The sequence below is a fragment of the Leucobacter luti genome (genome assembly GCF_004217175.1).
Classification (GTDB): domain Bacteria; phylum Actinomycetota; class Actinomycetes; order Actinomycetales; family Microbacteriaceae; genus Leucobacter; species Leucobacter luti.
The window spans coordinates 230,687-287,998 of sequence record NZ_SHKI01000006.1 but is presented as its reverse complement, the minus strand read 5'-3'; the positions used below and the strand labels follow the sequence as shown (position 1 = coordinate 287,998).

At 69.2% G+C, this 57,312-nt stretch carries 51 protein-coding genes and 1 pseudogene (1 of these 52 running past the window's edge); 20 read left to right on the top strand and 32 right to left on the bottom strand.

The annotated features are described in order from the left end of the window. Positions 1 to 229: 229 nt before the first annotated feature. Together EV139_RS12715 and EV139_RS12710 are read left to right on the top strand one after the other, a co-directional pair. The gene (locus tag EV139_RS12715; RefSeq protein ID WP_130454712.1) at positions 230 to 2,035 is read left to right on the top strand and encodes a phospho-sugar mutase; all 1,806 of its coding nucleotides are present in this window, start codon (positions 230 to 232) and stop codon (positions 2,033 to 2,035) included. After that, positions 2,032 to 3,045 (top strand): ADP-dependent NAD(P)H-hydrate dehydratase, encoded by a 1,014-nt coding sequence (locus EV139_RS12710; RefSeq protein WP_130454711.1) that lies wholly within the window; start codon positions 2,032 to 2,034, stop codon positions 3,043 to 3,045. The genes EV139_RS12715 and EV139_RS12710 overlap by 4 nt, the downstream gene beginning before the upstream one ends. A gap of 193 nt (positions 3,046 to 3,238) precedes the next feature. On the opposite strand, the gene EV139_RS12705 is transcribed toward EV139_RS12710, so the two are convergent. The 8 genes from EV139_RS12705 to kdgD form a co-directional block, all read right to left on the bottom strand. Then, positions 3,239 to 3,550 carry a hypothetical protein gene (locus EV139_RS12705; protein WP_130454710.1) on the bottom strand — a complete coding sequence of 104 codons (312 nt, stop codon included), beginning with the start codon at positions 3,548 to 3,550 and terminating at the stop codon, positions 3,239 to 3,241. Between the two features lie 97 nt (positions 3,551 to 3,647). After that, the gene (locus EV139_RS12700) at positions 3,648 to 4,952 is read right to left on the bottom strand and encodes a thymidine phosphorylase (RefSeq protein ID WP_130454709.1); all 1,305 of its coding nucleotides are present in this window, start codon (positions 4,950 to 4,952) and stop codon (positions 3,648 to 3,650) included. Positions 4,953 to 5,074: 122 nt separating this feature from the next. After that, on the bottom strand, positions 5,075 to 6,067 hold the full coding sequence (locus EV139_RS12695; protein WP_130454708.1) for a YihY/virulence factor BrkB family protein: 993 nt from the start codon (positions 6,065 to 6,067) through the stop codon (positions 5,075 to 5,077). 43 nt (positions 6,068 to 6,110) lie between these two features. Then, complete coding sequence (locus EV139_RS12690; RefSeq protein WP_130454707.1) at positions 6,111 to 6,875, bottom strand: succinate dehydrogenase iron-sulfur subunit; 765 nt, start codon at positions 6,873 to 6,875, stop codon at positions 6,111 to 6,113. Positions 6,876 to 6,878: 3 nt separating this feature from the next. Beyond that, positions 6,879 to 8,711, bottom strand: coding sequence for a succinate dehydrogenase flavoprotein subunit (sdhA, locus tag EV139_RS12685; RefSeq protein WP_130454706.1), 1,833 nt, complete (start codon positions 8,709 to 8,711; stop codon positions 6,879 to 6,881). Between the two features lie 45 nt (positions 8,712 to 8,756). After that, complete coding sequence (locus EV139_RS12680; protein ID WP_130454705.1) at positions 8,757 to 9,200, bottom strand: succinate dehydrogenase hydrophobic membrane anchor subunit; 444 nt, start codon at positions 9,198 to 9,200, stop codon at positions 8,757 to 8,759. Between the two features lie 14 nt (positions 9,201 to 9,214). Beyond that, on the bottom strand, positions 9,215 to 9,631 hold the full coding sequence (sdhC, locus tag EV139_RS12675; protein ID WP_130454704.1) for a succinate dehydrogenase, cytochrome b556 subunit: 417 nt from the start codon (positions 9,629 to 9,631) through the stop codon (positions 9,215 to 9,217). A 268-nt stretch (positions 9,632 to 9,899) separates the two neighbouring features. Further along, the gene (kdgD, locus tag EV139_RS12670) at positions 9,900 to 10,829 is read right to left on the bottom strand and encodes a 5-dehydro-4-deoxyglucarate dehydratase (RefSeq protein WP_130454703.1); all 930 of its coding nucleotides are present in this window, start codon (positions 10,827 to 10,829) and stop codon (positions 9,900 to 9,902) included. A gap of 181 nt (positions 10,830 to 11,010) precedes the next feature. Between kdgD and EV139_RS12665 the strand changes: the two genes are divergently transcribed. Further along, positions 11,011 to 11,940 carry a LysR family transcriptional regulator gene (locus tag EV139_RS12665; RefSeq protein WP_130454702.1) on the top strand — a complete coding sequence of 310 codons (930 nt, stop codon included), beginning with the start codon at positions 11,011 to 11,013 and terminating at the stop codon, positions 11,938 to 11,940. Here the strand turns inward: EV139_RS12665 and EV139_RS12660 are convergent. The 4 genes from EV139_RS12660 to EV139_RS12645 form a co-directional block, all read right to left on the bottom strand. Beyond that, positions 11,930 to 13,582, bottom strand: a complete 1,653-nt coding sequence (locus EV139_RS12660) for a M24 family metallopeptidase (RefSeq protein WP_130454701.1) — start codon at positions 13,580 to 13,582, stop codon at positions 11,930 to 11,932. The genes EV139_RS12665 and EV139_RS12660 overlap by 11 nt on opposite strands. A 76-nt stretch (positions 13,583 to 13,658) precedes the next feature. Beyond that, the gene (locus EV139_RS12655) at positions 13,659 to 14,441 is read right to left on the bottom strand and encodes an ABC transporter ATP-binding protein (RefSeq protein ID WP_198677566.1); all 783 of its coding nucleotides are present in this window, start codon (positions 14,439 to 14,441) and stop codon (positions 13,659 to 13,661) included. A 44-nt stretch (positions 14,442 to 14,485) separates the two neighbouring features. Continuing rightward, positions 14,486 to 15,523 (bottom strand): ABC transporter substrate-binding protein, encoded by a 1,038-nt coding sequence (locus EV139_RS12650; protein WP_130454700.1) that lies wholly within the window; start codon positions 15,521 to 15,523, stop codon positions 14,486 to 14,488. Positions 15,524 to 15,574: 51 nt separating this feature from the next. Further along, complete coding sequence (locus tag EV139_RS12645) at positions 15,575 to 16,441, bottom strand: ABC transporter permease (RefSeq protein WP_130454699.1); 867 nt, start codon at positions 16,439 to 16,441, stop codon at positions 15,575 to 15,577. A 345-nt stretch (positions 16,442 to 16,786) separates the two neighbouring features. Between EV139_RS12645 and EV139_RS12640 the strand changes: the two genes are divergently transcribed. The 3 genes from EV139_RS12640 (at position 16,787) to EV139_RS12630 (ending at position 19,996) form a co-directional block, all read left to right on the top strand. Further along, on the top strand, positions 16,787 to 17,293 hold the full coding sequence (locus EV139_RS12640; RefSeq protein WP_130454698.1) for a RidA family protein: 507 nt from the start codon (positions 16,787 to 16,789) through the stop codon (positions 17,291 to 17,293). Further along, a complete protein-coding gene (locus EV139_RS12635) occupies positions 17,290 to 18,795 on the top strand; it encodes an aldehyde dehydrogenase family protein (protein ID WP_130454697.1) in 1,506 nt (501 codons plus the stop codon). The genes EV139_RS12640 and EV139_RS12635 overlap by 4 nt, the downstream gene beginning before the upstream one ends. A 70-nt stretch (positions 18,796 to 18,865) precedes the next feature. After that, the gene (locus EV139_RS12630) at positions 18,866 to 19,996 is read left to right on the top strand and encodes a mannose-1-phosphate guanylyltransferase (protein ID WP_130454696.1); all 1,131 of its coding nucleotides are present in this window, start codon (positions 18,866 to 18,868) and stop codon (positions 19,994 to 19,996) included. 23 nt (positions 19,997 to 20,019) lie between these two features. Here the strand turns inward: EV139_RS12630 and EV139_RS12625 are convergent, their stop codons facing one another. After that, positions 20,020 to 20,700, bottom strand: coding sequence for a hypothetical protein (locus tag EV139_RS12625; protein WP_130454695.1), 681 nt, complete (start codon positions 20,698 to 20,700; stop codon positions 20,020 to 20,022). Between the two features lie 33 nt (positions 20,701 to 20,733). Further along, positions 20,734 to 21,540, bottom strand: coding sequence for a FadR/GntR family transcriptional regulator (locus EV139_RS12620; protein WP_241989054.1), 807 nt, complete (start codon positions 21,538 to 21,540; stop codon positions 20,734 to 20,736). Positions 21,541 to 21,743: 203 nt separating this feature from the next. On the opposite strand from EV139_RS12620, the gene EV139_RS12615 reads away from it, so the two are divergent. The 4 genes from EV139_RS12615 to EV139_RS12600 all read left to right on the top strand — a co-directional run bounded on the left by EV139_RS12615 (position 21,744) and on the right by EV139_RS12600 (position 25,984). Next, positions 21,744 to 22,826: an ABC transporter ATP-binding protein gene (locus EV139_RS12615; RefSeq protein ID WP_130454693.1), complete on the top strand. Its 1,083-nt coding sequence runs from the start codon at positions 21,744 to 21,746 to the stop codon at positions 22,824 to 22,826. Between the two features lie 58 nt (positions 22,827 to 22,884). Continuing rightward, positions 22,885 to 24,066, top strand: a complete 1,182-nt coding sequence (locus tag EV139_RS12610) for an extracellular solute-binding protein (RefSeq protein WP_130454692.1) — start codon at positions 22,885 to 22,887, stop codon at positions 24,064 to 24,066. A 197-nt stretch (positions 24,067 to 24,263) separates the two neighbouring features. Next, a complete protein-coding gene (locus EV139_RS12605) occupies positions 24,264 to 25,148 on the top strand; it encodes an ABC transporter permease (protein WP_130454691.1) in 885 nt (294 codons plus the stop codon). Positions 25,149 to 25,174: 26 nt separating this feature from the next. After that, positions 25,175 to 25,984 carry an ABC transporter permease gene (locus EV139_RS12600; RefSeq protein WP_130454690.1) on the top strand — a complete coding sequence of 270 codons (810 nt, stop codon included), beginning with the start codon at positions 25,175 to 25,177 and terminating at the stop codon, positions 25,982 to 25,984. A 324-nt stretch (positions 25,985 to 26,308) separates the two neighbouring features. On the opposite strand, the gene EV139_RS12595 is transcribed toward EV139_RS12600, so the two are convergent. Continuing rightward, entirely contained in the window at positions 26,309 to 27,196 is an 888-nt protein-coding gene (locus EV139_RS12595; protein WP_130454689.1) for a TetR/AcrR family transcriptional regulator, read from the bottom strand. 150 nt (positions 27,197 to 27,346) lie between these two features. Here EV139_RS12595 and EV139_RS12590 point away from each other — a divergent pair, with 150 nt between their 5' ends. The 3 genes from EV139_RS12590 to EV139_RS12580 are packed head-to-tail and all read left to right on the top strand — an operon-like array spanning position 27,347 to position 31,907. Then, the gene (locus EV139_RS12590; RefSeq protein WP_130454688.1) at positions 27,347 to 28,759 is read left to right on the top strand and encodes an APC family permease; all 1,413 of its coding nucleotides are present in this window, start codon (positions 27,347 to 27,349) and stop codon (positions 28,757 to 28,759) included. Between the two features lie 55 nt (positions 28,760 to 28,814). Continuing rightward, a complete protein-coding gene (locus EV139_RS12585) occupies positions 28,815 to 30,446 on the top strand; it encodes an amidohydrolase (protein WP_130454687.1) in 1,632 nt (543 codons plus the stop codon). A 39-nt stretch (positions 30,447 to 30,485) separates the two neighbouring features. Next, positions 30,486 to 31,907 carry an APC family permease gene (locus EV139_RS12580; RefSeq protein WP_130454686.1) on the top strand — a complete coding sequence of 474 codons (1,422 nt, stop codon included), beginning with the start codon at positions 30,486 to 30,488 and terminating at the stop codon, positions 31,905 to 31,907. Between the two features lie 397 nt (positions 31,908 to 32,304). On the opposite strand, the gene EV139_RS12575 is transcribed toward EV139_RS12580, so the two are convergent. Both EV139_RS12575 and EV139_RS12570 read right to left on the bottom strand, forming a co-directional pair. Continuing rightward, positions 32,305 to 33,705 carry an RNA polymerase sigma factor gene (locus EV139_RS12575; protein WP_130454685.1) on the bottom strand — a complete coding sequence of 467 codons (1,401 nt, stop codon included), beginning with the start codon at positions 33,703 to 33,705 and terminating at the stop codon, positions 32,305 to 32,307. A 100-nt stretch (positions 33,706 to 33,805) separates the two neighbouring features. Next, positions 33,806 to 35,623: a putative Ig domain-containing protein gene (locus tag EV139_RS12570; RefSeq protein WP_130454684.1), complete on the bottom strand. Its 1,818-nt coding sequence runs from the start codon at positions 35,621 to 35,623 to the stop codon at positions 33,806 to 33,808. A gap of 385 nt (positions 35,624 to 36,008) precedes the next feature. Here EV139_RS12570 and EV139_RS12565 point away from each other — a divergent pair, with 385 nt between their 5' ends. Continuing rightward, positions 36,009 to 36,797 (top strand): alpha/beta fold hydrolase, encoded by a 789-nt coding sequence (locus EV139_RS12565; RefSeq protein ID WP_237465224.1) that lies wholly within the window; start codon positions 36,009 to 36,011, stop codon positions 36,795 to 36,797. A gap of 217 nt (positions 36,798 to 37,014) precedes the next feature. Then, complete coding sequence (locus EV139_RS12560; protein WP_130454682.1) at positions 37,015 to 37,260, top strand: LapA family protein; 246 nt, start codon at positions 37,015 to 37,017, stop codon at positions 37,258 to 37,260. Between the two features lie 12 nt (positions 37,261 to 37,272). On the opposite strand, the gene EV139_RS12555 is transcribed toward EV139_RS12560, so the two are convergent. The 13 genes and pseudogenes from EV139_RS12555 to EV139_RS12500 form a co-directional block, all read right to left on the bottom strand. Further along, complete coding sequence (locus EV139_RS12555; protein WP_130454681.1) at positions 37,273 to 39,393, bottom strand: iron ABC transporter permease; 2,121 nt, start codon at positions 39,391 to 39,393, stop codon at positions 37,273 to 37,275. Beyond that, positions 39,390 to 40,448, bottom strand: coding sequence for an ABC transporter substrate-binding protein (locus EV139_RS12550; RefSeq protein WP_130454680.1), 1,059 nt, complete (start codon positions 40,446 to 40,448; stop codon positions 39,390 to 39,392). Before EV139_RS12550 ends, EV139_RS12555 begins: the two co-directional genes overlap by 4 nt. Beyond that, positions 40,445 to 41,338 carry an ABC transporter ATP-binding protein gene (locus EV139_RS12545; protein ID WP_130454679.1) on the bottom strand — a complete coding sequence of 298 codons (894 nt, stop codon included), beginning with the start codon at positions 41,336 to 41,338 and terminating at the stop codon, positions 40,445 to 40,447. The genes EV139_RS12550 and EV139_RS12545 overlap by 4 nt, the downstream gene beginning before the upstream one ends. A 150-nt stretch (positions 41,339 to 41,488) precedes the next feature. After that, positions 41,489 to 42,370 (bottom strand): AraC family transcriptional regulator, encoded by an 882-nt coding sequence (locus tag EV139_RS12540; RefSeq protein ID WP_130454678.1) that lies wholly within the window; start codon positions 42,368 to 42,370, stop codon positions 41,489 to 41,491. Between the two features lie 93 nt (positions 42,371 to 42,463). After that, positions 42,464 to 43,288 carry a biotin--[acetyl-CoA-carboxylase] ligase gene (locus EV139_RS12535; RefSeq protein WP_130454677.1) on the bottom strand — a complete coding sequence of 275 codons (825 nt, stop codon included), beginning with the start codon at positions 43,286 to 43,288 and terminating at the stop codon, positions 42,464 to 42,466. 92 nt (positions 43,289 to 43,380) lie between these two features. After that, the gene (locus EV139_RS12530; protein WP_241989062.1) at positions 43,381 to 43,884 is read right to left on the bottom strand and encodes a GntR family transcriptional regulator; all 504 of its coding nucleotides are present in this window, start codon (positions 43,882 to 43,884) and stop codon (positions 43,381 to 43,383) included. 21 nt (positions 43,885 to 43,905) lie between these two features. Next, positions 43,906 to 44,118 (bottom strand): annotated as a pseudogene (locus tag EV139_RS16160) (GntR family transcriptional regulator); the annotation flags it as partial. An 85-nt stretch (positions 44,119 to 44,203) separates the two neighbouring features. Next, positions 44,204 to 44,905, bottom strand: coding sequence for a deoxyribose-phosphate aldolase (deoC, locus tag EV139_RS12525; protein ID WP_130454676.1), 702 nt, complete (start codon positions 44,903 to 44,905; stop codon positions 44,204 to 44,206). Positions 44,906 to 44,959: 54 nt separating this feature from the next. Next, positions 44,960 to 45,415 carry a D-ribose pyranase gene (gene rbsD / locus EV139_RS12520; RefSeq protein WP_130454675.1) on the bottom strand — a complete coding sequence of 152 codons (456 nt, stop codon included), beginning with the start codon at positions 45,413 to 45,415 and terminating at the stop codon, positions 44,960 to 44,962. A 13-nt stretch (positions 45,416 to 45,428) separates the two neighbouring features. Continuing rightward, entirely contained in the window at positions 45,429 to 46,982 is a 1,554-nt protein-coding gene (locus EV139_RS12515; RefSeq protein ID WP_130454674.1) for a sugar ABC transporter ATP-binding protein, read from the bottom strand. 37 nt (positions 46,983 to 47,019) lie between these two features. Beyond that, entirely contained in the window at positions 47,020 to 48,045 is a 1,026-nt protein-coding gene (locus EV139_RS12510) for a sugar ABC transporter substrate-binding protein (protein WP_198677565.1), read from the bottom strand. A 72-nt stretch (positions 48,046 to 48,117) separates the two neighbouring features. Continuing rightward, positions 48,118 to 49,113: an ABC transporter permease gene (locus EV139_RS12505; protein WP_130454672.1), complete on the bottom strand. Its 996-nt coding sequence runs from the start codon at positions 49,111 to 49,113 to the stop codon at positions 48,118 to 48,120. Beyond that, positions 49,110 to 50,039, bottom strand: a complete 930-nt coding sequence (locus EV139_RS12500) for a ribokinase (protein ID WP_130454671.1) — start codon at positions 50,037 to 50,039, stop codon at positions 49,110 to 49,112. Before EV139_RS12500 ends, EV139_RS12505 begins: the two co-directional genes overlap by 4 nt. Before the next feature lie 275 nt (positions 50,040 to 50,314). On the opposite strand from EV139_RS12500, the gene EV139_RS12495 reads away from it, so the two are divergent. Genes EV139_RS12495 through EV139_RS12485 form a run of 3 tightly spaced genes read left to right on the top strand, consistent with a single transcriptional unit; the run spans position 50,315 to position 52,980 of the window. Beyond that, positions 50,315 to 51,922, top strand: coding sequence for an acyl-CoA carboxylase subunit beta (locus tag EV139_RS12495; protein WP_130454670.1), 1,608 nt, complete (start codon positions 50,315 to 50,317; stop codon positions 51,920 to 51,922). 5 nt (positions 51,923 to 51,927) lie between these two features. Continuing rightward, positions 51,928 to 52,236, top strand: coding sequence for a hypothetical protein (locus tag EV139_RS12490; RefSeq protein ID WP_130454842.1), 309 nt, complete (start codon positions 51,928 to 51,930; stop codon positions 52,234 to 52,236). A gap of 57 nt (positions 52,237 to 52,293) precedes the next feature. After that, positions 52,294 to 52,980: an NUDIX hydrolase gene (locus EV139_RS12485; protein ID WP_130454669.1), complete on the top strand. Its 687-nt coding sequence runs from the start codon at positions 52,294 to 52,296 to the stop codon at positions 52,978 to 52,980. 30 nt (positions 52,981 to 53,010) lie between these two features. Here EV139_RS12485 and EV139_RS12480 read toward each other — a convergent pair whose 3' ends face one another. Then, on the bottom strand, positions 53,011 to 54,624 hold the full coding sequence (locus tag EV139_RS12480) for a deoxyguanosinetriphosphate triphosphohydrolase family protein (protein ID WP_130454668.1): 1,614 nt from the start codon (positions 54,622 to 54,624) through the stop codon (positions 53,011 to 53,013). A gap of 135 nt (positions 54,625 to 54,759) precedes the next feature. Here EV139_RS12480 and EV139_RS12475 point away from each other — a divergent pair, with 135 nt between their 5' ends. Together EV139_RS12475 and EV139_RS12470 are read left to right on the top strand one after the other, a co-directional pair. After that, a complete protein-coding gene (locus tag EV139_RS12475; protein WP_130454667.1) occupies positions 54,760 to 55,329 on the top strand; it encodes a hypothetical protein in 570 nt (189 codons plus the stop codon). Positions 55,330 to 55,476: 147 nt separating this feature from the next. After that, positions 55,477 to 56,193, top strand: coding sequence for a YceI family protein (locus EV139_RS12470; protein ID WP_130454666.1), 717 nt, complete (start codon positions 55,477 to 55,479; stop codon positions 56,191 to 56,193). A gap of 148 nt (positions 56,194 to 56,341) precedes the next feature. On the opposite strand, the gene EV139_RS12465 is transcribed toward EV139_RS12470, so the two are convergent. Then, on the bottom strand, positions 56,342 to 57,312 hold the 3' portion of the coding sequence (locus EV139_RS12465; protein ID WP_130454665.1) for a RimK family alpha-L-glutamate ligase. Its footprint extends 226 nt past the window's final position; the window shows 971 of its 1,197 coding nt (coding positions 227-1,197); the start codon falls outside the window, past its right edge; its stop codon occupies positions 56,342 to 56,344.

Genomic DNA, 57,312 nt, shown 5'->3' with positions numbered 1-57,312 from the left:
GGTGGGGACGCCCGCGAGGGCCTCCTCGATATGCTCGCCGCAGCCAGCCCAGGTCGTCTTGCTGCACGTCTCGCAGCGCACGGAAGCGCACATGGGCGGTCCTCTCGTCGTGTTCGCGGATGCCAGATCCGACACCCCGATTCAAGCTTAGCTACCCTCCCGGCGCGTCGCTCTCAGGGGTGGTAGCTTGAAATCACTCCGGCGCTCGCCGAGGGAGGGAGAACACGCGATGGGACTTTTCTCGGGGGACTCGTCTGTGCACGATCCGGAACAGCTGATTGCTGTGGCAACGGCGTGGGCGCAGGACGACATTGATCCGGCCACCCAGCGTGAGACGCTGCACCTGGTGGAGCGCGCCTCGGCCGCCGACGCGGGGGCCCTCGCGGAGCTCGCCGCGGCGTTCTCGGGCCGGCTTGCGTTCGGCACCGCGGGGCTGCGCGGACCGCTCGGCCCCGGGCCGCAGCGGATGAACCGCGTCGTCGTCTCGCAGACCAGCGCGGGGTTCGCCGCCTACCTGCGCGAGCGCGCGGCCGGGGGCGAGGCCGAGACCCCGCCGTCGATCGTGATCGGCTACGACGGCCGGGTGAACTCCGACGTGTTCGCCCGCGACACCGCCGAGGTGATGGCCGGCGCGGGCGTGCGCGTGTTCCTGTTCCCGGAGGCGGGGCCCACCCCGCTCACCGCGTTCGCCGTGCGCCACCTCGGGGTGTCGGCCGGGGTAATGGTGACCGCGAGCCACAACCCGCCGCGAGACAACGGCTACAAGGTGTACCTGGGTGACGGCGACGGCGGCTCGCAGATCGTGCCGCCGGTCGACGCGATCATCGCCGAGCGGATCGCCGCGATCGCCGCCCGCCCGCTCGCGGAGCTGCCGCGCAGCACCGACTACACGGTCCTCGGGCCGGGCGTTGCCGACGCGTACGTGGCCGAGACTGCCGCCGCCCTGCTGGCCGGTCTCCCCACGGAGCCCGGCTCCCCCGGCACCCCGATCGCCGCGTCCGGCGCGTTGCGTGTCGTCTACACGGCGATGCACGGCGTTGGCGCCGACCTCGCCCGGCGCGTGTTCACCTCGTCCGGGCTGCCCGCGGTCACCCCGGTGGCCGAGCAGGATCGCCCGGACGGCGCGTTCCCGACCGTCGATTTCCCGAACCCCGAGGAGCCGGGTGCGCTCGATATCGCGTTCCGGGTGGCGGAAACCGTTGACGCGGAACTGATCGTCGCGCACGATCCGGACGCGGATCGGCTCGCGATCGCGGTGCCCGACGCGGACGCCGCGGGCGGCTACCGCCGACTCACCGGAAATCAGCTCGGGCTGCTGCTCGGCTGGCGCGCCGCCGAGCGCGAGTGGGCGCGCGCCGAGCGGCAGGGCACCGACCCGCGCGGCACCCTCGCGTGCACGATCGTCTCGTCACCAGCGCTCCGCGCCGTCGCGGCCGAGTACGGGCTCGACTACGCGGAAACCCTGTCCGGCTTCAAGTGGGTGTCGCGCGTGCCCGGCCTCCTGTTCGGCTTCGAGGAGGCGCTCGGCTACCTCACCCACCCGGATATCGTCCGCGACAAGGACGGGATCTCGGCGAGTGCAGACGCGATCGCGATGGTGCGCGAGCTCACCTCAGCGGGCCGCACCGTGTGGGATCTGCTTGACGACGCGAGCGAGCGCTTCGGCCACTTCGCGAGCTCCCAGATCACGCTCCGCCTCGACTCGATGCCCGCGGCCTCTGCGGTCGCCGCACGGATCCGCGAGAACCCTCCGCGCGAGTTTGCCGAGATCGCGGTCACCCAGATTCAGGACCTGCTCACGCCAGGCATCGCCGAGGTGCCGGCCGACGTGCTCCGCTTCGATCTCGACGGCGGCAGCCGGATCATGATCCGCCCGAGCGGCACCGAGCCGAAGCTGAAGGTCTACCTCGACACGTTGAGCGACGTCGGTACGGCCGCGGAGCGCCGGACGGCCGCCGAGGCGACGCTCGCCCAGCTCGAGTCGGCGGTGCGAGACACGCTCGCTCGCCTCCAGGAGGGGAACCCGGGCGCATGAGCGCGCGCTGGCCCGAGCGTGCCGCGGCCGGGTGGCTGCGGCCGCCCGGGCCGGCCGACACGAAGTATCGCCGCGGGGTGCTCGGGGCGCGCACCGGCTCGGCACAGTACCCGGGCGCCGCGGTACTCACCGTGAGCGCGGCCTGGCGCGTCGGCACGGGGCTGGTGCGCTACGTCCCGCCGGTGCACGACCAGGCTCCCGATTATGGGCTCCCCGCCCCGGCCGCCGCCGTGCTTGCCGCTCGGCCCGAGACCGTGTTTGGCGAGCACCCCGGCCGTCCGTGCGACGCCTGGCTGCTCGGCTCGGGCACCGATCCCGCCGTGCGCAGCACCGAGGAGACTGCGCGGCTGCGCGAGCTGTTGCGCGGCCCGGCTCCAGTGGTGATCGACGCCGGCGCGCTTGAGCTGCTGCTTGACGGTCCGGCCGCGGCGCGCCTCCCGCGCATCATTACCCCGCACGCCGGCGAATTCGCGCGGTTGTGGTCCGGCGCGGGGCTGGGCCCGCTTCCGGAGGCCCTGCACGAGCCGTTCGAGACGGTGCAGCGGGGTGCCGCGGCCCTGCGGCTCGCGGCTGCTCTCGGGGTCACCGTGCTCCTCAAGGGGGCGATCTCAATTTCCGCGAGTCCCGGCGGACGCGCCCTGCACACCGGGCCCGCGACCTCGCGCCTCGCGTCTGCCGGAACGGGTGATGTGCTTGCGGGGATCCTCGGCGGGCTCGTCGCCCAGCACGCGGCACGCATGCGCTCCGCGCCCGAGCTGCTCTGTGAGCTCGGGGCGACCGCGGCACTGCTGCATGACCGCGCCGCCCGTGCCGCGGCGACCGCGGGTGGCACTCCCCCGGCGCGTGGCGACGCGGCGCTCGGCGACGCGGCGCGCGAGCACGAGCACGAGCACGAGCACGAGCACGAGCAGCCGATCCTCGCACTCGACGTGGCCCGCGCGATTCCGCAAGCCGTCGTGGCGGTAGCGGCGGAGGCCCAAGGACCGCGCGACGCCGCAGCGGCCCCCTGACGTAAAGGGGGAAGGCCGGCCCGGCGGGGGAGCTCGGGCCGGCCTTCCGTATCGCAGCGAACACTTGGGGGAAGTTACCCGTGGGGGATGGGGGGTGTCACGGGTTTCGCTGCGAGCTTGTGGGAGTCGGGACTGTCCGACTCAGCTGGCGCGTGGTGGGGGACCGCCGCGCCAGCGCGTGTGTGGTGCGCCGCTACGCACAGAGCCTGCTCGTGGCGCGGCACACCTCGTCGATCTCGAGCATCAGCAGGAGGAGCTGCGCCTGCGGGAGCGGCTCGGAACTTGTCGCCGCCGCACGGATGCGGCGGGTGAGCCCCTCGCACGCGTGCGCGAGGCTGTCGATCCGCGCGCGTACCGTGCTTCCGATCGGGTCGAGCTTGGCTTCGATGAGCAGCTCGCGCGTCTCCTCGAGCGAGCTCGCGAGCAGAACGAAGTCGCCCTCGAGCGATCCGCCGAGCTGCGCGGGCGCTGCCGTGTGACGGGGCCCCGCGATCGCTGCACTCATGATGTCTCTCCTCAGTGTTTCCGACCCCGATCGGGGCCGTCACACTAAGAAGTGTCAGTTCACGCGCGAATCTGACACGTGCCCGCGCGACTCACATCTATTTCCCAGAAACCCTGCCCGCGACAAGCGGCCGCGGCTCCGGCGCCACGACCCCGAGCTCGACGGCGGTCGCGAGCGACTCGAGGCCGCGCGCGAGCCGCCCGGTGTCGTCGCAGCGCACCTCGAACAGCGGGTCCCCCGCACGCACGGCGTCTCCGGGATGTACCAGCACCTCGACCCCCGCGGCGTGGTCCACGGGGTCGCCCGGCCGCGCGCGCCCGGCGCCGAGGCGCCACGCGCCCACCCCGACCGCGCGCGCGTCGACCCGCTGCACAATCCCGTCGTGCTCGGCCCGGACAAGCTCGGTTTCACGTGCAACGGGAAGCGGAGCGTCTGGATCCCCGCCCTGCGCCGTGATCAGACGCCGCCACGCGTCGTGCGCGCGGCCGTCGGCAAGCGCCGGTGCCGGGTCCACATCGTGCATCCCCGCGAGATCGAGCATCTCCCTGGCGAGCGCGAGCGTCAGCTCGACCACGTCGGCCGGACCACCGCCCTGCAGCACGGCAACCGCCTCACGCACCTCGTTCGCGTTGCCGACGGCCCGGCCGAGCGGCGCGTCCATGTCGGTGAGCAGCGCGACAGTGCGGAGGCCCGAGTCCGCTCCCAGCTGCACCATCGTTTCGGCGAGCTCGCGTGCTTCCGACACCGCAGGCAAGAACGCTCCCGATCCGAACTTCACATCGAGCACCAGCCCGTCGGCGCCCTCGGCGATCTTCTTGCTCATGATCGACGAGGCGATCAGTGGTACCGCGGCCACGGTGCCCGTGACGTCGCGCAGCGCGTACATTGCGCGGTCTGCGGGGGCGAGGCCAGCACCCGCGGCGCAGATCACTCCCCCGACGTCACGGAGCACCCGGTACATCTCCTCAGTACTCAGCGCCGCGCGCCAGCCGGGAATCGACTCGAGTTTGTCGAGCGTGCCGCCCGTGTGGCCGAGCCCGCGGCCAGACAGCTGGGGCACGGCAACCCCCAGCGCAGCAAGCAACGGGACGAGCGGCAGCGTGATCTTGTCGCCGACCCCACCGGTGGAGTGCTTGTCGATCGCCGGCCGCCCGAGCCCCGCGAAGCTCAAGCGTTCCCCGCTCGCGATCATCGCGGCGGTGAGGTCGCGAATCTCGCGCCGCCCCATCCCCTGGATCACGATCGCCATGAGCAGCGCACTCATCTGCTCCGGTGCGACCACGCCGCGCGTAAACGCGGCGACCACCCAGGCGATCTCGTCGGAGCGCAGTTCACCCGCGTGCCGCTTGGTGGCGATCAGATCCACAACGTCATGGGGTTCGGGTGCTCCGCGCTCCTGCATGCCCCCAGCCTACGCCGCCAACGGCGCCGACGGGCCGGCGAGCTGGGGCGCCAGAGCGCCGGAGCGAGCCAGAGCGCCGGAGCGAGCCGGAGCGCCAAAGCGCCAGAGCGAGTCGAACGCCGCTACTCGAGCAGCGACAGCGGGGTGACTCCGGAAACTGATTCGGGCAGCCCCAGCGTGCGATCCTGCCCGGTGGCGATCCAGCTTGCCGTGAGCAGCAGCGTGCGGCAGATCAGGTTGAACCAGATCAGGAGGCCGATGAAGACCGCGAAGGTGGCGAGCAGGGGGTTGCTCGAGGCGCCGCCCAGCAGTGCGCCGCCCAGGATCTTGAGCCCGAGCAGTGCCGCTCCCCCGAGCGCGCAGCCGGTAATCAGCGGCCAGCGCGGCACGTACACCTCGGCGAGGAAGCGGTGCATCGCGATCAGCACGAGCACGTCGAACACGAACATCGCGCCGTAGCGCACGAGGCTGCCCAGCCACCCGAAGAACCAGCCGTCCGGGTTCACGCCGATCAGCGAGAAGAACCAGTCGGAAATCCCCGAGCTCGCGACAGTAAGCACCGCCGACACGAGGATCGCGATGAAGAACCCGATGGCGAGCACGAGGTCGCGCAGCTTCAGCAGCAGCGCGTTGCGGTATTCCTTGACCTCGAGCCCGAAGATGATCCGTATCGACCGCCGCGTCCCGGTAAACCAGTTCATAGCGACCCACAGCAGGGAGGCGCCAGCGACGATGCTCGTCCAGTCGAGTCCACGGGTCTGCAGCAGCAGACTGATCTGCACCGCGCTGTCCTTGCCGTCGCCGAGCAGCCCGGGCACCAGCATGTTGATCTGAGTGATCAGGGTCTGCAGCAGGTCCGGATGCCCGCGCAGGAAGATCCCGAAGATCCCGAACCCGAGGTAGAGCCCGGCGAACACGGCGAAGAGCGCCTGGTAGCTCATGCCACCGGTGAGCACGCTCCCGCCGACGTTGGTGAAGTGCGAGAACGCCCGCCACGGCCGGGTGCGCTGCACCCACCGCCACACGGTCGTACCGACGTCAACAGCAACGGCAACACGAGACGCCCCGTGTTCGTCGCCGGCTGGTGCCGGGGATGAATCACGGGGCGTCGTCATGATGCAATGCTAGCGGGCGTGTTCCGCCCGCGCGCGCTGAACCCTACGCGGTCTTGCCGGTGCGGATCGCGGCCTTGACCTCGGCGATTGCCTTGGTGACCTGGATCCCGCGGGGGCACGCGTCGGTGCAGTTGAAGGTGGTGCGGCAGCGCCACACGCCCTCGGTGTCGTTGAGGATGTCGAGGCGCACCTCGGCGTTGTCGTCGCGCGAGTCGAAGATGAAGCGGTGCGCGTTGACGATCGCTGCCGGTCCGAAGTACTGGCCGTCGGTCCAGAACACGGGGCACGAGGTGGTGCACGCCGCGCACAGGATGCACTTCGTGGTGTCGTCGAAGCGCTCGCGGTCGGCAATCGACTGGATGCGCTCCTTGCCGCCCTCGGGCGCCGAGTTTGCGACCAGGAATGGCTGCACCTCGCGGAAGGAGGCAAAGAACGGCTCCATGTCGACGATGAGGTCCTTCTCGAGCGGCAGGCCCTTGATCGCCTCGACGTAGATCGGCTTCGAGATATCGAGGTCCTTGATCAGCGTCTTGCAGGCGAGACGGTTGCGGCCGTTGATGCGCATCGCATCGGAGCCACAAATGCCGTGCGCGCAGGAGCGGCGGAACGACAGGGTGCCGTCCTGGTCCCACTTGATGCGGTGCAGTGCGTCAAGAATTCGATCCGTCGGGTACATCTCGACGTCGAAGTCCTCCCAGTACGCTTCGCGGCCCGATTCGGGGTCAAAGCGGCGCACCAACAGGGTGACCGTAAACGGCTTGGGGGCGTCTTCGACCTGCGCGGGAGCCTCGGTGGTAACGGTGCTCATGGCCTAGTACTTCCTCTCCAGCGGCGGGTACCGCAACTCGCCCTGCTCGTTCCTCGTCACGACGACCGGTTTCCAATCCAGGCGGATGTGGTCCTCCGGGTCGGCCGAGTGCGGGTCGCCCGTGAGATAGGCCATCGTGTGCTGCATGTAGTTCTCATCGTCGCGGTTCGGGAAGTCGTCGCGCATGTGGCCGCCACGGCTTTCCTTGCGGTTTCGAGCCGCGAAGACGAGGACCTCGGCGAGATCGAGCAGGAAGCCCAGCTCGATCGCTTCGAGGAGATCGGTGTTGTAGCGCATGCCGCGATCCTGCACACCGACGTTCTTGTAGCGCTCACGCAGTCCGTGGATCACGGCGAGCACCTCGGTCAGCGAGTCGTGGGTGCGGAACACCTGCGCGCCGCGGTCCATCGACTCCTGCAGTTCCTTGCGGATGTCTGCCACACGTTCGGTGCCGGAGCCGTTGCGGAAGCCGTCAACCAGGTCGCGCACGAACGCGGCCGGGTCCTCGGGCAGCGGAACGAACTCGGCGGTGTTCGCGTAGTCGGCCGCGTGGTTGCCCGAGCGCTTGCCGAACACGTTGATGTCGAGCAGCGAGTTGGTGCCCAGTCGGTTTGAGCCGTGCACCGAGACGCACGCGCACTCGCCGGCGGCGTAGAGGCCGGGGACGACGGTGGTGTTGTCCGAGAGGACCTGCGCGTCGTTGTTCGTGGGGATACCGCCCATCGCGTAGTGCGCGGTGGGGAACACGGGGACCGGCTCGGTCACGGGGTCGACGCCCAGGTAGGTGCGGGCGAACTCGGTGATGTCGGGAAGCTTCGTCTCGAGCACCTCGGCACCCAGGTGGGTGCAGTCGAGGTACACGTAGTCCTTGTGCGGACCGGCGCCGCGGCCGTCGAGCACCTCCTGGACCATCGAGCGCGCCACGATGTCTCGGGGCGCGAGGTCCTTGATGGTGGGGGCGTAGCGCTCCATGAAGCGCTCGCCCGAGGCGTTGCGGAGGATCGCGCCCTCGCCGCGCGCACCCTCGGTGAGGAGGATGCCCAGGCCGGCGAGGCCCGTCGGGTGGAACTGGTAGAACTCGATGTCTTCGAGCGGCAGGCCCTTCCGCCAAATGATGCCAACGCCGTCGCCCGTGAGGGTGTGCGCGTTCGAGGTGGTCTTGAAGACCTTGCCGAAGCCGCCGGTGGCGAACACGATCGACTTCGCCTGGAACACGTGCAGCGCGCCCGTTGAGAGCTCGTAGGCTACAACGCCGGACGGCTTCTTCACACCGTCGAACTCGGTCATCACGAGATCGAGCACGTAGTACTCGTTGAAGAAGTTGACGCCGAGCTTGACGCAGTTCTGGAACAGCGTCTGCAGGATCATGTGGCCCGTGCGGTCTGCGGCGTAGCAGGCGCGGCGAACTGCGGCCTTGCCGTGGTCGCGGGTGTGGCCGCCGAAGCGGCGCTGGTCGATCTTGCCCTCGGGCGTGCGGTTGAACGGCAGGCCCATGTTCTCGAGGTCGATGACCGCGTCGATGGCTTCCTTCGCGAGGATCTCTGCCGCGTCCTGATCGACGAGGTAGTCGCCGCCCTTGACCGTGTCAAAGGTGTGCCACTCCCAGTTGTCGTCCTCCACGTTCGCGAGCGCCGCGGCCATGCCGCCCTGCGCCGCGCCCGTGTGCGACCGCGTGGGGTAGAGCTTGGTGATGACCGCGGTCTTCGCCTTCGGCCCCGCCTCGATCGCCGCGCGCATGCCGGCGCCGCCGGCGCCCACGATGACGACGTCGAACTGGTGGTAAGTAACGCCGTCCTTGACGGTAACTTCTTCGCCCTGGTGGGTATCTGTAGTCACGTGAGTCCTATTCTCGATTCAGAAAACCTGTGCCGGTAACCGGTGCTATGCCTTGCAGAACGACGCGACGAGCGACGGGTCTGCGCCGGCGGGGCACGGATCAAGCGTGTAGATCACGAAGGTGCCGAGCAGGATCAGCAGCGCCGCGGACAGGAAGAGCGCGACCTTGAAGGCCTTCGCGAGGCCGGGGCGCGACACGTAGTCGTTCACGATCGTGCGCATGCCGTTGGCACCGTGGATGAGGGCGAGCCAGAGCAGCAGGGTGTCCCAGATCTGCCAGAACGGGCTCGCGAGCTTGCCGGCAACAAAGCCGAAGTTGATCGCGTGCACGCCGCCCTCGGTGATGAGCAGGTTCGAAGCGAGGTGGCCAAACACCAGCACCACGAGCAGCACGCCGGAGGCGCGCATGTAGATCCAGCCCCACTTTTCCCAGTTGGTGCGTTTCTTCGCGGGGGCCTGTGAGCGCGGAGCATCAATCGTCATCGTCATGTCTCTCTCCTCGCCTAGTGACCGAATACGTTCATCAGGTGGCGCGGCAGGAAGCCGGCCATCGTGACGACCCAGAGGGCCATGACGATCCAGAACATCGTGCGCTGGTACCGAGCACCCTTGCTCCAGTAGTCCACGAGGATGATGCGGATGCCGTTGTAGGCGTGGAAGACGATTGCGGCCACGAGCGCGGCCTCACCCAGCCCCATGATCGGGGTCTTGTAGGTGCTCATAACCGCGTTGTATGCCTCGGGGCTGACGCGGATCAGTGCCGTGTCGAGCACGTGCACCAGAAGGAAAAAGAAGATGGCGACACCGGTGATTCGGTGCAGCACCCACGACCACATTCCCTCGTTGCCGCGGTAGAGCGTGCCACCCGGGCGACTCTTCTGCTTCGCCGCGGGCGCGGCCTCTGCCGTTTGGGCTGACACGGGCTTCCTCCTTGGTCTTGCTTTGCTGAGCAGCGCTCAGCAGCTGACGACGTGACCCCAGCGAGCCCTAGCGCGTTCCGAGCACACCCGGAACAGTGCATGGCTGAGAATCCACTGCGTCCCCATTATGCCACCATTCCGCAGCGGCGCCGCACGCTGGGCGGGCCCGCACGGTGGCTTGGATTCATCTGATGAACTTCGAGTGCGGTGCGGCTTCCGCCCGGGCACAGCACGAGGGCCGGAGCAATTGCCCCGGCCCCGCCGAAAACTAGACCGTCGCCGGCACGACCGCCCGCTCGAGAATTGCACGCAGGTCGTCCCGATCCGCCGGGGTGAGCTCCTGCAGCGGAGCGCGCACCGGCCCACCAACGCGCCCGCGCGCATCGAGGCCGGCCTTCACGATCGACACCGCATAGCCGGGTACCCGGTTGCGGATCTCGAGGTACGGCTGCACGAACTCGCGCAGTGCGCGGAACACCGCCGCGTGGTCGCGGCGCCGCACCGCGCCGTAGAAGTCGACCGCGAACTCGGGGACGAAGTTAAACATCGCCGACGAGTACGTGGTCACGCCGAGCTCAAGGTACGGCAGCGCGAACGTCTCCGCCGTCGGGAGGCCACCGATGTAGGTCAGGCGGTCCCCGAGCGTCGCGTAGATCTGCGTCATCTGCTCGATCGACCCCACGCCGTCCTTGAAGCCGATGAAGTTGGGGAACCGGTCAGCGAGCGCCACGAGCGTCTCGGCGGAGTACTGCGCGTTCGCCCGGTGGTAGACGATGACGCCGAGCGAGGTCGCGCGGCACACCGCTGCAACGTACGCGGCGAGGCCCTCCTGCCCGGCCTCCGTGAGGTAGGGCGGGAACAGGAGGATGCCCGAACCGCCGGCAGCCTCAACCGCGCGGGCCTGCGCAACCGCCTGGTGCACGGAGCCGCCAGCCGGCCCGAGCACGGCGACGCGGCCGTTCGCCTCGCTCACCGCCGCCGTCACAACGCGCGCCACCTCCTCGGTCGTGAGCGAGAAGTACTCCCCCGTCCCGCCGGCCGCGAACAGGCCCGCAACTGGGTAGGCGCTGAGCCAGTCGATGTGCTCGCGATAGGCGCCCTCGTCGAACTGCAGCTCTGCGTCGAAGTGGGTGACGGGGAATGAGAGCAGTCCAGAGCCGATCTGGTGCGCAAGCTCCGTGGGTTCGATGGTGGGCACGTCGTACTACCTCCGCTGTGTGGTGGATACGCCCCCAAGCTGCGAGGCGCTCGGGCAGGTGACCCGATGCCTTCACGCTAGGTTTCGCCATGCATACCTGTCCAACATCTGTTCTAGATCATTGAATGCATTTTAGGTATCGTTGTGGGAGCCACTCGTTGTCAAAGGAGCCGTGAGCCGCATGTCATACACTCTCGACCAGGTTCGAGCGCTCGTCGCCGTCGCGGAGGAGCTGCACTTCGGGCGCGCGGCTGAGCGTCTGCAGATGACGCAGCCGCCGCTGAGCCGGCAGATCCAGCGGCTCGAATCGCAGATCGGGGTGCAGCTGCTCACCCGCAGCAACCGTCGCGTTGAGCTCACTGATGCCGGCAGGGCATTTCTCGATGAGGCGCGTCGCATCCTCGCGATCGCCGACAGCGCACCCCAGGTGGCGCGCACCGTCGCCGCCGGGCTCTCCGGAATCGTGCGCATCGGCTTCACCGCGTCGAGCGCATTCACGCTCCTGGGGCCCACCCTCGCGCGGCTCTCGGCCGCGCTGCCCGATGTGACGATCGAGCTTCAGGAGATGGTGACCAAGCGCCAGCTCGACGCCCTCACGAAGAACACCATCGACGTGTCGATTGGGCGGCCGCCGTTTGATCCGGGCCAGTTCAGCTCGCTGCGCGTCCACCGGGAGGGACTCCTCATCGCGCTCCCCGCAGATCACCTGCTCGCGCGACGCACCAGCCCCATCACGGTGGAGGATCTGGTCAACGAAGACATCATCATGCACTCCCCCGTCGAGGCGAAGTACTTCTACGACATCGCCACGCGGCTGATGCCAATCTCCCGGTGGCGACACCGCTTCACCGTGAGCCAGGTCTCAACGATGGTCGCGCTCGTCGCGGCACGCTGCGGAGTCGCCCTCGTCCCAGAGTCCGCCGCAGCGTTCGGGCTCCCCGGCGTGGTCTACGCTCCGCTCATGACCAGCGATCCGAGCCCCATCGAGCTGCACGCGGTGTGGCGCGCTGACGACTCGCGTCCGCTGACCCGCCGCGTGGTGCGGGAGCTGCAGGACGCGGCGCCGTCAGCGCGCCGCTCAGCGCACGGAGAACCAGCCGCTACTCGGTGAGCGTGAGGTTGTAGGTGCGTTCTGCACCGATAAACCAGAGGTCCTCGGTTCCGATTGCGTAGTTGCCGTAGCGCCACGGGATCTCGGCGGCGCCATAGGAGCCCTCCCGAAGCACGAAGCGATACCCGGGCCGCAGCTCGTTTGCGAACGACTCCTGTTTACCCATGAGGTGCCCCACGTTGCGCTTGCGGTACTCCGTGTCGAAGTCGGTCTCCTCGCCCAGCAGGCCCAGCTCGATCATGCGCGGGCGCACCGCCGCGAGGTACTCGAGCGTGCCCGCGTGGACGTCTTCGCACACCACCCCGGGGCGCAGCTGCGGGATCACTCCCTCACGCACGGCTCGCGTCAAGATTTCGTAGGCTTCCCGGCCCTCGGGGGTGCGCAGCAGCGAGCGCGCCATGTCGGACGTGGCGACCGTCACCCCGTCGATCACCACCCGCACACCGGCGTCGAGCTGCACGCAGGTGGTCTCGGAGTTGATGGGGAAGTCCGTCGGGGGGCCTGGGAACAGCATGCGCTGCGACGAGTGCAGGTTCGTGAAGTACGGCTCGATCCGGAACGGGACCTCCGCCGCGCCGCTGAAGCGCTCGAGCGCCGCGAGGTACTCGGCATACATGTCGTTCTCGGTGAAGCTCTCACCGGCGTCGAGTCGCCCGTGGGCCCAGGCGACCGCCGCCTCGATCGCCGTCGTGGAGGCTCGCGCCGCGAGCACCTGGAACGGAAGGTCCTCGTGGTCCCGCTCGTCGCGCCAGGAGCCGAGCGCGAGCGAGGCCGCGACCAACACCGCGCCGCCACCCGACAGTTCGATCCCGAGCGCGCTCGTCTCCCACTGCTCCTCGAAAGCGATGCGCGAGCCTCCGGCGTGCGCGAGGATCGCCTGCGCCGCCGAGTCGTAGCTCGCGACCGGAGCCCCGAGGGCGCCGTCCAGCTCGCGGTCAGCGATGACCACGAGCCGCCCGTCCGCCTGCGACCACAGCGCGCGGGTTCCCGCGCCGCGCGGGGTGCCCGTTGCCTCCGAGTAGTTCGGGTCGGAGGAGATCAGGATCGCGTTGACGCCCAGGCGCTCGGCCACGCCCGCAAGGCCACTGAACCTGGTGTCGGTGCCGGCGTCGAAGTGGGCGTCGAGCCCGGCAAGGTGCGGCACCCCCGCGATCACTCGCGAGGCGACCGGCACCGCGGCGGCGCGCCACTTCGCGAACGTGTTGGCGACGTCGTCCTGAGCGACCTCGTAGACGCTGACCGGCCGGGGCTCCTCGTGCGGCACCCGCACCTCGACCTCGCCGCTCAGCTTGAGGAAGTGCGCGTACGGCGCGTCCGGGGAGAGTTCCACCGGCCGATCGCCCACGAGCTCGCGAACGAGCGCCGAGAGGTTGGTGGCCGCGGGAAACTCAGCGACCGGTCGCGGATCGATGGTGACCCAGGGCTCGTAGAAGCGGATTCGTTCCGGGGCAACCCCGGCCGACAGGATGTTGCCCTGTTCCTGCTGGCGTGCGAGCAGCAGCTCGGTGTCGCCGTCCTCAAAGATGAGCGGCGTGACGAACGGGAATGAATCGAGCCGAATCGCGGAAAACAGCAGGCGCTCGTTCGGCGTGAAACCGTAGCGGCGCTCGACCTCCTCTGCGCTGCAGATGATGCGTGCCATAGCGTGTGGTCCTCTCTAGTGTCGGTGTGTCGGTGCGGGCCGCGCGGCCCGCACCACGGCGGGGTGCAGTGGCCGGTCAGCTGATCCCAGCTTCGACCCCGAGCAGGCGTTCGACCTGCGCAACGAGCTCCGCGAACTCGTCGAGGTAGCGCGTCTCCTTCGCGCGCGGACGGGGCAGATCCACGCGGATGTCGGCGATGATTCGGCCGGGCCGATCGCCCACCACCAGCACCCTGTCGGCAAGCCAGACCGCCTCCGGGATGCTGTGAGTGACGAACAGCACGCTGCGTCGCGTCTCCTGCCAGATGCGCTGCAGTTCGAAGTTCATCGAGTCACGCGTCATCGCATCGAGTGCGCCGAATGGCTCGTCCATGAGCAGAATCTCCGGGTGCGACACGAGCGCCCGGCAGATCGATACCCGCTGCTGCATCCCACCGGAGAGCTCGTACGAGTAGTTCTTTGCCTTATCGCCGAGGCCCACAAGGTCGAGCAGCTCACGAGCGTGCGCGCGCGCTTCGGGGGTGGCCCGCTTGCGGAACTCCATCGGGAGCATCACGTTTGCGAGGTTGTTGCGCCAGGGCAGGAGCGTGGGGCTCTGAAACACCATGGCGATGTCGCGGAGTGCCTCCGTCACGTCCCTGCCGCGCACGAGCACCTCCCCCTCGGTGTTCTGCAGGAGGCCCGAGATGATCTTGAGCAGCGTGGTTTTGCCGCCGCCAGACTGGCCCACGATCGACACGAACTCCCCCGGGGCGATGTCGAAGTCGCAGCCGCGCAGCACGGTATTTCGTGATCCGTCGCGCGCGGAGTAGGTCATCCCGACGTCGCGAACGCTAATCACCGGTTCAATTGCAGACATATCTTGACTCCTGTGTTCTCAGCTCGTAGCGGTGCTGGGTACGGTTACTTGTTCGGCGCGGGGATCTGCTCGTCCGGCCCCAGCGGCTCAAGGAACTCGTTGGTGTACATGTCTGCCGGATCCTGTTCGCCGGGGTTCTCGAGCCCCAGGTACTCGGCGGCAACGTCGATCTGCTTCTGCACGCCGGCGTCACTCATGGTGCCGAACCCCGCCTCGCGGCTCTCGTCGCTCCACATCAGGTCGCACTGGCCGGAGATCGCTTCCGCGAGCGCGGCGTCATCGAATCCGGGGACCGCCTCGGAGAACGAGGCGGCGGTGTCTTCCTGGTTCTGGCACGACCACACGAACCCGCGCTGCAGGGCGCGCGTGAAGCGCTCAACGAGATCGGGATCGTTGGCGATCGTGTCGCCCGAGGTAATCACACCGTTGCCGTAGTAGAGCAGGCCCAGATCGGCCCACTTCAGCACGACCGGGTCGTAGCCCTCGGCGACGAGCATCGGGGCGTCAGAGACGTAGAGCGCCAGGTTGGCGTCCCACTGCTTGGCGATCAGGCCGGGGATCTTTGCCTCCCCCGCTGCCGACACGACCGCGACGTCGTCCTCGTCCCAGCCGAGCTTGTCGAGCACGGCCGGCCACATCGCCACCATCGCACCGTTGCCCTCGGTGGCAACCGTCTTCCCCTTGAGGTCGTCCCAGTCGGCAATGCCGGAATCTGGCAGCGCGAGCGCCGCGTAGGCAGACATTCCCTGCACGAGGTTGATCTGCTGGATGTTTGCGCCCTGCGCCCGGTTGAGGATCGACACGTTGAAGTCGGCCCAGCCGAAATCGACCCGTCCGGTATCGACCGACGCGACGGTGTTTGCAGATCCGGAGCCGGGCATGATCTCGAGATCAATCCCTTCCTCCTCGAAGAACCCGGCCGCGGCGGCCGCGTAGAACGGCGCGTGCTTGGGGAGCACCGCCACGTCGAGCATCAGGCTGACCCGGTCAGAGCCGGACGCGCCGGCGTCGGTACCGCAGCCGGTGGCGAGGAGCCCGGCTCCCACGACCAGGGCTGCCGCCAGTAGTTTCCTTGCACGCATTCGCGAGCCTTCCTTTCTAAATACGGTGGTCTGTTGCTGCGCCCGAGGGCGTCACTTCACGTGGTTGCGCCACGGCAAAAGCCGCTGCGAGAGCAGGGTGATGAGGTAGAACAGCAGGAGCGAGATTGCCGCGAGCACCATAAACGCCGCGAACATCGTCGCGAGGTCACTCTGCGCGTTTGCGCGGAGGATCACCTGCCCGAGTCCGTCAGTGCCGGCGATGAACTCGCCCACCACCGCGCCGCCGACCGCCAGAGAGATCGAGATCTTCGCTCCCGAGAAGATCGATGGCAGCGCGTACCAGAACTCAATTTTGCGCATCCGCATGAACGCGCTCGCGTTGTTGATGCGGGCGAGTTCCTTGAGCTCGTTCGGAACGGCGGAGAGCCCGTCGAACGTGTTGATCACGAGCGGGAAGAATGCGATGGCCATGGCAACGAACACCTTCGACTCGAAACCGAAGCCGAACCACACGATGAAGAGGGGCGCAAGCGCAACCTTCGGGATCGTGTCCACCGCGATCAGCGCGGGGTACAGGAAGTGCCGCACGGGCGGAATGTAGAACAGCACCGCCCCGCACACGATGCCGAGACCCACACCGAGGCCGAATCCGGCAAGTGCTTCCTGCACGGTGACCCAGGCGTGGTGCGCGAAGTACCCCGGCTGCTCTCCGAGCTTCTCGAACGCCGCGAGCGGGCCGACGAGCAGGTAGCTCGGGATATTGAACACGCGCACGATCAGCTCCCAGATCGCGAAGATCCCGAGCATTCCGACCACTGCCTTCACCGCCTTCGACACGCCCTCTGGGAGCGCGCGTCTCTGCGGCGAGACCACGGCGAGGGTCTCAGTCAGGCTGCTCGGGGCCGCGATGCTTTGCGCATCAGGGACCGCGGCGGATGTTGGAGGTGCGGTGTTCATGTCAATCCCCAGTTCAATATGCATCAGCGTGCACGTATGCGACTCGTGTGTCTTCTACGGGTGTGTCATTCACGGCGACGCAGTCCGCACCGGCGAGACCTCGGCGGTGAGGTAGCGAAGCATGCTCATCAGTATTGGAGCCGGAAAAGATACCTGTCTAACACCCTTTAGGCATCTGTTGAGTCCCTCAAGGTATCGACCATATGGGGCCTGGCGCGCACCGACGACGATGCCGCAGAAGCATCATTCGACACCGAATCAATACTGGACAGCGGACCGCCACCGGCGTTCACTGTGGGCAGGAACGAGCGTCGCACGCTCCCGCCCCAGAAAGGTCCCGTCGAGATGATCGCACCACCGCAACCGCCCCGCCCGCGCCACGCAGCACACGAGCGCCTGGCTCAGCTCGGGCTCACCCTCCCCCAGCAGCCTCCCGCGCAGTACTCGTACAGCCCGGTGGCCTCGTGGGGGCAGATCGCGTTCGTCTCCGGGCAGATTCCAAAACGGGACGGCGCCGTGGCGTTCACCGGACCGGTTGCGGCGGCGGCCGACCTCGACCGCGGGGTGGCTGCGGCCGAGCTCGCGGCGCTCGGAGCCCTCGCGGCGCTCGACCGCGAATTCGGGCTCCACCGCGTCGCGCGAGTGTTGAAGCTCAGCGTGTACGTCGCGAGCGTGCCGGAGTTCAGCGATCCCCCAGCGGTGGCGGAGGGCGCCTCTCGCCTCCTCCGGAACGTGTTCGGCACGGCCGGGCAACACGCCCGCACCGCGCTGGGCCTGCCGCAGCTCCCGAAGAACGCAACCGTCGAGCTCGACCTGGTCGTCGCGCTCACTCCCGAGGAGAACGCCGCATGAGCGCCACGTCGCCCCCCGCACTCGACGCGGTGCTCGCCGCCGCGGCAGCCGCCGCCCCGACGCTCGCCGCGGCGACGCCGCGGGCGCGCGCACAGCTGCTCATCGCGCTCGCCGACGGGCTGAGCGATGCGGGCGCCGAACTCACCGCGATCGCGGCCGACGAGACCGGCCTCGGCGAGGCGCGCCTCACCGGGGAGGTTGCGCGCACCGCGGTACAGCTCCGGCTCTTCGCCGAAACCGTGCTCACCGGGGGCGCCCTCGGAGCCCGAATCGACGAGGCAGACCCGGCGTTCGCGCTCGGCCACCGCCCGGATCTGCGGCGCTCGCACCGACCGGTCGGCCCCGTCCTCAACTTCGCCGCGTCAAACTTCCCGTTCGCGTTCTCGGTACTCGGCGGCGACACCGCCTCGATCCTCGCGGCCGGCTGCCCCGTGATCGTGAAGGCCCACTCGGGGCACCCGCTCCTGTCGGACGCGACTGGCGCGGTGGCGCAGCGCGTCATCGCGGAACTCGGCTTCCCCGCCGGCACGCTCCAGGTGGTCCACGGCCACGATGCGGGAGTCGTCGCGCTCACGGACGCGCGGGTGCGGGCCGGGTCGTTCACCGGGTCCACCGCCGGAGGCCGCGCGCTCGCCGATCTCGCGGCAGCGCGCCCCGCCCCGATCCCGTTCTTCGGCGAGCTCGGGAGCGTCAACCCGGTCGTCGTCACGGCAGCCGCTGTGGCCGAGCGCGCGCCCGAGCTGGCGAGCGGCTACCTCGCGAGCGTGGCCGGATCGGCGGGTCAGCTCTGCACCAAACCCGGCGTGCTCCTCACCGCCACCCCCGGCCCCATCGCGGCGGCGCTCTCGCGCCTTCCGCGCGTGCCCGAGCACCGCCTGCTCGGAGCACGCATCACCGAGTCGTACCGGGAGCGCCGCGCGGCACTCCTCACGCTGCCGGGCGTCACCCCGATTATCGAGGGCAGCATTCGGATCGAGAACGACGGCACCGGCTGGGTCACCCCCACCATCGTGAGCGCCAGCCTCGCCACCGTCCTGGCGCACCGCCAACTGCTCGCCGACGAGACCTTTGGCCCGCTGTCGGTGCTCGCGGAGCTCCCGCCGGCGGCCGACCCCGCAGCGGTACTCGACGAGCTCTTTGAGGGCAGCCTCACCGGCACGGTGCACATCTCCGCGACCGAGCGCGCGGCGCCCGGGCCCGAGCTCGCACGTCTGGCCGAGGTGCTCGCGCAGCGCGCCGGCCGCGTCATCTTCGACGAGTGGCCCACCGGCGTCGCGGTCTCCCCCGCGCAGCAGCACGGCGGGCCGTGGCCGGCAACGACGAACGACACCAGCACCTCGGTGGGGTCCGCCGCCATCTCCCGCTTCCTGCGCCCCGTCGCATTCCAGAATGCCCCACAGGCGCTGTTGCCGGCAGAGCTCACCGACGCGAACCCCCTGGGAGTGCGTCAGGAGCGCAGTCGCGCCGGCGAGTCGCTGCACTGGGGAGCGCCCCGCCCGTGAGGTCCCCGGCGGGCGGCGCACGCGGCCGCCCGCCGGACACTCTCCAGCCGCCCCGGGTAACCTTGAACTCATGACCGACGCCTCCGTGCCCCCCTCAGCCATCGACCGGCTCACCTGCGTGATCCCCGCTGGCGGGGTCGGGTCCCGGCTCTGGCCGCTCTCGCGCGCCAACGCCCCCAAGTTCCTCCTCGACCTCACCGGCTCGGGCGACTCGCTGCTGCGCGCCACTTGGGACCGGCTCGCCCCGATCGCACCCGCCGAGCGCGTCATGGTGGTCACGGGCAATTCGCACCGCAAATCCGTCGCTGCGCAGCTCCCGGAGCTCTTGGCTGAGAACTTGATCACGGAGAGCGAACCCAAGGACTCGTCGGCCGCGATCGGGCTCGCCGCCGCGCTGCTCGAGCTGCGCGATCCGGACGCGATCCTCGGCTCGTTCGCCGCCGACCACGTCATTCGCGGGGACGTGCTCTTCCAGCGCGCCGTCACCACCGCTGTGCAGGCCGCGGATCAGGGCTACATCGCCACGATCGGGATCCACCCGTCGCACCCGGCGACCGGGTTCGGGTACATCTCCTGCGGCGCCGCACGCGGAGACCTCGCCCCCTTCGACGTGTACGAGGTGACGGAGTTCGTCGAGAAGCCGAACGCGGCGCAGGCCGAGCAGTACCTCGCCGATGGCGGGTACCTCTGGAACGCCGGTATGTTCATCGCGCGGGCGACCGTGCTCCTCGAGCAGATGGCGCTTGCCGAGCCGGAGCTGGTGCGCGCGCTGCGCGAGATCGCGGCCGCGTGGGGCACCGAGCAGGGCGCGGCGGTGCGCGAGCGACTCTGGCCGTCACTGCCGAAGATCGCGATCGACTACACGGTCGCCGAGCCGGCGGCCGCGGCGGGCAAGATGGTCTGCGTTGCCGCCCACTTCGACTGGGACGACGTGGGTGACTTCGCCTCCGTGGCGAACCTGCTCACGCGGGGCCGCGGCAGCGACCTCGCCGTGCTGGGTGACGGGGCGCAGGTGCTCTCCGATGCGTCGAGCGGGATCGTGGTCTCCGAGAGCAACCGGCTCGTGGCGCTCGTCGGCGTCGAAGACGTGGTCGTGGTCGACACCGCCGACGTGTTGCTCGTCACCTCGAAGCGCCGCGCGCAAGACGTGAAGAATCTGGTCAACCGTATGAAGGTGACTGGCGGCGGGCACCTGCTCTAGGGCGGTGACCGCTCGTGGGCCGGTCAGCCTGCGACGACCGCGAGCGGGTATCGCGCTGAGCGCGCCGCCCGGGCGGTGGTGTCCGCGTGCCGGTCCCCCGTCTCCCACTCCGGGTCGCTCGACACGATCACCCGACCGTTTGCGTTGACGAGGGTCACCCCGCCAGCGAGATCCGGCAGGAGTGCTCGCTCGAGCGACGAGACGAGCACATCGGCGCAGATAACCCCCACAAAGTCGGCTCCGAGCGCGACCGGGAGCGCTGAGGTGACCGTGATCTCATTGGAGCAGAGGTAGTCGACGAACGGGCCGGCGACGTGGCGCTCCCCGGTGGCCTCGGGCACCCGGTACCACTCCAGCCGCACCAGGTCGATGGCCGCCTGCCCGGGGCCGAACGCCGATGACGCGAGCAGGCTCCGCTCAGCGCCCTGCCACCAGGCGAGCGGGTTCCCCTCGGAGACGATCTCGTCGCTCGCGCAGTATCCCGCGCCGTACAGCGGTCGATCGTGGGTGTCGAGCACCGCGTGCGCGTCCGCCTCCACGAGCGCGGCGAGCTGCGCGCCGGTCACCGGCCCGTCGGCAAGCGCGCCCGTGAGCCGCTGGCGCAGCAGCGGCAGCCACGCCTCCAGCGGGGCAAACACGCCATCGAAGAACGTTTCCGCCCGCGCGAGCGCGCGGTCGAGATCCAGGTCGAGCTGGTGCGCCACGGTTCTCCCCTCCCCACTGAGGTCGCCTCCGGGTCACTTGCCGCGGTTGCGAGCCTCCAGTGTCGCATGAACGGCCTCGGTCTGGGGAGCGGCGAGCAGCTCCGCGCGGAAGCCGACCAGCCAGCGCACCGACGTGCGCACCACTTCCCGCACCGCCGCGCGCGCCCCGGCCACGTCGCCGGCGAGGGTCGCGGCGATCTGCGCGACGAGCGCGTCGTGGGTGGCGAGCCGCGCGGAGCGGTCGAGATCCTGCAGGGCGAGCAGCGGCGTGAACTCGGTCTGCACGCGCACGTGCTCGTTCGTGAGCCGCACGGATTGGCTGAGCGCGGCGAGCTCAAGCTGCACCTCGGTGATCCGGCGCCGCCACGGCGCCCGCTCGAGGTCGCGCGCCTCGTCGAGGATCTGGGCCACGATCTCGAGTTCTTCTGGGGTTGCGCGCTGGCAGGCATACTCCGCGCATGCCGCGGAGATTGCCTCGTAGTGCACGCCGAGGTCTGCGAGCGCCACGCGCGGCATGGCCATGAGCGCCTGGGCGTTCACCTCCTCGACCGCGCCGTGGCTGGGCCGCACAAAGCTGCCGCCGTTGCGCCCGCGCCGCGTCTCGATGAGCCCGCGGTGCCGCAGCCCGCCCAGCGCTTCGCGCACGGTCACGACGGCCACGCCGAGCAGGGTCGAGAGCTCGGTTTCGCTCGGGAGCCGCTCCCCCTCGGTGAACGCCCCCACCGATATCGCCTGCACGATCCGGGACTCGACCAGTTCGGTGCGCCCCTCCTCGCCGATCGGCGCGAACGCGGCGATACGCAGCCGGCTCGGCGGCGAGTGCACAGGCGTTCCGCTCACGTGCCCCCTCCGTTCGGCGTCGAGACCCGTGTCGGATCTGTGTCGGGATCTGCGTCGAGTCTGCCACGTGCGGAGTGGGGATCCCCTGAGCCGCACCGTCATCGAATCGTGATCTTCGAAATCCCGACGAAACTTAAACCTATAAACCCATATGTTATGGTTCTTGACATTGGTTCGACAACGACGTTGAGGAGCAGCGCACCATGCCCCACCCCACCCCACACTCAGCAGACACAGACATCGCGGTGTCCGTGCAGGGCGTGCGCAAGCAGTTCGGCGAGCTGGTCGCGGTCAACGACCTCGACATCGACATCCGCGCCGGCGAGTTCTTCTCGATGCTCGGCCCCTCGGGCTCGGGCAAGACCACCGTGCTGCGCATGATCGCCGGGTTCGAGGAGCCCACGGCGGGCAAGATCCTGCTGCACGGTGCCGACGTCACCAAGTCGGCCCCCTTCGACCGCGAGGTCAACACGGTGTTCCAGGACTACGCGCTCTTTCCGCACCTCACGATCGCCGAGAACGTCGCGTACGGGCTCAAGGTGCGGGGGATTGGCAAGGCGGAGCGGGCCGCGCGCGTCGCCGCGGCACTCGAACAGGTGCAGCTCGCGCACCTCGGCACCCGGCGTCCCTCGCAGCTCTCGGGCGGGCAGCGGCAGCGGATCGCACTCGCCCGCGCCCTGATCCTGCGCCCGCAGGTGCTGCTCCTCGACGAGCCGCTCGGTGCGCTCGACAAGCAGCTCCGCGAACAGATGCAGTTCGAGCTCAAGCAGATCCAGCGCGAGGTCGGCATCACCTTCGTGTTTGTGACCCACGATCAGGAGGAGGCGCTGACCCTCTCCGATCGCGTCGCGGTGTTCAACGGCGGCAAGATCGAGCAGGTCGGCAGTCCACGCGAGGTGTACGAGTTCCCGCAGACCGAGTTCGTCGCCCGCTTCCTCGGCGTCACCAACTTCCTCAGCGGCGCACACGCCGAGCGGATCCTCGGCGAGTCAGGCGCGCACAGCGTGCGCCCCGAGCGCGTTGAACTCGTCGACCCCACGGCGCCGCTGAGCGCCGACGCGATCGCGGTGCCTGGCACGGTCGTTGAGACGGTGTACGCCGGCGCGCACACCCGCTACCTCGTCGAAACCGAGAGCGGGCTCCGCTTCATCTCAGAGCGCCAGAACACCGAGCTGCCGAGCGACAGCCCGTCCGTTCGCCGCGGCGACGCCGTCAGCCTGCGCTTTGCGCGCGCGCACGCCGTCGCGGTCCCGAGCCTCCCGGCCGCGGCAGCGGCTGCCGCATAGACCCGGCGGGATCACCCCGCCACGCACGACCCACCCACTGCTCGACAAAGGAGTTCCGATGCACAAGAAACTACTCGCACCCGCTGCCCTGGTGGCGGCGGTCGGCCTCGCCCTCTCGGGCTGCGCCTCCTCCAGCGGCGGCGACGCAGCTGCCCCCGGCGAAATCAAGATCGACGTCCCCGACGTGCCGATGATGGAGCAGCTCGGCGACACCGAGGACGAGGTCAACATCGTTGCCTGGTCAGGCTTCGTTGAGGACGCCTGGGCCAAGCCGTTCGAGGAGGCCACCGGCTGCACCGTCAACCGCAAGGTCGCCGCGACCAGCGACGAGATGGTGCAGCTCATGCGCACCGGCGAGTACGATCTCGTCTCCGCCTCCGGCGACGCGAGCCTCCGCCTCATCGTCGATGGCGGCGTGCAGCCACTGAACACCGAGCTGATCCCCAACTTCGGCGACGACATCGTCGAGGGGATGAAGGGGCAGCTGTACGACACGCTCAACGGCAACGTCTACGGGATCCCGATCGGCCGCGGCGCAAACATCCTGCAGTACGACTCCTCCGTGGTCACCGAGGAGCCGACCAGCTGGGACGTCGTGTGGGAGAAGGACAGCCCCTACGCCGGCAAGATCGCCGCGTACGACAGCCCCATCTACATCGCCGACGCGGCCATCTACCTGATGGAGCACGAGCCCGACCTCGGAATCACGAACCCGTACGCGCTCGACGAGACGCAGCTGCAGGCGGCCACCGACCTGCTCAAGCAGCAGAACGCGATGGTGTCCGAGTACTGGTCGCCCGCGACGAACGTCACCTCGTTCACCGGCGGCAACTCGGTCGTGGGCACCTCCTGGGAGGTGCTGCGCAAGGCCACGCAGGACGAGAAGTTCAAGAGCGTGCTCCCCGAGGAGGGCTCGACCGGCTGGTCTGACGCGTGGATGCTCGCGGCCGACTCGAAGAACCCCAACTGCGCGTACGCGTGGATGGATTACACGAGCGCGCCCGACGTCAACGGCCAGATCGCGATGAACTTTGGCATGGCGCCCGCAAACGCCGCGTTCTGCGAGACCAGCGATGAGGCGCAGGCCCACTGCGACTACTTCAACGCCACCGACGAGGACTACTTCAAGCAGGTGTGGTTCTGGACCACCCCGATCGACCAGTGCCTCGACGGCCGGAGCGACGTGCAGTGCACGAACTACCAGGACTGGACGAACGCCTGGGCCACGGTGAAGGGCTAACCCCTCGCCGCGGTGTGGTGCCGGCGGCGTCGCCGGCACCACACCGCACACCGCACACCGCACCACCGCAGCACCGCAGCTCCGCGCCGCCGCGCCGCCGCGCCTCAGCGGGGCATCGCCCCGCACGCGACCAGCACTCGCGCGGCCACCAGACCGCACCTCCGATCAATCCGCCTTCACAGCAGCGAGGAAGCACCGTGAACCAGCAGCCCGTTCTCGAACGCCGCCCCAAACCCCTCTCCACCGCACTGGCGAGGCACCCGCGCGCACGTCTCGCGGCCCTGCTCGCGCTGCCGATGACCTGGCTCGTTGGGGTCTACATCCTCTCGCTCGCGCTGCTGCTCATCACCGCGTTCTGGACCACCGACCCGTTCACCTCGCGCGTGAAGCCCGGCTTCACCCTCGAAAACTTCCAGCAGCTCGTCTCGGTGCCCGCGTACCTCGCGACCGCCGCGCGCACCCTCGGGATTGCGCTCGCCGTCACGCTGATCTGCGCGCTCGTCGCTGTCCCGCTCGCCGTGTTCATGGCGAAGGTCGCCGGGCCACGGCTGCGAGCGACCCTCGCGGTGCTCGTCACGCTGCCGCTGTGGGCCGGCTACCTCGTCAAGATCATCGCCATGCGCCTCGTCTGGACCGAGACCGGCTTCTTCAACTGGGCGCTCTCCCCGCTCGGGATCGAGGGGCCAGGCTTCGGCATCCTCACGGTGATCCTCACGCTCGTGTACCTCTGGTTCCCCTACATGGCGATCCCCGTGTACGCCGCCGTCTCGCAGATCCCCACGAACCTCTTCGACGCGTCCTCCGACCTCGGAGCCAGCGGGGCGCGCACCATCCGAACGATCATCGCCCCGCTGCTGCTCCCCTCGCTCATCGCGGGCTCGATCTTCACGTTCTCCCTCAGTCTCGGCGACTACATCGCCGCCATGTACGTCGGCGGATCGACGCAGATGATCGGCAGCATCATCGCGCAGAACATCAACCTCAACCCGCCGCTCGCCGCCGCCTTCTCGATCGTGCCGATCGTGCTCGTGGTCATCTACCTCACCGCGGTGCGACGCACCGGCGCGCTCAACAACCTCTAGCCCGATCCGGCTTCCGAAGGAGACCCATGCTTCGCCTGAATCGCGGCACCAAGATCGCGCTCGCCCTCGTCACCCTGGTGGCCCTCGGCTTCATGTACATCCCCCTGTTCGTGATCATCATGAACTCCTTCAACTCGGGCCGAGTATCCGGGTGGCCGATCCCCGGCTTCTCGCTCGAGTGGTGGGGCAAAGCGCTCGTGAACCCCGCCGTGCACGCCGCGCTGCTCAACTCGGTGGTCGTCGCGCTGATCGCCACCGCCTTCGCGCTCGTCCTCGGAACGCTGGCCGCCTTCGCTCTGCAGCGCTTCAAGTTCTTCGGGCAGCAGACCGTGAACCTGCTCATCGTGCTGCCCATCACCCTCCCCGGCATCGTGACCGGCGTCGCCCTCTCGAACACGTTCCACCAGGTGCTCAAGCCAATGGGCATCAACGTCGGCTACTGGGGCATGATCATCGCGCACGCCACCTTCTGCGTGGTGATGGTGTTCAACAACGTGATCGCCCGGCTGCGGCGCATGAACCCGAACCTGGAGGAGGCATCCATGGACCTCGGGGCGGGGATCGCGCAGACGTTCAGGCTCGTCACGTTCCCCCAGTTCCGCAGCGCGTTCATCGCTGGCGGCCTGCTCGCGTTCGCACTGTCGTTCGATGAGATCGTGGTGACCATCTTCACCGCGCCGCCGGGGGTAGAGACGCTGCCGCTCTGGATCATGAACCAGATGGCGCGGCCGAACGAGGTCAACCAGGTCAACGTCGTGGCAACCGTGATGATCCTGCTCTCGCTGATCCCGGTCTACTTCTCGCAGAAGGCGTCCGCCGCGGGAGACGCGAAGTAGGGCTGTTCTTTTCCACTCGGCTTTCAGCCACTTTCCCCTACGACCGTCCCCACCCCCTTTCCCTGCGCCCTCCCCCTTTGCTGTGCACCCTCCCCCGCGAGTCCCCTCCCCAGCGGGTCCCCTCCCCGGCGGGTCCCCTCCCCCCTCCCCCGCCAGTCCCCTCCCCTTCCCCCGCGAGCGTGCGGCTTCGTCACGAGCGTGCGGCTTCCCTCGTGGTGTGAAGCCGCACGCTCGCGAGGGAATCCGCCACTCGTCGGGGAGTCAGCGCAGCGCGGAGTCAGCGCAGCGCGGAGTCAGCGCAGCGCGGAGTCAGCGCAGCGCGGATCAGCGGCGGGGGCGGCTCCCGGCCTCGGCGGGCGCGAGCCCGAGCCCCGCGTACTCGGCACGAAAGCCGGTGAACAGCGCCCGGAGGCCCAGCTGGAACGATGCCTCCGCGGGCCCCTCACCTCGTGCGGCGAGCCGTTCGGCCCGGCTGCGGTACGCCTCCGAGAACGCGGGCACATCGGTGCGCGGGCCCGGATCGAGCATGTCGTCGTCGGCCGCGAGGTCGAGCGCCGAGCCAAGAATGAACGACTCGAGCGCCACCATGAGCGTGAGCGCCCGGTCGGCAGGCCAGCCGCCCCGCATGAGCGCGGCGATGACGGTGTCGTACATCCGCGAGGTCACGGAGTCCTCTGAGAGCGGTAGCACCGCGAGGAGCGCGATCGTGGGCGGGTGCGCGGCGAATGTGCGCCGGTACCCCACGGCCCACTCGGCGAGCGCCACATCCCACGGCTCGCGCGCAAACATGTCGACCGGGATCCGATCGCTCACGAGTTCGCGCACGCCGGCGACGAGTTCGTCTTGCCCGGCGACGTGGTTGTAGAGCGCCGAGGGACGCACACCGAGTTCCTTCGCGATCGCCCGCATCCCTACGCCGTGCGCACCCACCTCATCGATCAGGCGCAGCCCGGTCTCCAAGATGAGGCGGCGCGACAGCACGCTCGTCTTGGGTCGACCGGCGCGCCGCTTCGGCGCGGTGGCCCCGGATGCCCCGGAAGCAGCGCCAGCTCTCGGAGCCGAGCCAGATCTGGAAACCAGTTCGGCAGGAACGGCGCCGTCGCTGTCGTCGCGCCCGGCGGCCGCGGCGCTCGCAGCACCAGCGCCGGGAGCGTTCGTTCGTTCGTCGCCCCCCAGGTCCCCACCTCCGGGCTTCTTTGCCGTTGTCGACATATCTTTCCTCCGTGGCCCAGCTTGCCATGATTTCTGCGGTGAAATTTTCACGAAGTCGCGCTGGAGCAGTTTTCGTACTATTCTCAACCCGATCGTAAACGAACCCTGTTCATTTACGACGAAGTTGAATTCCGCGTCAAAGGAGATCCAGTGAGCGAACCCGCCGCACGAAACGGCCTCAAACGAGAACTGGGCCTGGGAGGCCTTGTCCTCTTTGGTCTGGCATACATGGCGGTCGCCACCGTGTTCACCACCTACGGCATCGTGAACCAGGTCACCGACGGTCACCTGCCGCTCGCCTACGTTGTTGCGCTGCTCACCATGCTCTTCACCGCAAACAGCTACGCGGCGATGGTGCGTCGCTACCCGGTCGCGGGCTCGGCCTACACCTACACGCAGCAGGCGTTCGGCGGCGGCGCGGGCTTCCTCACCGGCTGGGTGCTCCTGCTCGACTACCTCTTCATCCCGATGATCAACTTCATGATCCTCGGCCTGTACGTCAGCACGCAGTTCCCCAGCATCCCCGCGCAGCTCGTCGCGCTCGTCACGCTCATCGCCGTGTTCGCGTTCAACGTGCTCGGAATCACGCTCGTGAACAAGCTCAACATCATCATCGTGAGCATCTCGGGCGCAGCGGTCATCGTCTTCGCGGTGTTCGCGATCAAGACGGCGATCGCCGATCCGAACGCGCCTGGGATCCTCGACCCGTTCATTCCGGGCGCCGAGGGCTTCAGCCCGATCTTCACCGGCGCCGGCATTCTGGCGCTCTCGTTCCTCGGCTTCGACGCGGTCTCGACCCTCTCCGAAGAAGCGAAGCACCCGCGCCGCGACATTCCCCGCGCGATCATCCTCACCGCCCTCATCGGCGGCGCCATCTTCATCTTCGTCTCGTGGGTGGGCGCGCGCGCCTACCACCTCGACGATTGGTCGCAGGCCCCGCGCGAGCTCATCGACGCCGCGGGAATCGTGCTCTCCCACCACGTTGCGGGTGAGTGGCTCGGCCTGCTCTTCGTGCTCTTCACCGTCGCCGGGTGCTTCGGATCCGGCCTCGCCGGCCAGGTCTCGGTCGCGCGCATCCTGTACTCGATGGGCCGCGACGGCACGCTGCCCAAGCCGCTCGGGATCCTGTGGAAGCGGTTCGGCACTCCCGTGGTCGCCGCAGCAACGGTCTCCGTGTTCGCGCTCGCAAGCCTCTTCCTCACCCTTGAGCAGGCCGCGTTCATGATCAGCTTCGGCGCGCTCGCCGCCTTCGCGATGGTGAACCTGTCTGTGATCCGCGTCACGTTCTTCCCGAAGAACGGCGAGCGCACCGAGCGGTCCGTGAAGAACATCATCCTGTACGCGGTCTTCCCGCTCGTGGGCTTCGCGCTCACGATCTGGCTCTGGACCTCGCTCGAACCGCTGACCTGGGTCGTGGGCGGCATCTGGTTCCTGATCGGGCTCGCAATCCTGATCGGCAAGACCCGCTTCTTCCGCCGCCCCGTACCGCGCATGGACTTCTCGGAGGGCCCGGCCACCGAGGTAGTCGACGCGATGGTCGAGACGTCCACCCCCTTCAAGTAACCCCAGGGGGCCTCGGCCCCGCCTCCACCCACATGAGCAGCAAGGACGCAGTCACATGAGCATCACCGTATTCACCGGCGGCACCGTTCTCGTCGATCCAACGCACGCGGGAGCCCCGCTCACGAGTGATGCGATCGCGTTCGTGGACGGCCGCGTCATCGCTCTCGGCGCCGACGCGGTTGCGCACGTGCTGGAGGCGGAACCCGCGGCCGCCCATGTCGATCTCGCCGGGGGCACACTCGCTCCCGCGCCGGGCGACGGGCACGCGCACCCGATGCTCGGCGGGGTCGAGGCGCTCGGGCCTGCAATTCGCGCGGCGGCAGACAAGCAGGGAATCATTGACGCGGTCGCCGCGTGGAAGGCCGAGCACCCCGACGCGGAGTGGATCGTGGGCGGCAGCTACGACGCCACGTTCTCGGAGGGCGGCATGTTTGACGCCGCTTGGCTCGACGAGGTGACGGGCAACACCCCCACGATCCTGCGCGCGTGGGACTACCACACGGCGTGGGTCAACTCGGCGGCGCTCGCGGCGGGCGGGATCACTGCGGACACCCCCGATCCGGCACTCGGCCGGATCGTGCGCCGCTCCGACGGATCGCCGCTCGGCACGCTGCAGGAGGCCGCGGCGAACAACTTCCTCGCGGACGTGGTGCCGAACTTCACCCTTGCCGAGCGGCTCGACGCGATCGACCGTGCCACGAGCGAGTACGCGGCGCTCGGGATGACCTGGGTGCAGGACGCCTGGGTGGAGCCCCGCGACATCGAGGTGTACCTCGCCGCGGCCACCCAGGGCCGCCTGCACACGCGGGTCAACCTCGCGTTCCGCGCCGACCCGGCGATCTGGCGCGAGCAGCTCGCCGCGTTCGAGGCCGCACGGACCACCGTGCGGGAGCTGGGCGCCGAGCGCCTCAGCGGTGAGACCGTCAAGTTCTTCGTCGACGGCGTGATCGAGAGCCACACCGCGGCGCTCCTCGAACCGTACGCGGATCGCCCCGAGGACACGGGGCTGCCGAACTGGGACACCGCCGAGCTCGCCGCGGCCGCCACCGCGTTTGATGCGCTCGGCTTCCAGCTGCACCTGCACGCGATCGGCGACGCCGCGAACCGCAGCGCCCTCGACGCGCTCGAGGCGGCCACCGCCGCGAATCCCGCGCGCGAGCGACACCACGTGATCGCCCACGTCGCGCTGCTCGATCCCGCGGACGTGGACCGCTTCGCGAAGCTGGGCGTGATCGCCAACTTCGAGCCGTACTGGGCGCAGTGCGACGCGGTGATGCGCGATCTCACGATCCCGCACCTCGGCCAGCCGCGCGATGAGTGGCAGTACCTCATCGGTTCGGTGCACCGCAGCGGGGCGACCGTCTCGTTCGGCAGCGACTGGCCCGTGACCACGATCGACTGGCGGCCCGCCGTGGCCACCGCGATCACCCGCCACAGCCACACCGAACCGGGTGCGGACGCCTGGCTCCCGGACGAGCGCATCGACGCCGCAACCGCCTACGGCGCCTATACCACCGGCATCGCCCGCCAGGCGCTTGCCGGCGGCTCCCGCGGCACCCTCGCGCTCGGCCGCGAGGCGGACGCCGTGTGGCTGGCCGCGAATCCGCTCACCATCGCCCCGGAATCCATCGCTGATCTCGCGGTTCTCGGCACGTGGCTCGCCGGAAATCGGACCTTCACCCCATAATTCACCGTAGTACCGTTGCACCGATTCAAAGGAGACGTCGTGAGCACATCAACCCAACCGGAACCGCGCCTGAAACGGTCGCTCGGCCTCGTGGGCCTCACCCTGTTCGGGGTGACCTACATGACCGTGATTACCGTCTTTACGACGTACGGCATCGTCAACCAAACCACGGACGGGCGCCTCCCCGCCGCCTACATCGTGGCGGTGGTCACGATGCTGTTCACCGCGGCGAGCTACGGCGCCATGGTGCGACGCTACCCGGTTGCGGGATCCGCTTACACGTACACGCAGCAGTCATTCGGCGGCGCCGCGGGCTTCCTCACCGGCTGGGTGATGCTGCTCGACTACCTGTTCATCCCGATGATCAACTTCATGCTGATCGGGATCTACCTCAACACGCAGTTCCCGGCGATCCCGGTGTGGGTGTTCACGCTGGTGGCCCTGCTGCTCGTGCTGCTCTTCAACATTCTCGGCATCAACCTCGTAAACAAGGTCAACGTCGCGATCATCGCGCTCTCGGTGCTCCTCGTGGTGATCTTCATGGTGCTCGCGTTCAAGCACGCGTTCGGCGGCAGCGCCGACGTCAGCCTCATCGAGCCGTTCACCTTCGGTGAGGGCGGCATCGGCGCGATCGCCTCCGGCGCCGCGATCCTCGCGCTCTCGTTCCTCGGCTTCGACGCGGTGTCGACGCTCTCCGAGGAGGCGAAGCGCCCCCGCAAGGACATCCCGCGCGCAATCGTGCTCTCGACCCTCGTGGGCGGCCTGTTCTTCATCCTCGTCTCGTGGGCCGGTGCCGTCGCCTACCACCCCGACTGGGCGTCGCTCACCCCCGGCGAGATCGAGGCAGCCGGCGTCACGGTGATGAACAACATCGGCGGCGAGGCGTTCACGGCGTTCTTCGTGGCGGTCTACGTGGTCGGCGCGTTCGGCTCGGGCATGACCGGCCAGGTCTCTGTCTCGCGCATCCTCTACGCGATGGGCCGCGACGGAATGCTCCCCAAGCCGCTCTCCCGGCTGCACCAGCGCTTCGGCACGCCCATCGTCGCCGCGATCGTCGTCTCGGTGTTCGCGCTGTCGAGCCTGTTCCTGTCGCTCGAGACCGTCGCGTTCATGATCAGCTTCGGCGCGCTCGCCGCGTTCGCGATGGTCAACCTCTCGGTGATCCGCACGTACCTGTTCCCGAAGGGCGGCCGGCGCGAGCCGCTCACCGCGCGGAGCGTCCTCGTGCACGGCGTCGCCCCGCTCATCGGCTTCGCGCTCACCATCTGGCTCTGGACCTCCCTTGAGCCGGCCACCTGGCTGGTCGGCGGGATCTGGCTCGTGATCGGCGTCGTCATCATCGCGATCGTCACCGGCGGCTTCCGCCGCGCGGTCCCGAAGATGGACTTCTCCGAGGGCGATCCGACGACCCAGCAGATCGACGCGCTCGGCGAGGAGTTCCCGCTGGAGGGCACCCGCTAGTCGGAGAATTGCACGCAGCCGACCGCCCGGAGCCGGGGCACCCGAGAGGTGCGCCGACTCCGGGCGGTCGCTCGGTGCGGGGCGGGAGGTTCGCAAGCTGCTTGTCGCCACAGGAGGCGCAGGCGACGCGGCGCCGCGGCGGCTTCGCCGGCACCGGGCGACGCAGGCGACGCAGGCGGCACCGGATGGGGCGGGAATGCCCTGGGGCATTCCCGCCCCTGACACCGGGGAGTGTGTCTGTGGTTTGGGGGAAACCACATCGCTCACTCTCGTGAGCGGCACATGGGGGTGTGCACTGATCACAACGAGAGCCGGACCAAAACCTGTCGCCAACGTTCGCCATCCCAGACGTGGCGGGGCCCCGGCGCCCCGCACCGCACCGAGTTCGGCGCGCTCGCTACTCCGCCACGGCGCGCACGGTCTGCGCGTCTGGCGTCACCTGACCCTGCGCGAAGCCGCTGATCTCGCGCCCTTCATGCGTCGATCTCAGCGTGAGCGTGTAATCCCCAGCTGCCGACACGCGGGTATCTGTCAGGCGAAAGGTCCCGTCGAGCACATCGCCGCTCTCGCACTCCGCACCGGCCCCTGTCGCACGACACTTCCAGCCAGCTGGCATCTGCTCAATGGCGAGCCCCTGGGGGAGCTCGAGAACCACTCGGGAGTCGCTCAGAGAAGGCGAGAGGTCGACGGAAAGTTCGGCCACACTCGAACTGAGTTGCTGCGCGGTGACGGCGAGCATCGCGTCTGCGCCGGGTTCGTCCGCGGGCGAGATCCCAGCGGAGAGCAGCGCCGGGAGCGACAGCACCATCGCCGCACCGCCGATCACCACCAGGCCGACCGGGAGCAGGCGTACCAGCGCCGAACTCGCCCCGCGGAGCCGGGGCACAGCATGAGCCGAAGAACCAGCCTCGGTCTCGACCGCCCCTGAGACCGCGGGGGCGAGCCGACCCGCGACCTCGGGGGCCCCGAGCTCTCTCGCCTCAGGCGATCTCGACTCCGGCTCGGCCGCCTGCGCTCCGACGGGTTGCGCGAAATCTGCGAGCACCAGGAGCGTCGTTACTCCGAGGAGTCCCGCCATCGCCGCAAACCGGCCCCAGACCGATCGGCACCTGGGGCACGATCGAATGTGTTCCATTCCGGCCGAGGGGGCAGCGGCAGCCACGTCGTCGACGACGATCTCTGGCAGCGCGTCGGCGGCAGCCCGGCATGCCTCCGGCGCGTCTTCCTCGAGCATGACACGAAGGGTCGCCCGCCGAAGGCCGAGGCGTGAGCGCCGAGTGAGGGAGTAGACCGCCGATGCGGGGCGATCCAACTCCACGGCCAGCTCGGCCGGTTTCCTGCCGTCAATGATGATCCCGCGGAGAACCGCCTGCTGTGGAGCCGACAGTGACGCAAGCGCACTGCGCACGTAGCCGTACTCACGGTGCAGGTCGACCGCCCGGGTGGTCAGCTCCACCGGCGGTAACTGCGACTCGTCCTCATCGAGACCGACCACCCGCGAGCGGGGAGACCTGAACTCGTCGACGACCCGATTGCGCATCGACTGCACCAGGTAGGCGTGTGCCTTGGCGGTCGGCCCGGCGCCCCTGGACCAGAGCACGAGCAGCGCACTGATCGCTTCGGCGGCAAGATCCTCCGGGTCGAGTGCGCCCTTCGCGAGCCAGCGCGCCTGGGCATTGAGGGGTCCGAGGCTGCGAGCGCAGAACTCGGCAGCCGCGTCCCGATTGCCGCGGTTCGCCTCGAACGCGAGCCGGTCGAGCTCGGCCCACTCGGCGCTCAGATCATTCGTTCTAGACACGGTGTGTTTCCCCACTGACTCCCCGAGCGCTCACTCGGATTCGGAACGTCAAGGGCGGGTGCCCCCGGCACCCGCCCTCGACGATCCGCTGTGTGTCCGGTCAAGCAGCGAGCTTTCGCCGAACCAGCATTCCGGCTCCAACCAGGGCGAGCGCGCCGCCAACGGCGAACGGCTCCCATGGCACCTCGTCGCCGGTGACCGCGAGACTCGCCCCCGCGGCTCCCGGCGCTATGGCGGCCGTCCCGGTGTTGCCCGGCTGCCCCGTCCCGGGGGTCTCGGGCGTGGTTCCCGGAGTGGTCCCGGGGTCCGTCGGCTTGGGCGTCACGGTGGGCGTCGTGCCGATGTCAAGCGGCTCGGATGTTGCCGAAGCGGTGGCCGCGCAGCCCGACGCCGCGGTTGCCGTGACGGTGAGTGCTCGCCCCCGGTCCGCGGCGGTCACCACATATGTGTTTTCGGTCGCCCCCGGGATCGCGACTCCGTCTCGCTGCCACGTGTAGGTCACCGAATCCGGTGCCGGTACCCACGTTCCGGATGCGGCGGAGAGCGTCTTCCCCACTGCAGCCTCACCGGAGATGGTGACGGTGCCAGGCGCGAAGCTCTGTGCGCTCACCGTCAGTGCAACACTGACCGTGTCGAGGGAGGTGTCCGCCTGGGGAGCCACGCCATTGAGCGCGCGCACCACGACGGTGTAGTTGCCCGGGGTGACAGCTGTGCCCGAGATGACCCCGGTTTCACTGTTGAGGGTCACCCCGGCCGGGAGTTCACCACTGACGAGGCTGAACCAGGTGGGGGTCGGGGTTCCCGTGACGCTCGGGGTATCCGCGGTGAAGGGAATGCACGTATCGAGCGCGTAGCTGGACGCGGTGGTCAGCACCGGCGAGTGAATCAGGTCGAGGGCGGCGATGCCGATGAACGGGTCGATCGCTTCTTGCTGCTCAGGTTCGCCGTAGAAGTACCCGACGACGTACACCGTGCCGTCTGCGTCGGCGGTCACGCCGACCGTGGACATCGGCTGTACGGGAGAGTATGCAGCCCCGCCGCGGCTCGCGACCGCCGTGCCTGGACCGCTCAGATCCGCGAGCTCGCGGACCACAATATCTCCGTTATCGGTGGTGGTGTACACCTTCCCGTCGCCGCCGAGTGTGGCCTGCGACACGCCATCCGCGGGGTACGAGAGGAGCCCGGTGCCGTCGAGCGACACCGTCTCGATCTTTCCATTGCTCCCCCAGAGCAGGCGTCCGTCCGGGGTGAGGTTCAGTTGGAAGGCCGTGCCAGCGATGTCGCTCCCGGGAATGGGTGTTGGGGTCACGACACCGGTACCAGGGTCGAGCGTGATGATTCGCGGGTCGACGTAGTTCGGGTCGATCATCACGAATTTCCCATCGGCGGTCTGGACCAGGCCGACGAGGCCGGCGTAGCCGGTGAGATCAAACCGAGCGAGTTCAACGCCCTCGGCAGAGAACTGGACGAGCACTCCGTCCGATCCGGAGCCAAGTACCCACACGGTTCCATCGCTCGCGGCCCAAATCCCCGTGGGGTAGGAATCGTACACCGGGTCCTCTCCGGCCTCGGTCGTGAGGATGCCGAAGTTCCCGAGCGCCTCCCCGGTCTGGGGATCGAATCGGCGCACCAGCGCGGAACTCCCCGACGAGTAGTTTGCGATCGCGTACATCGTGCCGTCGGTACCAAACGCCACGTTGGTCGCGGTCGAGAAACTGGCGTAGGGCTCCTGCCCCTCCGGGGTCGAGTACGTCGTGTCCCAGTGATGTGAATAGCGATACTCGCCGTCCGCGCCGATCGCCACGGGCTCCGCGGCGACGGCGGGCACGGTGGAGCCCACGGCAAGTATGCCGGCGAGGAGGGCGGTCGCGGTGACGAATCGCCACCGCGGTTTCCCCGCCTGGTGAGTGTGCTGCATGAACTGCTCCCTGCGTCAAGTTGTGTAAGTCGAGCGTGATCTGTCCAATCGGACGTGGAATCTCACTTCGCGCAACACGACGCCCCCCGGATGAACACGAAACACACGCCAGGCTTGGCGCTGCTTCATGTGTTCACATCGCATTTACGCACTGATTCCACACGCTTCCTATCAACGTGTCAACAGGCAAAACCTGTCGGCGCTCGCCGAAATCTCAGGTGCGCGGCGTCGCTTCCACATGCCGCGCGCCGTCGCTGAGGCGTGAGCGACGTCACCCGCCTGGTCAGCAGCCGGGGCTCCCAATATCTCAGCTTGGGACCCCGGGACCCCGGGAGCCACCACGCGGCATAGGATGAGACAGCGCTGCGGCGCAGGGAGGACACGGATGGGCGACACGGAGGTTCGGGGGGCTCGGCTCTACACCGAAGTCACTGGACTCGGCGCGCCCCTGCTCGTGTTGCACGGCGGGTTCTGCTCGCTCGAGTCGCTCCGCCCCGTTGCGGCGGCGTTGCAGGCAGATCGCCGCGTCTACGCATATGAGCGGCCGGGGCACGGCCGCACGGCCGACACCGCCACCGAGTACGACTACGCACGCGACGCCGGCGACGCCCTCGCGTTCCTCGACGCGCACGGCATCGAATCGGCCGAGGTCATCGGCTACAGCGACGGGGCGATCATCGGGCTGCTGCTTGCGCGCGATCACCCCGAGCGCGTGCGCGCGCTCGTCGCGATCAGTGGCAACCTCGACCCGTCGGGCTTCAGCGGGGCGCCCGAGGCGGCCGGGATGCCGACACTGCGGGATCGGACGCCGGAGCCCACCACGGAGCAGCAGGGCACGGCCGACGCCGCAGCCGAGCCCAGCGCCGAGCAGCTGCACTACGCAGCGCTCTCACCGGACGGGCCTGCGCACGCCGAGGTGGTGCTCGATAAGCTGTTCCGACTCTGGACCACCTCGCCGCCCATCCCGGAGGACAGCCTGGGGGTGATCACGGCGCGCACGCTCGTGATGTCGGGCGACCGCGACTCAATCCGTCCGGATCACAGTCTCCGCATCGCCGCGGCAATCCCCGGCGCGCAGCTCTGCATCGTGCCCGGAGCCACGCACGGCCTCGTCACGGAGCGCGCGGCGCTCGTGAGCCGCCTCGCCCGCGAGTTTCTGCTGGCTCAGGACTAGAGCACCGGGCGCACGCCGCCGGTGCGCGCGGGCGGGCACGCACCGACGGGCACGATCCGCTGGTCGAGCTCCCAGCCGCGCCCGGCGAACTTTGTGAGATCCACCCTGTTCGCATGCTCATACGCACCTCTATGCTGGGGCATACACAGCGGATAGTTCCGCTGTGGGCCGCGCCACGGTGCGTTGCCGTTCAGCGAATGATCCAGAGGAGCAAGCAGTGGCGAGTAGCGAGCCAGCGTCGCAGGAGACGCAGTCACGGAACAACACGCGCATCATCGTCGCGATCATCATCACGGTGGTCGCGCTCGCGTTCGTCTTCTCGAACGTTGGCTCGGCGACGCTGCGGTTCCTCTTCCTCCAGTTCACCATGCCGGCGTGGGCCTGGTTCCTCGCCGTGCTCGCCGCGGGCGTGGTGATCGGCTCACTCTTCCCGTGGTTCCGCCCCAAGCGGAAGAACCGCTAGCTCGATCCGCGCTCAGGGGCGCGACCGCCGCAGCAGCCACACGAAGTACGGCGCCCCCACCAGCGCGATCATGAGTCCGGCTGGGAGCTGAGCCGGCGAAATCAGCGTGCGCCCGAGCGTGTCCGCGACGCACACCAGCGCGCCACCGAGCAGCATCGCAACGGGGATGATGCGCCCGTGCCGCGCCCCAACGAGCGCGCGGGCAAGGTGCGGCGCGATCAGACCGACGAAGCTCACCACGCCGACCGCGACCACGCTCACGGCGGCGAGCACGGCCGCGATCCCGAGCAGCACGATGCGCGATCGTTCAAGCGGCACCCCGAGGATCCTGGGGGTATCGTCGTCGATCGCGAGCAGGTCGAGCCGGCGGCGCAGCATGAGCAGCACCGGCACCGCGATCACGAGCGCGATCGCGACCGGCACCACGTCGGGCAGCGTGCGCCCGTACGTGGTTCCCGAGAGCCAGGTGAAGATCCGCGGCGTGTCCCACGGGTCGGCCCGCAGCAGCAGGAACGTGCTCACGGCGCTGATCCCGTAGCCGCAGCCGATGCCGACGAGCACGAAGCGATCCGGCAGCAGCCCGCCGCGCCAAGAGAGCAGTGCAATCACCGCAAAGGTCGCGAGCGCGAGACCCACAGCCATCGCGATCAGCGTGAGCCGCCCGCCGCCGAGCCCCGAGGTGACCACGATCACGGCCCCCAGCCCGGCCCCGGCGGTGATCCCGAGCACGCCGGGCTCCGCGAGCGGGTTGCGCACGGTGCCCTGGACCACGCAGCCGGCCAGCGCGAGGGCGGCCCCGCCGAGCACCGCGGCGGTCACCCGCGGGGCACGCTCGTCGAGCGCGCGCGCCACGAGGTCTGGCGCGCTGCCCTGCACCCAGAGCGCCAGGTCGCCCGTTTGCAGCCAGAGGCTCCCGGCGAGCAGTCCCACCGCGGCCACGGCGACGAGCAGCACCGCGGCGGCACCTGCCGTGATCCGGAACCGGCGGCCCGAGCGCGCGCCCACCCGCGCCTGCGGCGGCTGCCGGATCCCACCGGCGTCGCGCAGGCGCAGCGCGAGGATCACGATCATCACGCCGCCCAGCAGTGCGGTGGGGACGCCGGTGGGGATCGCGGACGCACCCTCAGCCCCGAGGATGGCACGCAGCACCGCATCGGCGACGATCACGAGCAGGGCACCGAGGAGACCGGACGCGGGGATCAGGAGCAGGTGCCGATTGAGCCCGCGCACGCGGGCGGCGATGAGCCGGGCGACCACGGGCGCCGCGAGGCCAACGAACGCGATCGGCCCGGCGAGCGTGACCGCGGTAGAAGTCAGCAGCACGGCGCAGGCGATCGCCACGAGGCGCGTGGTGCGCACCGGAACGCCGAGCGCTGCCGCGGTGTCGTCACCGAGCCGGAGCACGTCGAGGCGGCGCGCACAGAGCAGCGCGACGCCGCAGACCACGGCGATGAGCGGCGCCGCCCGCAGCGCCGCGTCGATGTTGAGCTGCCCGAGAGAGCCGCTTCCCCAGGCGAACAGCCCGGTTGTGTTCTCACGGAAGAGGATGAGGAGCATGGCGGTCGCGGAGTCGAGCGCCATCGCCATCGCCGAGCCGGCAAGAATGAGGCGCGTTGTGGCGCCGACCGCCGCGCGACCGGCCAGCGCGAGCACCGCGAGCGCAGCGATCATGCCGCCGGCAAACGCGACGAGCCCAGACGCCCACAGCGGGATCGAGAGCCTGAACGCGGCGACGAGCGCGAGTGCGAAGTACGCTCCGGCGGTCACCGCGAGCGTGTCCGGAGCCGCGAGCGTGTTGCGCGTGACCGACTGGAGCAGGGCTCCGGCGGCGCCGAGCGCGAACCCGACCGCGACCCCGGCGAGGAGCCTGGGCAGGCGCGATCCAGCGAAGACGTCGGCGACCGGCACGCCCCCGACGCGCTCCCCGGATCCCGCGAGCGCGCGCAGCAGGTCCCAGCCGCCCACGCCTGAGGTGCCCTGCGTGAGGTGCCACAGACCGGCCGCGGCGACCGCGAGGAGCAGCGCGAACAGCACGCCGATCGCGGCGGGAAACCCGCGCCGGCCGCGCGGCCCGGTCGATCCGGTCGCGGCCGGGGCCGCCGCGGGCGCGGCCCCGGTGCGCGACCGGGTCACTTGGCGGTCAGGATGTCGACGTAGGCGTCGATCGCCTGCTGGTTCGACAGCGGGCCGCCTGCGCCCCAGACACCGGCGGGGAACGGCTGCGCCCGCCCGTCGGCGACCGCGGGCAGCGCGGTCCAGATCGGGCTCTTCTCGAGCTCCGTCACGTAGCTGTCAGGGGTGTCATCGTTCGAGTAGAAGAGGTTCGCCTCACCCACGGCGGTGAGCCCCTCGATGTCGGTCTGCGCGAGGCCGTACGCGGGGTCGACCCCACCGTCGCCGTACGCGTCGTTGATCTCGTCGGTCCAGGCCGAGGTGAGCCCCAGCTCTTCGCCGAGCGCGGTGAACAGCGCACCCTGGCCGTAGGGCCGGATCACCACGTTGCCGCCCTCGATCCACCCGTCGAAGAACAGGAAATCGCGCGTGGGCAGGTCTACCGCGGCGACCTCCTGCTGCGCGGCGGCGAGGTGCTCGTCGAACTCGTCGAGGACCACGTCGGCGCGCTCGGTACGGCCGGTCGCCTCCGCGATTGTCGAGAACACGTGCTTCATGTTGCCGATCGGGTCTGCCCCGTCGGCGCCGACCGTGGCGAGCACCGGTACGTCGCGCCTCTCGAGCTGCGCGATCAGCTCGTCGTCGGCGCTGAACGCCTCGACGATGATGAGGTCGGGCTCGGCGGCGTAGAGCGCGTCGAGGTCCGGTTCGCCGCGCGTGCCCACGTCGACGACCCCCTCGGGGAGCGGCTCCGCCTGCACGTATGTCTCGTACCCGGCGACGTCGGACACCGCGACGGGCGCGACGCAGAGCGTGAGCGCGTCCTCGATCTGCTGCCACTCGAGCACCGCGACGCGCTCGGCCGGACGATCGAGCTCAACGGTGCGACCGACGCCGTCGGTGATCGTGACCGGGTCGGTCGAGGTGGCGGTCGTGTCATCGACGCATGCCTGGGACGTTGCCGCGGGCGCGGCACCGGACGGACTCTCAACGGTGGTGGTGCCGCAGCCGACGGCGGTCAGCGCGACGGCGGTCAGCGTGGCCGCGGTCAGGATCAGGCGGGGGGCGCGGGTCATTGGCGTTCCTCTTTCGTGGGTGGTGGTGTCTGTGGGCGAGCGCCGGAGCTGCGGCGGCCGATCGGGTCAATGCGAAGCAGGCCGGTCCGCGGATCGGGCGCGACCTCGACCCGGATCTCGTAGACGTCGGAGATGTGCGGTCCGGTGAGAACCTCAGCCGGCGAGCCGGATGCGTACACCGTGCCGGCGCGCAGCAGGATCACGCGGTCGGCCACGCGCGCCGCGTGATCGAGGTCGTGCAGCACGATCCCGATCGCCACGCCGTGCTCGTCGGCAAGCTCCCGGACGAGATCGAGCGTCTCGAACTGGTAGCGCAGGTCGAGGTGGTTCGTGGGCTCGTCGAGCAGCACGACCCCCGTTTCCTGCGCGAGGCAGGCGGCGAGCCACACGCGCTGCATCTCGCCGCCGGAGAGCTCGCTCACGGAGCGCTCGGCCATGTCCGAGACGCCAGTCACGGTCGCGGCACGGTCGATCGCCGCGGCGTCCTCCGGTGTGAGCCGCCCGAATCCCCGCCGGTGCGGGTGCCTGCCGAACGCGATCACCTCGCGCACGGTGACGCCCTGTGGGGCCGGCCGCGACTGCGAGAACAGGGTCACCTCACGCGCGAACGCCCTCGCACCGAGCAGCGCCGCGTCGCGCGCGTCCGCCTCGGGCGCGGAGAGGGTCACGCGACCGCCGCGGGGCCGGTGGAGCCGCGCGAGCCCGCGGAGCAGCGTCGACTTCCCGCTACCGTTGGGGCCAACGAGTGCGGTGACACGGCCCGGCTCGATCTCGAGCGTCACGCGGTCAACCACCGGGGTGGCGCCGTAGCGAAGTTGGAGGTCCTCCCCCGCGAGGGTGGCGCCGTGCTGCGGGCGGCGGCTCAGCGGCGGCTCGGGTGTCGGGGGCATGCGTCCATTCCGTGGGTGCGGTGCCGGCGCGACGCAGAGGGATCGGTCGCTCCGGAACTGCGCCGAACCGACACGATCATCGACGACGCGCTGGGGAGGTAAGGGTTACCTTGCCTTGATCAGATTAATGACTCGGGGCGCTGTCCGCAATCAGGATGGAGAGACAGGCGATACGGATTTCCGGCCACGCTCGACGTACGCGCCCGGCGTCTCCCCCAGCACGCCGCGGAACGCCGCGATAAACGTGCTGGTCTGCGCGTAGCCGAGCCGGGCCGAGACCGCGCGCACCTCGGCCCCCGCGGCGAGCAGTTCGAGCGCGAGATGCACTCGGAGCACCATCCGCCACCGCGCGAATGACAGCCCCGTCGCCTCGCGGAACGCGCGCGTCACCGTCCGCGCGCTCACCCCCAGCTCGCGCGCCCACTCGTCGAGGCCGCGCACGTCAGCCGGGTCGGCGAGCAGCGCGGTGGCGATCGGGTCGATCCGCGCGTCGCCCGGCACCCGCAGCGCGAACCCCTCCGACACCGGTTCGAGCACGTCGAACACAACCGCCTCGGCCCGCGCCCGCGCGGCGGCATCGAGGTCGGGCCGCGCGAGATGCTCCAGCAGCGCCTCAAGGAGCGGGCTCATCTCCGTCACTGCCGCACCCGCGAACGCCGTCGGTGCGAGTCCCGGCGCAAACACCGCCGTGAACAGCTCGGCGCGCGCGGTGAGGCGGCCGCCGTGCTGCACCCCGGCGGGGAGCCACAGCCCGCGCCCCTCCGGCACCGTGAAGATCCGCCCCGCGGCCCGCACCGACATCGTGCCACCGCGCGTCCAGACCAGCTCGTCAGCCTCGTGCGTGTGCGGCTCCCACTCGAGGGGCTCGCCGGCCGTCTGCGATCCCGAGAGGATCGTGAACTCGTGCGGCACCCGATCCCAGGATGCGTCGGCACCCCGCAGCACCGTGCCCGGCTCGCGCGCCCACGCCGCCGCCGCGGCTGCGGCCCCGGGAATCGCGCGATCGCGGGTGTCTGGGGTCGCGTTCGCCATGCCGACGAGTGTACGGGTCGTTGCGCGGCGCGGACTGGTCACCGGCTCAGGTCCCGAGACCCGACTCCCTGTCACCCGGCGCCCCGCGCCCGACTACCGCAGGTGCTCGACGTCGCCGGCCGACACCGTGAGTCTGCCGCCCGTGGGCAGGTCCACCACCAGCGCGCCGTCGGCGGCGAGCTGCCGCGCCCGCCCGTCGACGATCTCGTCGCCCGGCAGGTGCACCCGCACCTCCGAGCCCAGAGTGAGCGAGTGCCGCGCCACGCGCGCCCGGGCCGCGCTGGGGTTCGATGCGGCGAGCGCGAGCAGCTCGCGGAGCGCGGTCACGTAGTCACTCAGGATGGTGTCCGCGAGCTCCGTGCCCGCCGGATCGAAGACCGTCACAGCCCCGCCAACGTCGGCGCCGGCGGCGAGCAGCGACGAGGCGCGGCCGGTCGGCAGCTCTTCCTCGGGAATCAGCAGGTTGATGCCGGTGCCGACGACGACCGCGCCGTCTGGGAGCACCTCGCAGAGGATCCCACACAGCTTCTGCCCCGGTCGCCCCGCGATCGCGTCTTCCTCGTCGCGCACGTGCACATCGTTCGGCCACTTCACGCCAACGCGCATGCCGGGCCCGAAGCGGCGCTGCAGCGCCGTGCTCATCGCCGAGCCGACGAGCAGCGGCAGCCAGCTCAACCCCACGCCGGCGTCGGCACCGCGCACCAGCACCGACACCGCGAGCGACTGCCCGGGCGGCGTGACCCAGCCGCGGTCGAGGCGCCCGCGCCCCGCCGTCTGGTCGGAGGTGAGGAGCATCGTGCCGTCGGGCAGTGGCGCATCCGCTGCCCGCGCGAGCTCGCGCAGCTCAGCGTTCGTCGAGGGCGAGCTCTCCCGCCAGATCACGCGCGGCAGCAGGTCCGAGGTGCGGGTGAGTTCCATGAGTCAACGGTACCGCGTGGCACGGCGCCCTTCGCCTCGCTATTTCCGGGCTCCGAGACATTGAGAGCGGAACACGGCGCGATTCAAGGAAGCTATCGCCGAGAGAGCAGCGAGGTGACGCGCAGGCGACCGCTGTGGATCCACACGTCGGAGTACTCCACTGGTCGATCATCAGCGAGGTATGTGACCTGCTGGAGGTACTGCACCGGCGCGCCAGGCTCAAGCCCCAGCGCTGCAGCGATCTCACCCGATGCTGGCTCAGCACTGAACGTCCGCCGCGCGTTCCCGATGCGGAGCGCGTACTCGTCTTCCAAGACGCCGAACAGGCTGAGCGTCACGAAATCACGCTGCTCAATCCCCGGCGCAATATCGGCGCGCACGTAGTTGTGCAGCAGTGCGACGGGGCCCTGCTCCGTGCGCCGCAGTCGGGCGAGACGCAGCACCTGCGCACCCGGCGCGAGGTCAAGCAGCGCCGCCACCGGCTTCAGTGGCGCAATGAGCTCGCACGCAAGTACCTCTGTTTCGGTGACCACTCCGGCTCGCGCAAAGTCTTCGGTCAGGGTCGAGAGCTTCTGCGCAATCGCTGGCTCGATCACCGTTGAGGTAACGAATGTGCCTCGCCCTCGAACCTGCCTCAGCAGTCCCTCGGCAATCAACGTGTGTAGCGCGCGCCGAAGCGTCCCCCGGCTCACACCGCACTCCCGAGCGAGCTCGGGCTCACTCTTCAGCCGGTAGTGCGGTGGCCACTCGCCCTGCGTGATATTCCGCCGAAACCGGTCCGAGAGTTGGGCGTGGATCGCCACTGGCGCGTCACGGTCGATCGTCGACATGGTCACCTCACTATTGTCTCCTGCAGTGTACGCGCACGCGGCGCGGGGGTGCCGCCTCGGCAAGGCTGCCAAGGCGGCACAGTGCCTAATAGCTGCTCGTGCTCTCGTCACCGGTGTCAGTGATGATCTGCAGGCCCGCGCTGGTGCCGAGCAGCACCGCGCCCGCCCGAAGCAGACCGAGCGCCTGCTCGTAGGTCTTAATCGACCCCGACGCCTTCACCTGCACGCCAGGACGCGCGCGCTCCACGAGGTATCTCACGCTCTCCGGGTTTGCAGTCTCGATGTCGCCGCTGCTCGCGTTCTTCAGAAACGCTGCCCCCGCTTCCTGTGCGAGCTCCACCGCGATCTCGCGCTCGGCCGGCGTCAGCAGAGGCAGCTCCAGCATCACCTTCACCGGAAGGCCACTGGCACGCACCACACCAGCGATATCCTCGCGGAATTCGTCATACATTCCGCTCTTCAACCAGCCCAGCTGCACGCCCATGTCCAGCTGGGTGGCGCCCTGCGCGGCGATCGCTTCGGCCTCCGCCGCCTTCCCCGCGCTCGTCATCACCCCAACGGTCGGGAAGTCGAGCGCGGAAGCGATCCCCACCCCGGTCCCGGCGAGCTCAGACGCGACAAACGACACCCACGACGCTGACACCATCGCTGCATTGAAGCCGTTTTCGACCGCCTGCTTTGCGTGCTCGGCCATGTCCTCACGGGTGACACCCGGCTCGATGCGCGTGTGCTGGATGTACGGGGCGAGTTCGGCCGGTGTGAGCGTCAGCTCCTGTGTACTAGACATTCTTGGGTACCTATTTCTTTCTGTTATACGGAAGTTCAGTCGAAAAGCAGCTGTTCAGAGCTTCGCCGCGTAGTACGGGGGTGCGATGACGCCGTCCCCGCCAAACCACTTCGGGACATCCACGCCACACACGAGACCGACATTGCCCCACGGCTCGAACGCGCCAGTTCGCACGATCACTTTTGCCTGCCGCGCCAGTTCGCCAAGCATGTCCGCGTGGGTTCGGGTGGAAAATCCGGCATCAGTGAACTCCGCGGTGAGCCACTCGTCGAGGCGAGGATTGTTCGTCACCACGTCTTCAGCGCGCACCACTCCCTCGACGATGATTTCGCGCGCAATGAGCTCGAGCACGGTGCGCAGATCGGGAAGATCCTGCGCGATCGCAAGGTCGACCCTGTGCGCATCGCGGGGGATCGGGAAGCCAGCGTCGACAACCAAGATCAGGTCGGTGTGGCCCAGCGTCGCAAGGGCGGCGCTCAGCCGGTCGTTCAGAATGCCATGGCGTTTCATGGTCGTGGTCCTCTCAGTTTGTCGTGACGTGTAGCGCTGACTGCGGAGCATCACCGGTCGGTGTCGCACCGGTGGCGAGCGCCATGATGGATTCTTCGGTGGCTGTCGCGCTGTCGAGTACTGCAGCCAGCTGCCCCTCGCGCAGTACCGCGATGCGGTCAGTGATAGTGAGGAGCTCAGGCAGGTCGGAGGAGGAACACAGCACACCAACCCCTGCAGCGGCGCGGGCGAACAGAATCTCGTAGATCTCTGCCTTTGCACCAACGTCGACGCCACGCGTTGGTTCGTCGAGCAACAGCACGCCCGGCTGGATCGCGAGCCACCTGCCCAGCATCGCCTTCTGCTGGTTGCCACCAGAGAGGGACGTGATGCTCTGTCCCATGCTCGCGGTCTTCACGCGGAGGCTGGTCGCCTGCTCCGCGGCCTGCCGCGCGAATGCGCGTCGCCGAATCAGCCCCACCCGGGAGAGCGCACGGGTCATGAGCACCCCGATGTTCTCGGCAACGCTCATGGTGGTGAGGAGGCCCTGAGCGCGTCGTTCACCCGGTACGAACGCGAGCCGGCGTTCTACTGACGCAATGGGGGTGCGTCGCGAGTACTCGCCCCCAAGCACTTCCACGGTTCCGCCTGAGCCAGGATCCCCGCCGAAGACGTTGTGGAGCAGCTCCACTCTGCCGGAGTCGGGGAGCCCGGCGATGCCGAGAATCTCCCCGGCACGCACCTCCAGGCTGATGTCCCTGTGCCGCTTTCCCGAGACCCCGGTCAGCCGTAGCGCGACAGGCGCATTCTGGGAGATCGTGTGCCCCTGCTCGGCGCGAGCCGAGAGCTGCCCCAGCTCCCGCCCCACCATCGCGGCAACCGCGCGCTCCGGTGTGGTCTCCGCTCGTCGCCACGCCGCCACGTGCGCGCCATCGCGAAGGACCTGAATGTGATCACCAAGCGCGAACACCTCGGGCATGCGGTGCGAGACATAGATCATGGTGGTGCCTCCGGCCTTCAGCTTGGCCATGAGCGCAAACAGACGGTCCGCCTCAGACGGGGTCAACATGGCGGTCGGCTCGTCAAGGATGAGCACACGGCAGCCACGCGCCACCGAGCGCGCCACCACCACCAGTTGCTGAGTTGCCATGTCGAGATCCCCTACGAGCGCGTCCGGGGCCAGCTGCAGGTCGAGTTCGGTGAGCAGCTCGGTCGTGCGCCGCCGCATCTCGCTCGGCGACGGAAACCAGCGGCTGCCAGGCTCCGCGCCCGCGAGCACGTTCTCGGCAACAGTTCGGTCGCGCAGCAGCGCGAGCTCCTGCGGCACAATTGCGACACTGTGCCGCGACAGCAGCGTGTTGGGTTCGAAGGTCTCGACCGTCTCGCCAAACACCTCGACAGTGCCGCGGCTGGGCGGCTGCAGACCGGCAAGGATCTTCAGCAGCGTTGATTTCCCGGCGCCGTTCTCCCCCAGCAGCGCGGTGATCTCACCCGCGGGGACGTCGAAGCTCACGTCATCAAGTGCGCTCACCGCGCCGAACGACCGCCCCAGCCCGCGGATCCGTACCGCGACTTCTGTCTCTGTCACGTGTGTGCCTTCCCTCAGTGCTTATTTCGAGACCGGTCTAGCCCTCGACCGTCGCCTGATCGAGTGTGTCCCGGGTGATGAACTGAGCGCCGGTGTCAACGCCCTCGATCGCTGTGCCATCGAGGAGGAAATCCGCGAGGGTCTTCACGGCCTGGTACCCCTGCTCCTCTGGGTTCTGGCTGATTGTGAAGGTCACCACGCCCTGCTGCAAGAACTCGGCTGTCTGCGGCAGCAGGTCAAAACCGACCATGGTGATCTTCCCCGCGTTGCCCGACTGCTGCACCCACTGCGCAGCCGCCGTCGTCGAGCAGCAGTCGAGCCCAGCGATCGCCACAACGTCCGATTGCCCCGCCATCGTCGACTCGACAGTGTTGTACGCCGCGTTCGGCTCATTCCCGACGTTTACCGGCCCGACAATCTCCAGCCCGGTGCCCGCAAGTCCCTCCTCGAAACCACCGAATCGGTCGTGGGACCAGCCAGCTCCGGTGTCGAGTGAGAACACAACGACTTTCCCCGTCGCGTCAGGACCGAGCTCCGAAGCAAGCTCCTCAGCCTCGGCGACACCGGAGGCGCGCAGATCCTGACCAACGAACCCCATCTGGGTGGAATCGGGATTGTCGGTGTTAAACGAGATGATGGGAATCCCGGCGTTGTACGCCTGCTCAATGACCGGTTTCAGCGCATCGCTCGAGGCCGATGAGACGGCGAGCGCGTCGACAGACTTCTGCTGGATCGCGGTCTGCAGCTCGGCCACCTGCTTGGCGGCATCGCCGCCCGTCGGACCAATGAGCTGCACGTTGACCCCGAGTTCCTCCCCGGCACGCTCCATGCCCGCCGTGATGGGGGTCGCGAATGCGAGCGAAGGATCGTGGTAGCTGAGTTTGATTCTCAGCTCTTCACCGCTGTCGACTCGCTCCTGAATGTAGTCGGCAAGTTGAAACTCGTTCCCACCGGACGATTCGGTGCCGGTGGTGATCGCGCCGCAGCCGACGAGTGAGAGCGCCAGCGTCGCGGAGGCGACGGCCGCGATCGCGGCCCGCTTCGAGATTGATGCAATGGACACAGTGACTCCTTTGTTCATGTCCGAGTGACGAGGGTGGCCACGCCCGAAACTCGGGGCGGCCTTGAAAACGGGCTAGGCCCGGGTCTTGCGCTTGCGCTGCCAGGTATCGGCGGCAACGGCGGCGATAATTACCAGGCCGGTGACGACCGTCTGCCAGAAGGACGAGATGCCGTTGATGTTGAGGATGTTCTGGAGGAACCCAATAAACGCGACGCCGATCACCGTGCCGAGCATGGTGCCACTCCCGCCGAAGAGTGCGGCGCCGCCGATAATCACCGCCGAGATCACCGTGAGCTCGAGCCCGCTGCCGGTGACGCCCTGCACATACGAGAGGAACGAGAGCCCGAGCACGCCCGCGAGTGCAGCGGTGACGCCCGAGAGCACAAACGCCCCCACTTTGACGCGCTTGACGTTGAGCCCGACGAGCCGGGCCGCCTCTTGATTCCCGCCGACCGCGTAGGTATTGAACCCGAAGCGGGAGCGGGAGAGCAGCACGACACCGAGTGCGGCGATCACCGCGAAAATGATCAGCTGCATCGGAATGATGCCAAAGAGCCGGCCTTGCCCGAGCAGTGTGAACTCGGCCACCCCCGGCTGCGCTGAACTCAGCGAGATCGGCGCACCGTCTGAAATCAGTAGCGCAACGCCGCGGAACACGCTGAGTGTGCCGAGCGTCACAATGAAGGAGGGAACGCCGAGCAGCACGACCGCGAGGCCGTTGAGCAGGCCAGCGAGCACGCCGACGCCGAGCCCCACAAGGATCGCAACCGGCCAGGCAACGCCCGCGGTAATCACCATGCCGGTGGCGATCGCGGCGAGCGCATAGGTCGAGCCGACTGACAGATCGATCTCACCATTCACAATGACGAAGGTCGCGCCGACCGCCATGATGCCGATTTGGGCGATCTGTTGCCCGACCGACAGCAGGTTGTCTGTCTGCGCAAAGCTTGGCGAGAGCACGGCCCCCAGAATGAACAGCAACACGAGTGCAGCGAACACCCCGGCCTCGCGCGCGTGCAGCAGTGAGCGCAGCCGGGAGTGGCGCGGGGCGAGTGCGGTCGTGGTCATCGGGTGGCTCCGATCTGTGTCTGCGGTGTGACCGCAAGGTCTGAGGGTCTCGGCATTGCTGGGATCACCCCAGCGATACTCACGGCGTGAGCACCGGCACGCGCCGCATACTCTGCCGCGGCGTCGAGGGACGCGCCGCCGGCAAGCGCGACGGCGAGCGCCGCAGTAAACGAGTCGCCCGCTCCGGTGGTGTCAACAACGTTGGAGACCGGTCTCGGGGGCACCGGGCGGGTGCCAGCGGCATCCGCGATCAGCGCGCCATGCCCACCGCGCGTGAGGATGACCGCACCACCCGTGCGTTCCTGGAGCGCTGCCGCGAGGGCCACATCGTCGAGACCATGATCCGGACCGAGTCCAAGGAGCGCCGGCGCCTCTGTCTGGTTTGGCGTGATGACATCGATGTTCTCCCACATGTCATCGGGCAGGGGGCGCGCTGGCGCCGGATTGAGCAGGGTGAGCACCCGGTTCTCCCGACCGATGCGCAGGGTCGCGCCCACAGCTGCGCGCGGTATCTCCATTGACACGACAACAACGTCTGCGCCGGCAATGGTCCCGCGGAACGGCTCGACCGAGGTGTCATCGAGGCAGTCGAGCGCCCCGGGAGCGATCGCGATCCGGTTCTCCCCACCCGGCTCCACCTCTATGAACCCCACCATCGTCGCGGTGTCCGTCACCACCACGTGCTGGGCGTCCACGCCCTCAGCAGCCCAGAGCTCCGCAGCCGCACGACCGTTGGCGTCGTCACCGACCGCTGTGAGCAACGCCACTTCGGCTCCGAGCCGGGCCGCGCCAACCGCCTGGTTGGAGCCTTTGCCGCCGTGTTCACTCACGAATGTGCCGCCACTGACCGTCTCGCCAGCAGCTGGGAACCGGGGAACTCGCATGGTCAAACCGACACCGTAGCTGCCGACCACTGCAATCTTCATTGATCTACACCGAACCTCTTTGTACGTGGACAACCATGAACATGAGGAAATATACGGCCCCCACGCCCCGGCGTCAACCCCGAATGACAAGGACGAGGGTCTGAGCCGGTTCCCGCTCCCTCCTGAGCCCCGGCAGCACCGGCGCGGCCCCGCCCAGGCACTCGCCCGCAGCCGCGCGCGACCACCCCGCTTCGTAGAGTTCCAACGAAGGATCCTGAATTCCGTTGGAGGTGTTCGGATGCTTCGGGCATGGGTGCCGCGCTAGGCTGGCATGCGTGACTGCAGAGACCTCCTCCTCAGCGACCCCCGCGCCCGCCACCACCGCGGGCCGCATCGCCGACCACCGCCGCAAGTACCAGGAAGCCGTCGGCGACCGTGACGCCGCAGCCGCAGCGAAGCAGCACCCGCGCGGCAAGATGACGGCGCGCGAGCGCATCACCGCGCTGCTCGATCCGGGATCCTTCGTCGAGTTCGACAAGTATGTGAAGCACCGCAGCCACGGCTTCGGCATGGAGAAGAGCCACCCGTTCGGCGACTCGGTCGTCACTGGCGCCGGTACCATCCACGGCCGCCAGGTCGTCGTGTACTCGCAGGACTTCACCACCTTCGGCGGCTCGCTCGGCGAGGTCGCCGGCGAGAAGATCGTGAAGGCGATGGAGTTCGCGCTGAAGACGGGCGCACCGATCCTCGGCATCCTCGACTCGGGCGGGGCGCGCATTCAGGAGGGTGTGGTCGCACTCTCGAAGTACGCGAACATTTTCCGTCTGAACACCATGTGCTCGGGCGTGATCCCGCAGATCTCGATCGTCATGGGCCCCTCGGCCGGCGGCGCCGTCTACTCCCCCGCCCTCACCGACTTCGTCATCATGGTCGACAAGACGAGCCACATGTTCGTCACCGGCCCCGACGTCATCAAGACCGTCACCGGCGAGGAGGTCGGCTTCGAGGAGCTCGGCGGCGCGCTCACCCACAACAAGACGAGCGGCGTCTCCCACTACCTCGCGAGCGACGAGCACGACGCGCTCGACTACGCGCGCGCGCTCATCAGCTACCTCCCGGACAACAACCTGGCCGAGGCACCCGTGTACGACAGCGACACGGCGCTCGAGATTACCGACGCCGACCGCCGCCTCAACTCGCTGATCCCCGACAGCGCGAACCAGCCCTACGACATGAAGACCGTGATCGAGGCGATCCTCGACGGCGGCGACTTCCTCGAGGTGCAGCCGCTGTTCGCGCCAAACATGCTGATCGGCTTCGGCCGCGTCGAGGGCCGCACCGTCGGCATCGTGGCAAACCAGCCCAACCAGATGGCCGGCACGCTGAACATCGACGCGAGCGAGAAGGCGGCGCGCTTCGTGCGCTTCTGCGACGCGTTCTCGATCCCGATCCTCACTCTCGTCGACGTGCCCGGGTACCTCCCCGGCACCGACCAGGAGCTGCAGGGCGTGATCCGCCGCGGCGCGAAGCTGCTCTACGCGTACGCCGAGGCGACCGTGCCGCTCGTGACGATCATCACGCGCAAGGCATACGGCGGGGCGTACATCGTCATGGGCTCGAAGCAGATGGGCGCCGACTTCAACATCGCGTGGCCCACCGCTGAGATCGCCGTGATGGGTGGCTCCGGCGCCGTCAACATTCTGTACCGCAAGGAGCTTGCAGCGGCCGCTGAACGCGGCGAAGATGTCGAGGCCCTGCGCGCCGAGCTCACTGCAAAGTACACGGCCGACGTGACGAGCCCGTTCCTCGCGGCAGAGCGCGGCGAGCTCGACAACGTGCTCGAACCGGCCGGCACCCGCCTCGCGGTGATCAAGTCGCTGCGCGGTCTCCGCGGCAAGCGCACCGAGCAGCCCGCCAAGAAGCACGGCAACATCCCGCTGTGAGCGCCATGCAGACCGCAGACCAGCTGGCGGCGGAGCTCGCCGACGGCGCCCAGCTCCCGCCCGACGCCGCCGCGCGCGACGCCGCGAAGCGCGAGGAACTGGGGCCGCACGACGACGCGATCCGCGGCGAGGACATCACCTTCGTGACCCGCAAGGTGAGCCCCGAGGAGCGCGCCGCGGTGATCGCGGTGCTCACCCAGGTGCGCGCCGAGGAGTCGCAGCAGGTGAAGCGCGTGGCGCGCCGCGACCGCGAGCCGTGGGCGCGCTCCCAGCGCGTGCCCGAGGGAATCTCCGAACTGCTCGCAGAGGGCTAGGCGGCTCGGCCCGTGGGCTCCCGGGAGACCGGCAGAGCCACGCGCTAGGCTGGCCGCATGAGGCGGTCGGTCGATGATGCGCAGCGGGATCTGCGGGAGTTGATGGGGCGTGAGCTGACGCTCCGGTTCCCGCCGCAGGGCGTGCTCGCGGACACCCCGCTGCGGCGCTCGGCCGTGCTGATCCTGTTCGGCGCGCTCGATCGGACGCCCGCGGCGGGCGGCGCCACCACCGTGCCGCCGGAGCTCGACGTGCTGCTCACGCGCCGGGCCCCCCGCATGCGGCACCACGCCGGACAGATCGCGTTCCCGGGCGGCGGCGTTGAGCCCGAAGACCGCGACACCGCGCACACCGCGCTGCGCGAGGCTCAGGAGGAGACCGGCCTCGACCCGAGCGGCGTCGAGGTGCTCGGCACCCTCCCCGAGGTACACATCCCAGTGAGCAACAACCTGGTGACCCCCGTGGTCGGCTGGTGGCGACTTCCCAGCGCGGTCGCCGCGGATCACTCAGAGTCGGTCGAGGTGTTTCGCACCCCGGTCGCCGAGCTCCTCAGCCCGCCGGCACGCGGCACGTCGGTGCTCCAGCGGGTCGGCTTCAGCTTCCGGGCACCGGCGTTCACGCTCGACGAGCGGTTCGGCGGGCACACCGTGTGGGGGTTCACCGGCGTGCTGCTCGCCACGATGTTCGACGAGCTCGGGTGGGCCGAGCCGTGGGATTCGGAGCGCGAGCTCCCCGTACAGCCCTAGCCCGCTGGGCCGCACCGGCCGCCCGTGCCACTAACCGCTCGTGAGCGCCCGGTGCGTGGTGAGCGCCTGCTGATCACTCAGCGCGGCGACGTAGTCGAGGATCGCGCGCGAGCGGCCCTGGCGCCGCAGCCCGGCGTCGCTCGTGTCGCCGATGAGGAGCTCTGGGCGATCCCGGCGCAGCGCAAAGCTCGCGGCGGTCGCCTCGTCCACCCACTCGAGCAGACGGCGCGGCGCGCGCCCGGCGTCCGTCGGGTCTGCGAGCCAGGCGTCGAAGCCGAGCGCCAGATCCGCCACAATCCGCGCCTGGCCGCGCTGCGACTGCCCGAGGTCGGGACGTTCGAGCACGAAGTGGGCGTGCACGAACTTCAGCACGGTGACCTCGTGCCACGCGCGGCGGTCGAGCCGTACGTGGCCGCTGCGCACGTGCGGCTGCTCTTCGACCACGATCGACGTGCGGAGGTGCTCGATCCACCGCCGCGTAAAGCCCGAGACGGCCCGCTCGCTGTCGATGCCACCGTCGAACGGCGTGGCGAGCAGCGACTCCGCGACCTCCTCGCTGACGCGTGCGACGGCCTCCGTAAACGCGTCGCGATCCGCGATCCAGGCGTCCTTCACCTGGGTGCGGCGCCACAGCAGCTCCAGCGCGTGGCCCGGCGCGCGCCAGCTCGCCTCGAGCACCGAGAGCTCGATCGCGGCGAGCGCGGCGGATCCCGCCAGCCAGGCACGCAGCTCGCCCTGCACCGCGGCCTGCTGCAGCACCCCGGCCCTGGCGAAATCGTCGAGATCGTGCACCGCGTAGGCGATGTCGTCGGCGAGGTCCATCACGGCGCACTCGACCGTCTGCACGCCGGCGCCGATCTCGGGGAACGCGGCGAGCGCCGACTCCATCTCAGCGGCGTCGAGCGAGTAGGCCGAGAACTTCTCGGCCCCCTCGACCATGTCCGCCCCGACACCGCGCGGCCGCTCGGTGACCGGGAGCTCCGCCAGCGAGACGCCGATCCACTCGGAGCGCGTCCACGGGTACTTCAGCGTTGCCGCGCGGGTCGCCGCGGTGAGATTGAGGCCCGGGAAATCTCGCCCGAGGGTGTCGAGCTGGGTGAGGATCCGGAAGCTCTGCGCGTTCCCCTCGAAGCCCTCCGCGAGCCCGAGCCGCTCCCGCGCCACGCGGTCGAGCACCCGTTCTCCGAGGTGCCCGAACGGCGGGTGCCCGAGGTCGTGCGCGTGCGCGGCCGACTGCGCCACCACGGTGTCGCAGCCCCCGAGTCGCGCGACGACCGCGCCCGTCGGATCGTCTGCCGCATCGTCCCCGCGCGCGAATGCGAGGTGGGCAGCCTCCTGGCTCGCGAGCTGCGCGGCGATCACGCGCGCCACCGCGCTCACCTTCAGCGAGTGCGTGAGTCGATTGTGCATCACGGGCCCCACCCCGGACTGCGGCACCACCTGCGTCACGTCCGAGAGCCGCGCGAAGTACGACGAGAACCTGATCCGCTCCAGGTCGATCCGAAACTCCTGCGCCGCAGACATCGACTCGTGCGGCCCGTCGGCATCGTGAATCCCGGCGGATCGGTGCTGCGAGGTCTCGTGCTCTACGTATCGCCTGGCGACTCGGGGAGTCCCCGCCGCCTCGGTGCCGGTGTGGGTCATGCCCCCATTCAAGCAGCACGCGGGGGCCGACAAGCCGACCCGCGCCGGGCGATTCGCGCCGCCGCGCCCACCGGCCCGCCGCATCGGTGGGAGCGGCGGATACACTTGGCGCACCACCACGAGAGGGGACGTACCGTGAGCGAAGCAGTACCGTCAGGCAATCTCACCCGGGGCGAGCGCGTCCCCGCGATCGAGCGCGCGAGCGGGCGTCCCTGGGCGGAGTGGTTGCGCCTGTTCGAGGCGGCGAACGCGAGCACGATCGGGCACTCGGAGATCGCGAAGGTGGCCCGGGCCGCGCTGCCTGATTCGCTGGAGAACCCCGACTGGTGGGCGCAGGGCATCGCGATCGCCTACGAGCAGCACGCGGGCCTCCGCGTGCCCGGGCAGTCCACCTCCGGGACGTTCCGGGTCGGCGCGAGCCGCACCCTGCCGCTCGACCGCGACGCGGCCATCGCCGCGTGGGACGCCGCGCACGGTGAGCTGACCGAGCACCGCGGGCACGCGGCCGGGCCCGCGCGCACCTCGCGCACCGAGAAGCGCAGCTTCTGGCGGTTCTCCCTCGACGGCGCGGGCAAGGTTGAAGTCTCGGCCACCCCGAAGGGCGAGGACCGCGTCATTCTGGCGGTGAGCCAGGAGGGGCTGCCAGACGGCGACCGCATCGAGGAGTGGCGCGCGCACTGGAAGGCGCTGCTCGCCGAGCTGTAGCGCGGGCGGCGGCGGCACGGCGTCGCGGGCGGCGTGCGGCGGGCGGCGAATTTTCGCCGCACCCAGCAGATTCCCGACCAGCTCGGAGCGTGTTCATTGCCGAGCCTGCGAGTGTAGAGCCATCATCGCCACACTGGAGGAACCACCGTGAAAAAGTCCCAGAAGATCCTGATCGGCGCAGGCGCGAGCGTCCTCGCCCTCGCCGCCGTCGCAGCGATCGCGGGGCCGATGGTGTACCGCGAGTTCTTGGTACCACCGGCGGCGGACGTACCCACGCTGAGCGCCAACGAGCAGATCATGAGCGAGACGGCCGGCGCGGAGCTCGATCCGCTGACGCTCGCCGGCACCTGGGAGGTCGCCGCGGAGTCCGAGGCCGGCTACCGCGTCGACGAGGTCCTCAACGGCACAGACGTCACGGTCACCGGCCGCACCCCCGACGTCACGGGCACGCTGCAGATCAGCGACGACGGCCTCACGCTCGAGGCCGCGACGCTCACGGTCGACGTCGCGTCGATCAGCACTGACAGCGAGCAGCGCGACTCATATTTCCGAGACCAGGCGCTGCGCACCAGCGAGTTCCCCGAGGCCACGTTCACGCTCACCGATCCGGTCACCCTTGAGGCCGCGCCCGCGTCGGGCGAGACCGTACGTACCAGCGCGACGGGCGAGCTGACCCTCGCGGGTAAGGCCCAGACGGTCATCGCCGAGGTGGAGGTGCGCAGCGACGGCGAGACCGCAGAGATCGCCGGCTCGATCCCCATCACCTTCGCCGACTTTGGGGTCACCGCGCCGAGCCTCGGCTTCGTCTCCGTTGAGCCCGACGGCTTCGTGGAGTTCCAGCTCGTCGCCGACCGCGCGAGCTAGCCCGGCCTGGCCTGGCCACGAGCTTGCGGCTCGGCCACGAGCGTGCGGCTCCATCACGAGCGTGCGGCTTCATCGCGACAGCGAAGCCGCACGCTCGTGGATACAGCCTCCACTCGTCGCGACTGACCGCCGAGCGGCGGCCGAGCGCTCAGCCCTCAGCGAGGTCTTTTGCCTCCTGCGGAAGCTTGCGCACGCGGGCCCGGCGGCGCGGCCGCTCCGGGATCATCGACCGCATCTCCTCGATCTTGCCGAAGCAGAGCAGCCGGTCTTCAGGCTCAAGGACCACGTGCTTGCGCGGGTTCGGGATCACCTGCACGCCGCGGTGCAGCGTGAGCACGGTGATGTCGCGGTCCCACAGGCCGAGATCGCCGAGCGCCTTGCCCACATGCTCTGATCCCGCGTGCATCGCGATCTCCGCGACGCCGTATCCGGTGGAAACGCTGAGGCGCTGCCGCACGTCGATCTCCGGGAAGTTCACCTGGTTCGCGATGTAGTCGATGATCGCGCCGGCCACGTCGAGCCCGGTCGCGGTCTCAATCCCCTGCAGCCCGGGCGACGAGTTCACCTCCATGACGAGTGGGCCGTCCTCGCCCTCAAGCATGTCGACCCCCGCCACGCGCAGGCCCATAATCTGCGCCGCGCGCACCGCGGTCTCCTCGTAGGCGGCGTCGAGCTGCACGGGCTCGACCGTGCCGCCGCGGTGTACGTTCGAGCGGAACTCGTCGCCGCTCGCGATCCGGCGCATCGCCGCGACCACCCGGTCGCCCACCACGAGGGCGCGCACGTCGCGGCCGCGGCTCTCGGCGACGAAGCGCTGAATCAGCACGTTCTGCCTGGTCGAGTGCAGCGTCTCGATGATCGCCTCGGCGACCTTCACCTGCGGGGCGAGGATCACGCCGATCCCCTGCGTGCCCTCGAGCAGCTTGATCACGACGGGTGCACCGCCGACGCTCTCGATCGCCGCGCGCAGATCCGCCCGGTTGCGCACGAACGCGGTCGCCGGCATGTCGATGTTGTGCCGGGAGAGGATCTGGATCGCCCGCAGCTTGTCGCGGGCATTCGAGATGCCGTTCGAGGTGTTCGGGGTGTAGACGTCCATCTGTTCAAACTGGCGCACCA

Bases quoted from the DNA above. Each gene is read 5' to 3' on its own strand.
- EV139_RS12600 (WP_130454690.1), top strand. From the start codon at position 25,175: ATGCTTCGCCTGAATCGCGGCACCAAGATCGCGCTCGCCCTCGTCACC.
- EV139_RS12710 (WP_130454711.1), top strand. From the start codon at position 2,032: ATGAGCGCGCGCTGGCCCGAGCGTGCCGCGGCCGGGTGGCTGCGGCCG.
- EV139_RS12585 (WP_130454687.1), top strand. From the start codon at position 28,815: ATGAGCATCACCGTATTCACCGGCGGCACCGTTCTCGTCGATCCAACG.
- EV139_RS12650 (WP_130454700.1), bottom strand. From the start codon at position 15,523: ATGCGTGCAAGGAAACTACTGGCGGCAGCCCTGGTCGTGGGAGCCGGG.
- EV139_RS12505 (WP_130454672.1), bottom strand. From the start codon at position 49,113: ATGACCACGACCGCACTCGCCCCGCGCCACTCCCGGCTGCGCTCACTG.
- EV139_RS12485 (WP_130454669.1), top strand. From the start codon at position 52,294: ATGAGGCGGTCGGTCGATGATGCGCAGCGGGATCTGCGGGAGTTGATG.
- EV139_RS12550 (WP_130454680.1), bottom strand. From the start codon at position 40,448: ATGACCCGCGCCCCCCGCCTGATCCTGACCGCGGCCACGCTGACCGCC.
- EV139_RS12640 (WP_130454698.1), top strand. From the start codon at position 16,787: ATGATCGCACCACCGCAACCGCCCCGCCCGCGCCACGCAGCACACGAG.
- EV139_RS12480 (WP_130454668.1), bottom strand. From the start codon at position 54,624: ATGACCCACACCGGCACCGAGGCGGCGGGGACTCCCCGAGTCGCCAGG.
- EV139_RS12665 (WP_130454702.1), top strand. From the start codon at position 11,011: ATGTCATACACTCTCGACCAGGTTCGAGCGCTCGTCGCCGTCGCGGAG.
- rbsD (WP_130454675.1), bottom strand. From the start codon at position 45,415: ATGAAACGCCATGGCATTCTGAACGACCGGCTGAGCGCCGCCCTTGCG.
- EV139_RS12535 (WP_130454677.1), bottom strand. From the start codon at position 43,288: ATGGAACTCACCCGCACCTCGGACCTGCTGCCGCGCGTGATCTGGCGG.
- EV139_RS12570 (WP_130454684.1), bottom strand. From the start codon at position 35,623: ATGCAGCACACTCACCAGGCGGGGAAACCGCGGTGGCGATTCGTCACC.
- EV139_RS12655 (WP_198677566.1), bottom strand. From the start codon at position 14,441: ATGTCTGCAATTGAACCGGTGATTAGCGTTCGCGACGTCGGGATGACC.
- EV139_RS12540 (WP_130454678.1), bottom strand. From the start codon at position 42,370: ATGGCGAACGCGACCCCAGACACCCGCGATCGCGCGATTCCCGGGGCC.
- EV139_RS12645 (WP_130454699.1), bottom strand. From the start codon at position 16,441: ATGAACACCGCACCTCCAACATCCGCCGCGGTCCCTGATGCGCAAAGC.
- deoC (WP_130454676.1), bottom strand. From the start codon at position 44,905: ATGTCTAGTACACAGGAGCTGACGCTCACACCGGCCGAACTCGCCCCG.
- EV139_RS12690 (WP_130454707.1), bottom strand. From the start codon at position 6,875: ATGAGCACCGTTACCACCGAGGCTCCCGCGCAGGTCGAAGACGCCCCC.
- EV139_RS12680 (WP_130454705.1), bottom strand. From the start codon at position 9,200: ATGACGATGACGATTGATGCTCCGCGCTCACAGGCCCCCGCGAAGAAA.
- EV139_RS12630 (WP_130454696.1), top strand. From the start codon at position 18,866: ATGACCGACGCCTCCGTGCCCCCCTCAGCCATCGACCGGCTCACCTGC.
- EV139_RS12490 (WP_130454842.1), top strand. From the start codon at position 51,928: ATGCAGACCGCAGACCAGCTGGCGGCGGAGCTCGCCGACGGCGCCCAG.
- EV139_RS12615 (WP_130454693.1), top strand. From the start codon at position 21,744: ATGCCCCACCCCACCCCACACTCAGCAGACACAGACATCGCGGTGTCC.
- EV139_RS12695 (WP_130454708.1), bottom strand. From the start codon at position 6,067: ATGACGACGCCCCGTGATTCATCCCCGGCACCAGCCGGCGACGAACAC.
- EV139_RS12705 (WP_130454710.1), bottom strand. From the start codon at position 3,550: ATGAGTGCAGCGATCGCGGGGCCCCGTCACACGGCAGCGCCCGCGCAG.
- EV139_RS12565 (WP_237465224.1), top strand. From the start codon at position 36,009: ATGGGCGACACGGAGGTTCGGGGGGCTCGGCTCTACACCGAAGTCACT.
- EV139_RS12500 (WP_130454671.1), bottom strand. From the start codon at position 50,039: ATGAAGATTGCAGTGGTCGGCAGCTACGGTGTCGGTTTGACCATGCGA.
- EV139_RS12660 (WP_130454701.1), bottom strand. From the start codon at position 13,582: ATGGCACGCATCATCTGCAGCGCAGAGGAGGTCGAGCGCCGCTACGGT.
- EV139_RS12610 (WP_130454692.1), top strand. From the start codon at position 22,885: ATGCACAAGAAACTACTCGCACCCGCTGCCCTGGTGGCGGCGGTCGGC.
- EV139_RS12635 (WP_130454697.1), top strand. From the start codon at position 17,290: ATGAGCGCCACGTCGCCCCCCGCACTCGACGCGGTGCTCGCCGCCGCG.
- EV139_RS12595 (WP_130454689.1), bottom strand. From the start codon at position 27,196: ATGTCGACAACGGCAAAGAAGCCCGGAGGTGGGGACCTGGGGGGCGAC.
- EV139_RS12715 (WP_130454712.1), top strand. From the start codon at position 230: ATGGGACTTTTCTCGGGGGACTCGTCTGTGCACGATCCGGAACAGCTG.
- EV139_RS12700 (WP_130454709.1), bottom strand. From the start codon at position 4,952: ATGCAGGAGCGCGGAGCACCCGAACCCCATGACGTTGTGGATCTGATC.
- EV139_RS12545 (WP_130454679.1), bottom strand. From the start codon at position 41,338: ATGCCCCCGACACCCGAGCCGCCGCTGAGCCGCCGCCCGCAGCACGGC.